Here is a 57671-nt window from a genome sequence, read left to right as displayed (position 1 = left end):
GCCGTCTTTTCAAACAATGGTATGGTCAATCACCCTCACAATACCGTGAGTATCATTTTAAAAGAGACTAGTACATTTATGTTAATCTATCTGTTTAAAAGCAGTCCAATTATTAGGGCTGCTTTTTATTCTTTTGATCTTTTTAATTATTAAAAGTTACTCAGAAAAGGAAGGACATTACTCTTTTAGGAAGCAGATAGAATGTCTTTCATAAGCTCTTAGAGGGACAATCCTAACTAAAAGTCATCTGAAAATGTCTTATACATAACTCCTTCATTTCTTATTAAACTCCATCCAAAACCTGAAACTTAAGTTGTTTTTACATTAACTTGAAACCCTTTTCAAACATCATAATATTCACCCCCTACCTTAGTTTTGTCTCCTACCATTAATAATTGAAGTTTTATATAGTAAGAGTATCAGAAAGAAAGCGTAATCAGAAAGCGATTAATTACCACCATTGGAGGGGCAATGATGATTAGAAAAGCATCAATTATGTTTGTTGATAAAGATCAGTATGAAGAGTATCAACGTCGTCATGATGAGTTGTGGGCGGAGATGGTAAAAGAACTCAAAGAACACGGAGCACATAATTATTCTATTTTTCTAGATGAAGAATCTGGTCAGCTGTTTGCCTATTTAGAAATTGAGGATGAGGAAAAATGGAATCAAATGGCTTCAACAGATATTTGTCAAAAGTGGTGGACGTATATGGAACCTTTAATGGAAACAAATCCAGATAATAGTCCAGTTTCAAAAGAATTAAAAAGTGTTTTTTATTTAGCTTAAAACACATTAGGTTGAAAGGAGTATGTACATGGCTGGAAAAAAGGAATGAAGTCGACAATTACTGTAGCAATGTCGAACTATTTAGAAGCCGGTTCAATCGTTGCGGGAGCAGGTGGTCTTACACTTTGGATGGAATATTTAAATTTAGATGACTTTAAATTAGGATTACTTGGAGCTTTAAGTGCAAATGGCTTTGGAGCTGCCATTGGGGCATTAGCTGGAGGAATATTAGTAGATAAATATGGTCGGAAATTAATTTATAAATATGATCTACTATTATATATGCTTGGTGTTCTATTGATTACATTTTCTTTTAACTTTCCAATGTTATTAATTGGTTATGTTATTACAGGTATTGCTGTAGGTGCTGCAATTCCGGCTGCATGGACATATATTGCTGAAGAGGCTCCTGATAATGAGCGTGCTGCCAGGGTAGGTTTTGGACAATTAGCATGGTCAATTGGACCTGCAGTATCATTACTATTATCTGTAGCACTCGCACCACTAGGTCTTTTAGGAAGTAGAATTATCTTTGCTCAATTATTTGTAATCGCTTTAGTTACTTGGATTTTACAACAACAAATCAATGAATCGACCATTTGGGAAGAAGAGAAGAAAAAAGAAGAGAAATTAAAGGCAAAGTTAAAAGCAACAGGGCAAGTAGCAGAAAATCCAATCAAGGAACTTTTTACAGTAAAAGCAAACCGCCAAGCAATTATTTTACTGCTGGGAATCTATGTTTTCTGGAATTTAGTTGCAGGTGTAATGGGCTATTTCATGCCATATATCTATGAAACAGTAGGCGGGCTTTCCTCAGCCCAGGCCAATTTATTACAGGCATTTTTATGGATATTAACAGTCGCATCTACTTATTTTGTGTTTATTAAGTTAGGAGACAAAGTTAGTAGGAAAATTCTTTATACTGTAGGAGCAGTAATGGGAATAGTAGCATGGGCTGTTCTTTCATTAGGATCGATGGGTCTAACAGAGTTATTCCTATTTGTTATTCTATGGGGGATTGCAGCAGGATTTGGAGCCCAGGCATTTTATGGATTATGGGCAAGCGAACTATTCCATACAAAATATCGTGCAAAAGCACAAGGCTTCTTATTCTGTATTGCTCGCGTAGCCGTAGGACTTATTTCACTTATCGTGCCAACAATGATAACGGTTCTAGGGTTTAAAATATCAGGCTTAATTATGATTGGATTCCTAATCATTGCAGCTATAATTGGTTTTGTGATGGCTCCTGAAACAAGAGGGAAGTCTCTAAAACAAATTGAACAAGAACGTTATAGTGCTTAACATCTATAAACTGATGATACTTATAATGGTAGCATCAGTTTTTTTGTATGGAACCTATACCTTAATACTCTTTAATTTTATTCATTTTTCTACTAATATTGAAACTCTATGAAGAGAAAGAATGTTAAGATAATAAAAGATGTCATTTAAGGGGGAATCTTATGTGTCATGTCATAAAGCGTAACAATGTGAAAATCGAAGGTTCAGGTGAAAAAACAATCATTTTTGCGCCTGGCTTTGGGTGTGATCAGACAGTCTGGCAAGATGTTAAGAATGCTTTTTTGGACGATTATAAAGTGATTTTATTTGATTATGTAGGAATAGGAAAATCTGATATAGAGTCATATGATCTGGAAAAATATCATACATTATCAGGATACGTTCAGGATTTACTGGATATTTGTTCGGCTTTAGATTTGGAAAAAGCTATTTTTGTTGGTCATTCTGTTAGTAGTATGATTGGAATGTTGGCATCAATTAAAAAACCAGCCTACTTTTCTACCCTTATTATGATCGGACCGTCTCCATGCTACCTTAACGATCCTCCATCTTATTACGGAGGTTTTGAAAAAGACGATTTGTTGGGGTTGCTGGACATGATGGAAAAAAACTATATAGGATGGGCAAGTATGTTTGCTTCAACTCTTGTAAATGATCCGAATCGGCATTCATTGTCAAAGGATCTTGAAGACCGTTTTTGCTCTACAGATCCGGTCATTGCCCGTCAATTTGCTGAAGCAACCTTTTTTGCTGATAATCGGGGAGACTTATCTAAAGTATCTGTTCCTTCCCTAATTATGCAATGCTCAAATGATATCATTGCACCAGATGAGGTCGGAGTATACCTTTTAAATCAACTACCAAATAGTGAATTAAAGCGGTTAATTGCAACCGGACATTGTCCACATATGAGTCATCCTGAAGAAACGATACAAGTCATTCGACAATATCTTAGGAGTTTTCTGTAACTGATACTACTAATGTTAAGGAGAAAAGAATGGATGAACAGTTGAACTGCGCACCGTGTGGATTTTTATCATTATCCGAAGATAGCGTAATTCGATCAGTTAATCAAACTCTATGTGAGTTACTCGATCTTTCTTCTGATGTGATAATAGGACAGCATATACATTCAATTTTACCTAAATCAGGTCGTGTTTTTTATGAACTTTATTTCGTGCCACTTGTTCAAATTGGAAAAAGTGTAGAGGAATTGTATATCTCTTTAGAAGCGAAAAATGGGAAAGAAATTCCTGTACTTATAAATGCTAATAAAAGGGTACACAATAACCAAAATGTAATAGATTGTATACTAGTTCCTATAAAAATAAGAGATGAATATGAAAATGTCTTACTTAATACAAAAAAGGAATTAGAAAAAGCTCTCCTGGATAAACAGAAAGCAGTTTCTGAATTAAAAACTGCATTAAAGACAGTGGAGGAAAAACAACAAGAATTACTTGAATTACATGAGCAAAATCAAACATTTAAAATCGAAACAAAAAGAGAATTAGAGCTTGCTAGAAAAATACAAAAAACAGCATTAACAGATCGAATTTTCAATGAACGTATACATATAGAATCTCATTATAAAGCATCACATGAATTATCTGGAGACATTTATGGTATTTATCAAATTGATAAATACCGGTATGGAGTGATTATTCTGGATGTTATGGGACACGGTATTTCATCAGCATTAATTACCATGTCACTCCAGTCATTGTTTCAGAGATTGATCCCTAAAGATGGGAATCCTCAAACGGTTGTGAAAGAATTGGATCAATATCTACACAATCTCTTTCAAAATAGTGAACAATCCATGTATTATTGTACAGTTATTTATCTAATGATTGATACAGCAGCACAGAAGATTGACTTTATCAATGGCGGTCACCCACCCGCATTTTTACAGGATACAACAGGAATAAAAGAACTCCAGTCATCTTTTCCTCCTATTGGGACATTCGAGGGAATAGAATTTAAAACAACAACACTTCCCTATGAAAAAGGAAGCAGATTGCTACTCTATACAGATGGTGTAACAGATCCCTTTGGGTTTAATCATTTAAAACCTTTGCTTATGGACAATAAAAGTATTCCCCTGGTGAGTTTAAAAAAGAAAATTATTCAGTCTCTAGAAAGTACAGAATTTGCTTACCATGAAAGTGATGATCAGTGTTTTTTAGTAATAGATTTGTTGTAAAAGCACCAGCGAAAAAAGGAATATGTTTATGATATTTTAAGTGTTTGAAAGTTTAAAGCATCATCATTTATAATACCTTTATCACATGTATAGGAAGTGTTCTAATAAATGAAGAGCAACTCCATTATCACTACCTTTGTTCTCTGGATGATATAAAGAAAACATACGCCAATTCGGTGGAAAACCCGCTACAGATGAGGGCCAAATCATTCCTGGGTAATGAGTCAGATTGAAATTAAGTTTGATAAAAGTAAAGTATGTTTAGAAGGAAAAACCACTGTAAGTGAGAATACAGTGGTTTTTTCATTTTCTGTCGAACTACTATATCTCATCGATTAAGTAGATTAGACATCAAGAAAGTAAAAAAACATCAATAACAGTCAATATAATTGTATCGAAAATGAAAGTGAATATGGAATAATGTAAACGCTACCAAAATAAATGGATCAAAATGACTTATTAGCATAACATTCTTTATATCTACTTATATTTACTACTTAAAAAACTTCCTCAAACAATATACGTTTTAAATAAGCATTAACTTCATAATAGATAGCTTGATATGTAACTTTCAAATATTCGTTGACCAATCCTAAAGTATGCCCTTAAAGGGGGTGAGGAAATTTGTATTAAGAAGGAAAAGAATGGAGGTGGTTTTACAAAAGAGAGCAGGCATATATAGTTCATTTATTAAAATGTTGATTTTGATTTACAAGAATAGTAAATATGCAAAAAGTGAAACTTATTGTTTTTACTTTTTAACATGCAGAAAGGAAAGATGTTAAAAAATGGTCAGGAAAAGAACTAAACTTAAAAAAATAGTCGGTACTTTAACGATAGCTTCACTGCTAATAGGTTCCATCATTTCTAGTAACCCAAAAGTATCCAGCGCTGAAGTAACCACAAAAACAATTACAATCGATGGAAAAGATGTCGATGAATATAACAGATTTAAAGGTTTTGGTACAGTAACAGCCAATAATACATCACGTTTGATGCTGGATTATAAAGAAGAGCATCCCAAAAAATACTGGGAAATGATGAATCTCCTGTTTAATAAGGATACAGGAGCGGGTTTATCACATGTCAAAGTGGAGTTAGGTGCGGATGTGAATTCATCTTCAGGAACTGAGCCTGCAACGATGAGGTATGCAGATGAGCCGGCAAACGTATTAAGAGGAGCGGGATTTCAATTTGCAGCTGATGCAAAATCTATCAACCCTGATATTACCACGGAAATATTGCGTTGGGGTGAGCCTAGATTTACATGGAATGGTGCAGCAGAAAAAGAATATGAAGACCGGTACCAATGGTACAAAAAGACAATTGATTCAGTGTTTCATGAATATGGATTCCACTTGGATTATATAGGAATCTCACAAAATGAAAGAGCACAAAATAATGGTAGAAATGAAGTTGACTGGCTTAAATATTTTACGACAAAAATAAAAGAAGAACCAAACTATGAAACAGACTATAAAGCTATTAAACTTGTTGCTGCTGACGGGTATCGTGATACAAAAACGATTAGTCGAACTCTTCTTGATCATGCAGATTTAATAGATGAGATTGATGTTATTAGTTCTCACTATGGGTTAACTGGTTCTAATGAGCTTACTGAATTACAAAACAAGTTAATTGATGAAGGGAAGAAGCCAAAAGAGGTTTGGGTTTCAGAAGGAATCGCTCCGATGATTAATGCACGTTATCGTGAAAATATGGAGCCGAATTACAATGGGCTTGGTGGAAAAGCAGGAATTATTGATGTAACATCACGAATCATTTCAGTATATTCATGGACAGGAGCACAAAATAATCCGCTGAATGCTGTTTCTTTTGATTTTCAGCCATCAGTTGCAGCGTTTTATGAAGGGTCTGCATACAACCCAAAACACTTAATTAGTGCATATGATCCATGGTCAGGCTTTTATGAAGTAGATGGTGGGGTACAAGGAGTTCGCCATGTCATGAACTTTGTCGGATATGATGATCACTTAACACCTGAAAATGAGCGCTGGATGTATGTGAAGGATGCAACATTTAGTGATGGGAACTTCTTTGATGGAGGGGTTGATGTTGACACAAGTACTCATAACTACCTTACGTTAAAAGACCCGCAATCAGATGATTATACGACTGTTTTTGCAAACAATACAAAGGAAACCCGTAAATATAAAATCAAGGCGAAAAATTTAAGTGGCAAAGAACATGCACCAATTTATGTTTGGGAAACTCGGGGACCTGATAAAGGCCAAGCATATGATGCGAATTGGTTTAAGAACATCAATGTTATTAAACCTCAAAAAGGTGAATACGTGATTGAAGTGAAACCATATTCAATCGTGACAATTTCCACATTGGATAAGGAATCTAAAGTAGATGATTTTGAATATGAATCAAGTCCTGCTGATTTATCAAAAGACAAGATAATGTCACTCCCATATAAGGATGATTTTGAATATAAACAATATCCGGATGATAAAAAAGGAAGAGACTATGTTGAAAGAAGAGGAGGTACTCCACGTTATACAACAGATCAAATCGGGGCATTTGAAGTTGTTAAAAAAGCAACGAAACCTGTCACAAGTGGAAGTGCAAAACGGACAGATCTAAAAATACCAGATGCAAAAGCACATGGAAATATGCTGCAGCAGAAAATGACTCCTGACATTATCGGAGCAGATTGGGCAGTTTGGGGTGGAACTGATGGATCAGCTGCTAGCAGTAACCCGCATACAACAATAGGTGATCACCGCTGGGTCAATTACAAAGCTTCTTACGACTTTTTATTAGATACACATACACCGGAAGTAGAAGGTAGAAGTAACTATGCTTTAATTGGCGTACGTCAAGTGAAAGCAGGTGGGTCAGATTCTTATGCACCGTACAATGCACGTATATATAGTGATGGAAAATATGAGATCCTTAAACTAGGCAAGGTTGTTGAGAGTGGACAGATTGAAAAATTCAATAATAAAGTTTGGCATAATTTAGGGTTTGAAGCAAAAGAAAATGTATTTACTCTTTACCTGGATGGAAAGAAAATTGCTGCATATACAGATGAAGATTCGACTGTAATGGCAGGCAGAGTCGTTTTAGGTTCTGGATACTATGAAACTCTTATTGATAATTTGCGAGTAGATCCTATTAAAGGATACACTTATGAGTCTGAAAAGTTTGACAGTGCGCAAGGGAAGAAATTTGAAACGGAAGAAGAAGCTCTAAACCATAACGATGAATTAAATCCAATCGGGTATGTTGGAAAATGGAATTATACACAAGCGGGTTATGCGCACTTTAACCGTACGCAGATGACAGCAGCAACAGATATTCCTGTTTGGAACGGCGTGACGATAGGGCATGGTGATTCAACAACAACGAAAGGTACGTTGAATAAAGTTTACTATACCGGCAATTGGTCTTCCAACAGTTCTAATGCTTGGACCTCTGATGGTTCCTTGGAAATTACATTTAAAGGAACAGAAATAAGGTTATATGGTATAACAAATCCTTCAAATGGAACAGCTGATATTTATTTGGATGGAAAATTAGTCGGTGAAGCGAATTATGTAAATAATAGTGAAATTCATCAGGAAGTGTGGTCCTCAGAAATACTTGAAGATACAGAACATTCTCTTAAAGTAGTAGCAAAAGAAAAGTATCTTAGCTTTAGTAAGGTCGAAATTGAAACAAACGATCCAGTCTTGTCAGTCCAAAAATTAGTGCCAAATGATATCGTGAAAATTTCTGATGAATCACTTATAGGTACTGAAGAGAATACCGTTTATGCGTTTAGAAAAAATAATTCTTGGGGATCAAATAATACAAATGCTTGGGCGAATTTTAATGATGATCCATATCTTCTCATTAACTTTTATGGATCAGGAATTGATTACCTATCCGGAACAGGTGATAAGAGCCTTTATAATTTTGAACTTGATGGTGTGGATATGGGGAATTTTGCAGTAGATTCGAGCACTGGTGTAAGATACTCCGTAAGAGGTCTTGAAGAAAAAGCCCATACGTTAAAGGTTTCATTAAAAGATAATGAACCGAAAGAAACGTACATGGATTATCGAGGAGTAAATATTTACAGTACACCAAAAGTGGAGAGCCCAACTAGCAGTATGATCTTTGATTTTAAAGGTTCAGGCTTCAATTTATTCGGAGCAACACCTGATGCAGTCATTGATGTGTATGTAGATGATCAATTAATTGATGAGAATGTGAGAATTTTCTCCAGGGGAGATAGACAAACATCCTATCAAATACGAGGGTTTAAAGATAAGAAGCACACGGCTAAAGTCGTTGTAAAAGGTGGTACATTTGTTTTAGATGGTATAGATATAATAAATGGAAAAAACAAAGTTGAGGTTAATAAAGATAAACTGCAGTTGTTATATGAAGAACATGTAGATAAAGAACAGAAAAACTATACAAAGGAAAGCTGGAAAATTTTCCATAAAGCATTCATGAACGCAAAAAAAGTTCTGAATAATCCGCAGGTAACGACAGATCAAGTAGCAGAATCAAGGTTTATGCTCATAGAAGCAGTTGAAGGATTAATTGAAAAAATAAACGAGTAAAGCTGAGAAGTTCATACTGCTTCATAGTTTTATGGCCCAATTATTTATAAAGGTGCTGACGATATCACTTTTGAGACCTGGGTTATGTTTAACCCGGGTTTTGTTAGTATGGGATGTCTAAGTGAAGAAAGCTATTGTACTTATAAGTGAATATTCGATTCATAAAAGTAAAAATAATACTAAAATGAGTAAAAAAAATTATACTCAAAAAAGGGGACACAATTTAATATAAAGGTATTATTGCACCAATGAGGAGGGGAAAAGAATGGAAACAACCGGTTGGACAGGAGGCATATACAGAATTTGTGATTGGATTAGTAAACTTGCTTATGTAAATCTATTATGGATGTTCTTTACATTAGCCGGTCTTATATTATTTGGAATAGCACCTTCAACGGTAGCTTTATTTACAATAATACGTAAATGGATGATGGGAGAGCATAACATTTCAATCTTTTCTTCGTTTTGGGATGTCTATAAACGAGAGTTCAAAAAGGCAAATATTCTTTTGGGGTCATTATTAGTTGTCATAGCTTTTATGTATATTGATTTAGTATTGATTCAGGCAATGCAAGGATTACTGCATTATATTTTCCTAACATGTTTTGTAATAATGTCTATTATTTTAACGATTATCTTCCTATATATATTTCCTGTATATGTACATTTTGAGGGCTCAATCCTTCATTATTATAAGTCTTCTATTTTATTAGGAACCTCTTTTCCATTACGTACTTTCATGATGGTTCTCGCCGTCGGAATTGGTCTGTTCATTAGTTTACTCTTTCCTGGTGTTGCTTTTCTTTTTTTAGGTAGTGGAATAGCTTTTGCACTCACGTACTTTTCTTACTCGATCTTTCCAAAAATGAGTCCTGGTGTGGATGTTTAAAAAGAATAGTTGAATTTTTATTAAAGACACCCTATTAACCTAATGGTCTTGGGTGTTTTTTGTTGTTTTCTAAATTTTAAGGCAAACCCAAAGAAGTAAAAAATGTTGTAACTTTCATCAAAATACTGTTAAGGTTTGCCATGATGTTTTTTCTATAATAAATACATATTAAAAGAGAGGTGATACCTAATGGACTCGAAAGCAGAAATTAACACATCCTCAAAAGTACTAACAAGGAGAAAAAAAGGATCAACTGAAAAGACCGAAAGTCTAGCAGGTTTTTTATTTGTATCTCCAATGCTGATTGGTGTTTCTATATTAGTATTACTACCAATCTTCGCTACATTTATACTAAGTTTCTCAGATTGGAAGTTTATCCAAAGTATGGATCAGATGAAGTGGGTAGGTTTTGAAAACTTCAAAGAATTGATGGGAGATAAGGTGTTCCTGAAATCATTATTAAATAACGGGATCTTCTTATTTACAGTGCCGATTTGTATGGCTGTTTCTTTACTCTTAGCTGTTGTTATTGATAAAAGCGTTTACATGAAAAGTTACTTCAAAGTTGCGTTTTTTATGCCTTACATTTCAAGTGTCGTGGCAATTGCGGTTGTTTGGCAAGTTTTATTTCACCCTTCCTCAGGACCGATTAATCAGACGCTTATGTCATTAGGGATTGAAAATCCTCCTCTGTGGATAGCGGATCCAAAATTTGCGTTACTATCTGTCATGATTATTCAAATATGGATTTCCGTAGGCTTTAACTTAATTATCTATATTGCTGGCCTTCAATCAATTCCTCTAGAATTATATGAAGCAGCAGAGATGGATGGGGCGAGTTCCTGGGTGAAATTTCGTCATATAACGTTTCCGATGGTCTCTCCAACATCATTTTTCTTACTAATCACAGGAATCATTTCAACATTTAAAGTGTTTGATTTGATTGCTGTTTTAACAAAAGGTGGTCCATTACACTCAACTAGTATGCTAGTTTGGCATTTGTATGACACAGCTTTTGTTAATTTGGATATTGGTTATTCATCTGCAATGGCGGTTATTTTATTCTTTATTGTATTTTTAATCACGATATTCCAATGGGTTGGCCAAAAGAAATGGGTTAATTATTAAGGGGGGAACTATATGACTAAGCAATTAAACGCTCAAAAACTCATTATAACGATTGTTGTTTTCCTGATCAGTATTTTGTTTTTATTGCCTTTTGTATGGATGCTATCAACTTCATTTAAAATAGAAGCAGATGTATTTAAATTTCCTATTGAGTGGATACCTGAGAGATGGAACGGGTTTAATAACTATCAACAAGTTTGGTTTGGTGACTTTCCATTTTATATCTATTATTGGAACTCAATCAAGGTTGCGGTGTTGACAACATTGGTTTCATGCACAGTTTCTGCTTTAGCTGCTTATGGTTTTTCAAAAGTTAATTTTCCTGCAGGGAAATGGTTATTTATCATCGTTCTGGCAACATACATGGTACCGCCACAGGCAAGTTTAGTTCCACAGTTTATTTTATATCGAAATATTGGATTATTTGATAGTCATTTAGGTCTTATTCTATTGGGAAGCTTTAGTGTTTTAGGGACATTTATGCTCAGGCAGTTCTTTATGGGGATTCATAATGAATATATTGATGCTGCAAAAATTGACGGTGCAGGTCATTGGAGGATCTTTTGGTCTATCGCATTGCCGATTGTAAGGCCGGCTGTTGCAACATATGCCATATTAAGATTTATATGGACTTGGAACGATTATCAAAATCCATTAATTTTCTTACGTACAGACGCACTTTATACCATTCAATTAGCTATGCAAAAGTTTACAACAATTAATGGAGAATTTTATTCATTAATAATGGCTGCTGCTGTATCTGCCATTCTACCATTGTTAATTGTGTTCATAATTGGTCAAAAACAAGTAATTGAAGGAATTGCATTAGGCGGGGTAAAAGGTTAATAGTAGATTTCTACTATGAAAGTCAAATAATTTCCGAGATGGGTAAAATTATTTTTATAACTAGGATAAACGCCTTTGCTAAAATGTGTTGTGTAAGGGTTTACAATAAAGTAAGCTAATTAAAGGGGGAAATATAGTATGAAAAGGAAGTTTTGGTCAACATTAGCAGCTTCTACTATGTTAATTGGAGTACTGGCAGGTTGTTCAGGAGGTGGTGGAGAAAGTACCTCCGGGACAGAAACTGATAGTAAGGGGTCTGACGAAGCGGTTACGATTAAATTCCATACACATGGTAATGAAACAAGCTATAATTGGGAAAAAACCATCGCTGCATTTGAAGAAGAATTTCCCAAAATTGATGTAGATCTCGTTATCCTGAGTGAAAAGGGTGACACACAGGAAGCAACGCAGAAGTTAGATTTAGCTGCTGCATCCGGCGAGCAATTAGATGTCTTAATGTTTAGTGATCCAGCTAGTTATGCCCAAAGGGTAGCGTTAGGAATGGTTGCGCCAATTGATGAATTTATCGAAAAAGAAGGATACGAGTTAAATGAAGAATATAAAGTAGATACAAAGATTAATGATAGCTATTACGCACTTCCAGGTAAGTTTAATCCTTGGTATGTATTATTAAACAAAAATCACTTAGATGAAGCAGGACTTGAAGTACCGGCTGATTGGACATGGGATGAGTATATGGAATATGCGAAAAAGCTTACAACAGACGATCATTATGGAACCTATTTTCATGGTCCTCAAGGTGGAGGCTGGATGGAGTTTATGAAATTAGCTCTTGCCAGTGAAGAAGATAATACAGAATTTATAAAAGCAGATGGGACATCTAATTTCGACAGTCCACTATTTAAAAAGACTTTGGAAATGAGAGAACAAATGGAGAAGATAGATAAGTCAGCGACACCATATACAGATATCATTTCACAGAAGCTTCATTACCGTAATCAATTCTTTGGTCAAGATGCAAGTATGGTGTTAATTGGCAGCTGGATGAACACTGAGCTGGGTGGTACGGATCAGTTCCCATTAGACTTTAATGTAGCAGTAGCTCCTTATCCAAAAAATGAAGAGGGAGATACTGGTGGATTTTCCCCGGTTACAACGGACTTTATGTCTGTAGCTGCTAATTCTGAACATAAGGAAGAAGCATATACATTTATTCGTTGGTATACAACTGAAGGGCAAGTGGTTCAAGGGAAAAATGTTCCTTCCTGGAATGGTGTAAGTGAAGAAGACTTAGATTCTATTATTGACGGCATTCTGGCAGGTACGGTAACACCAGAAAAAGTAGATAAAGAATCGTTAGTGAATGTATTAAAAGGGGCAAAATCATCTAAGATTATTCCACCTGTACCATATCAAGCAGAGCTGTACAAAGTTGTAAATGAAGAGTACGAAAAGTTGATATTAGGTGATCAAGATATTGATGCAACGATAAAAGCAACTCAAGAAAGAGCACAAGAAATTATCGATAATAATAAATAATCATTTGAAATATATTAGGTTCGGGCGTAAATGTCAATTTCTCACCATTGAGTGGAGAAATTGGATACAGCAAAAGCTGGCGCCCTTTCTTTTAATTACTAACAAAAAATAAAGAAAGGTGATCATATGTCTACTAATTTAGCATGGGTTGAGGAAGCATGGCAAAAAGTCATTTCTAAAGTGGAAAGAACGAGTGTGAAAATTGGTGCAAACTTTCCACATGCAAGTGTAAAAGGAGATTATCATTTAGAATCTCCATCATGGTGGACGGCAGGATTTTGGCCGGGGCTTTTATGGCAATTGTATCGTGACACAAAAAATAATTCATTTAAGGAAATAGCGGAACAATGTGAAGAACAGCTCGATCATGTTATCACAGATTACTATAAATTAGATCATGATATGGGATTCATGTGGACACTAACAAGTGTTGCGAGATATAAACTATTAAATGATGAAGACTCCAAAAGACGTGCATTGTTAGTTGCAAACTTATTAATGGGAAGATTTAATGCATCAGGTAACTATATTAGAGCTTGGAATCCATGGCACGAAGGTGAGGATAATGCAGGATGGGCCATTATTGATTGTTTAATGAATTTACCATTATTGTTTTGGGCGACAGAAGTAACAGGAGATCCAAGATATAGTATTGTTGCTAAAAAACATGGGGAAACCGTATTGGATCATTTCATACGAAAAGATGGATCAGTGTATCATATTATTCGATTTGATCCAGAGACTGGTGAAAGAGTTGAGGCAATCGGAGGTCAAGGTTTTGCTCCTGAATCAGCGTGGTCCCGCGGAGCATCATGGGCTGTTTATGGACTTTCTCTTCTTTATAAGTATACAAAAGAGGATAAATATTTACAGGCAGCGAAAAATGTTTCACACTTCTTCCTTGCAAACCTGCCGGAAGATTATGTACCACATTGGGATTTTAGACTTCCGGAGAACATAACAAAGCATCGGGATTCATCTGCAGGCGCAATTGCAGCATGCGGACTATTGTTATTATCTGAACAGGTAAGTGAGACAGAATCTAAAATATACAAAGAATCCGGCATAAAAATGATTAAGTCTTTATATGAGAATTACGGAGCTTGGGGTACTTTAGAAGAGGATGGGCTAATTCTTGAGGGTACGAGTCATTATCCGGAAGGTAAGAACATAGATGTACCCCTCATTTACGGGGATTATTTCTTTGTTGAAGGTCTTGCGGTATTAAAAGGAAATAGACAACTATTCTGGTAAGTTATTAAAAAACAAGACAGTGTTTTTACTACTAATTACAGACATTCAAATAATGACAATATTCAATAACTAGTTGATAAGATATATGCAGAGGTTGAGAGCGTTTTCTGCTTGTGTCTTATCCTTTTATTGGAGGAGGAATTTTGTGTGGAATACGATACTTCAAAAGCTGACAACCTATTCTTTTCGTAATAAAGTTATTATCACATCTGTCATCTGTCTTGTTATTCCTGCCATTATTACCCTTTTTATTACCAGTTATTTAACAAAGGATGCAATGAAAGAACAGGCAATGTCAAACGCTAATAGGGAATTGAAATTAGCAGGAGAATATGTCAATAAGTTTTTTGAAGATATGTTATACGCCGTAAACTATGTACAGTTGGATTCTGAGATAAGTTCAATTTTAAAGAAAAATGCTAAAAATGATAAACAGCTAATAGACCAGGAAGAAGAATATGAAAGTTACTTAGAAAATCGAAAAGTCTCGATGTTAATCGAAAATATTACCTTACTTGGTGAGAAGTCATATGTGACGATTCTTCTGAAAAATGGTGAGCACTACACAAATTATCCTGTCAGTGACTATAACCCGAAGAAACTTTTTGAAGAGCCTTGGTTTAAAGACTTAGATCGTGTTTTTGGTTATGAATCGATCTGGATAGGAAGTCAGCCGACTGTGTTTAAATCAGAACAAGCGACAAATCCATATCAAATTTCAGTTGCCAGACCGTTAAGAGATGCTAATTTGAAAATTTACGGGTATGTTGTTGTGACAATTATGGAAGAGAAAGTGAAACAGGCCTTTGAAAGTTTGCCTGGAAAAGAAGAAATGATGTTGGTGGATTCTTCATATAACATTTTATCTCATATTAATAATGAAAAGATTGGAACAACATTTACTTATAAAGATGAAGTCCAAAATCCAGATTTTACTAATATTATAGAAACTTCTGATGAGAATTACCTTTATGCCAGTCATCCTATTTCTTATACAGGTTGGACACTGGTATCTGTAAATCCATACAAACAAGCAATCTTTAAAATAAATTCAATCTTTCATAAAGTCTTTATTGGGCAATTTATCTCTTTTGTGATCTTTTTTCTATTATTAACGTATGTATTACAAACGATGACAAAGCCGCTCGTCCAATTGGGGAAAGTGGCCACAACCGTTCAAAAGGGAGATTTAAACGTTCGCTCAAATATTCAAAGTAAAGATGAAATTGGTCAACTGTCTAACTCATTTGATCAAATGCTGGATCGAATCAACGAGATGATTAGGGAAATAACAGAAACTCAAGATAGAAAGCGTAAAGCAGAACTGTCTATGCTGCAGGCACAGATTAACCCACACTTTTTATTCAACGTTCTAAACTCTATTCGAATGAAGGTTATGAGAAAAGGTGATTATGAGAGTGCTGAAATGATTAGTTCTTTATCGAAATTATTACGAATGACGATTGATAAAGACAAAGGGATGATTACTTTTAAAGAAGAAATAGACATCGTAACAGATTACGTTCAATTAATGAACATGCGTCAAAGGGAAAAGGTGGAGTTTGAAGTCAACGTTACTGATGCTGCTTATTTAGAATCAATTCCACGCTTTATCTTACAACCTATTATTGAAAATTCCATCATTCATGGATTAAACCAAAGTGCCGGTAAAATTAAGCTTGAAGCTTTTGTAGGAAGAAATGATTTTTATATTATGATTGAAGACAATGGGGTAGGAATGGATGAAGCCACATTAACGAATTTTCGAAACAGATTCATGAATAACTCAGAGTTAGTTCATGTTCAGAATAAAAGCGGTTTTTCAAGTATTGGGATTGCCAATGTGTTCGAGAGGATGTGTATGACATTTGGAGATACTTTTCAAATGGAAGTTAGAAGTGAAGAGGGTAAGGGGACAAAAATAACAATGTCTGTTTTTAAAGGGAGGCTGAAGAGCTAATGTATAAGGTAATGCTGGTAGATGATGATTATCCTGTTTTGGAATTATTATCAGAGATCATAAATTGGGATCAACTAGGCTTAAATCTTCAAAGCATTCATGAGAATGGGGCTAGTGCACTTACCTATGCGTTAAATGAAATGCCGGATATTTTACTAACAGACATTGGAATGCCTAAAATGAACGGAATAGAATTAACAAAACAATTAAAGGGAATAAATCCCAATCTACAAGTTTGTATGCTGACATGCCACAATGAGTTTGAATATGCTCATCAATCTTTAAAGCTGAATGTACAGGATTATTTATTAAAAGATACGTTAGATCCGAAAGACTTAGACGAAGTACTGCTAAAATTAAAGAAAAATGTAGAAAAAGAAAATCAACAAAAAATAAAAGAATTCAAGTTAGAGAGTATTGTTGAAAGAAACAGAGAGTCAATGAAACGGGAGTTTTTACGGAAAACCCTCTATCAACATACCTACGAAAATGTGGGATGGTATGATGAAGCTTTCTCTTATGGCTTGGATGTAAAAGGAAGATCATATATTCCAGTTTTATGTTTTATCCAGGATTATCGATCAGCAAAAGAATGTTATCTTTCCGAAGATACCTTAACATTTTCGATTCAAAATGTCATAAGTGAAGTTTTACAGGATGAAGAAGGTTCAGCCCATTTTTCATTAGAAAAAAAGGAATCTTTTTTATTTTTTCCCTATAGCTCAACATTAAAATCAGACAGTTATGGAAAAGCAACCAGATGTCTTGAAAAAATTCAGAGGAATGTCTTTCATACGTTGAAAATATCTCTTTCCTTTTTAGTGGGAGACCCATTAGATAGCTATATGTCTTTTAAACATTCACTACAAACCTTGATTGATAGTACAAATCAACGCTTTTATATAGAAAATTGTACGATTGAAAAAAAGAGAGCAGAGACGAAAACATCGGATAGCTTATTTGAATGGTATGATAAGGCATCGAACGAAATTAGACAGCTTATTATAAAAAAGGATACCGCAGAAGTAACGCCGCTTATCACAAAATGGATGGACATTTTCAAGGAAAAACAGTATTCATCCGAAATGGTGAAAGACTGGGTATTAAAGCTGCTGTTAGATCTAAAAGTTAAACTAAAGGCTTTACAATTTTTCGGTACAAATACGTCAAATGAAGTTTTACATGAAGAAATAATAGCGATTGATTCCTTAATAGAACTAAGAAAATGGCTCATTCAATATTTTGAAATGCTTTTAAAGGCGGTAAACGAGTCAACGACAAAATCGAGACGTAAAGAAGTGATCGATGCTTGTAAGTATGTTGAAATAAATTTGGAAAAGAAAATCACCCTTGATGAAGTAGCAAATGTTCTTTATTTAAATTCGAGTTATTTTAGCAGACTTTTTAAGAAGGAAGTTGGAGAAACCTTTGTAGAATATGTCACAAAAGCTAAGATGAACAGAGCAAAAGAATTACTTGAACAAACGGTTGATTCGGTAGGGAAAATTTGTGAAAGACTCGGATATGATAATCAAAGTTACTTTATTAAAGTGTTTAAAAACTATGCTGGTGTTACACCGATTGAGTATAGGGGTGAGAGGAAATAACAACAGTGCTTTTGTAAGCGTTTAAGATAAAAATATATCTATTTCAATTCTTATGCAATGAAGAAAGGAGCCATTTTCAAATGCTAACCTATTTGGATTCTATTAAAACCAATCCACTCAAAACCAGAGAAGATGTTGAAGAGGCATTAAGACAAATTTGTAATTCATTAAAGCCCTTCTATAGTAAAGGCTGTGCGCGTATAAAATTAGGTAACACAGGTGCTGCTTACTCTGATTCTACTTCAGAGATGGAGGGATTCTCCAGACTTTTATGGGGCTTGGCACCCTTTTTTGCAGGTACAGATGTCGAGTATGACCTGTGGGAGGTGCATCTACAAGGATTAAAAAATGGAACAGATCCTAATCATGAGGAATACTGGGGAGAGATTAAGCATTTTGATCAACGAATTGTTGAGATGGCTTCATTTGGTCTTGCTTTATTACTTATTCCAGACAAGATATGGGAACCTCTTACTCTACAAGAAAGAGAGAATGTAAGTGCTTGGTTATCTCAGGTTAATCAATGTCATGCACATGATTGCAATTGGCTTTTTTTCGCTGTTCTGGTTAACTTAGGATTAAAAAATGTTGGAGAGCCGTATGATCGAGAAAAAATAGCAGTGAACTTAGAGAGAATTGATCAATTTTATTTATCTAATGGATGGTATGCAGATGGTATAAATGGACATTCAGATTATTATGTACCATTTGCATTTCATTATTATGGATTAATCTATGCGAAGGTTATGGAAAAAGAAGATCCGATTAGGTCTCAGAAGTATAAGGCTCGAGCAGAGGAATTTGCAAAAGACTTTATCGCATGGTTTTCATCAGATGGCTCCGCGATTCCTTACGGTCGAAGCTTGACGTATAGATTTGCTAGTATCTCTTTTTGGGGTGCGGCTGTATATGCAGGCATAGAGCCATTTTCGATAGGTGTCATGAAAGGGATTATTCTGAGAAATTTAAGATGGTGGTTTAAACAACCTATTTTCAATGATTCGGGTATTTTGACGATCGGATACTCTTATCCAAACTTAGTTATGGGAGAAAACTATAATTCACCAGGTTCTCCTTATTGGTCATTAAAAGCCTTTTTACCGTTGGCGCTAGATAAGGAGCACCCGTTCTGGAGGGCGGAAGAGGAACCACTCCCTCCCATTGGTGAGAAAGTGGTTCAGAAAGAACCTCATCTCATTATATGCCGTAATGAAGCCGGTGATCATGCTCTAGCTTTTAACTCAGGTCATGTATCAACAAATGAACATACACATACATCAGCAAAATATGAGAAATTTGTCTATTCAACAGCTTTTGGATTTAGTGTTCCCCGAGCAGAGTGGGGCCTTTCACAGGGGGCATTTGATTCAATGTTAGCCTTAAGTGAAGGAGATAATCTTTATCGAGTAAAAAGAAATAGCGAAGAATTTACGATAGAGAATGATTATATCTATTCCAAATGGAAGCCTTGGAATGATGTAGAAGTCAAGACTTGGCTTGTTCCGGGTACTCCTTGGCATATTAGAATTCACCGCATTGAGACTGACAGATTGCTAGATACAGCTGATGGGGGCTTTGCATTAGGAATTGAAGATAAGAAACTAGAACCACAGGTGGAAATTCTTCAAGAGGATCAAGAATGTATGATCAAGACATTATGGGGAGCAAGTGGAGTGAAGAGCCTTTATGGTGAAGGAAAAGCAACATTCATTTATCCGAACTCTAATACAAACATACTACATTCTCGTACGGTTATCCCGACGATTCAAAAGAGAATTACCCCAGGAACCAGCTTTTTAGTTAGTGCAGTCTATGGAGAATCCGGCAGCAAGGAACAGTGTTGGGAACATGCACCAGAGGTAGAGGTTACAGAAGATCAAATGAAGATTCGTTTTAGTAATCATGACCCAATTACAATAACAATATAAAACAGTTGAAGAATCGAAAGAATGAGAGATTAAGTTTCTGGCTGAAGCTCCTTCATTTTTTCGATTTTTTTCAAAGTTTCAGTTAGACCTAATTTGAGAGGTGAATGTCATTGTTTATTGAACTTGAAAAGATGTTGAAGCCAAATGCTTCATCTCTTTTGTTCTCATCAAAAAAAGACCAAGCAAACTGGTTTGAAAGCATTAAGGGAAAATCATCATATATGCCACTGATTACCGAAATAAGAGAAGAGGCAGATAGGCTACTGCAAAATCCCATGAAAGAACTAACATTTGAAGAATTTACGATCTTTAGAGAAACAGGCTCAAGGCTTGAATATGAAAAAAGCTATTTTGCCAAGAGAAGACGCCTTAATACGTTTGCGATCATGACTTTATTAGAACCAACTAATTCTACTTATTTGCGGGAATTACACGAAACAATTTGGTCGATATGTAATGAATACAGCTGGTGTTTACCAGCACACTTGAAGAATAGTCCTGAGATGAAGACAGAACATGAAGAGGATTTTCTACAAACAATACAAGATCCCCATTATACCATTGATCTTTTTGCAGCTGAGACAGCCTTTACACTTAGTGAAATAAACAATTTAATGAACCATGTTCTGGATCCGCTTATTCAAAAGAGAATGAAACAGGAAGTATACCGGAGAGTCCTACTACCGTTTCAACATCACTCATTCCATTGGGAGACATCCACACATAACTGGGCAGCGGTTTGTGCAGGCTCAATTGGTACAGCTGCTTTGTATGTTGTGGATGATGAACATATGCTCACCTCTATTTTAGATAGAGTTGTTCAGGCAATGACCTATTATTTAAAGGGTTTTAATGAAGATGGAGCCTGTATGGAGGGATATGGATACTGGCAATATGGCTTTGGTTACTATGTTTATTTTGCCGACTTACTCAAGAAAAAACCTCTGGAGCAATTGATTTATTTCAGGTAGATAAAGTCGAGCAAATTGCTGCTTTTCAGCAAAAATGTTTTATCTATAAAAATAAGGTCGTGAATTTCTCTGATTCAACAGAAACAGGATCTGTCTTTTTAGGCTTAAGTCATTATGTAAACGATGTTTTTCCGAAGCTTGAAGTCCCTGAAACAGAGCTTCGTGCAGCATATACTGATGATCATTGCAGCCGATGGGCACCGGCATTTAGAAATTTCATTTGGTTTGATGAGAATAAAGCGGGAAAACCTTGGGGGAATGCAACATACTACTTGAAAGATTCACAGTGGCTCATTTCAAGACATACTGATTACGTTTTTGCCTGTAAAGGCGGTCATAATGATGAGCCGCATAATCATAATGATATTGGTCATTTTATTTTACAAGCTAAAGGAGAAACGTTTCTAAAGGATTTAGGAAGCGGAATGTATTGTGAGGCCTATTTTAATCAAGAGCGGTATTCATTTTTATGTAATGGTTCACAAGGCCACTCCGTTCCAATCATCAATCATCAATATCAGTCAGCGGGAGTAGCTAGGCATGCTTCTATTATTGCTTTTATCACTAGTGAAGAAGAAGATGTGCTCGAGATGGATCTTGCAGGAGCTTATGAAGTTGGAAGCCTAGAAAAGTTAGAAAGAAAATTCATATGGAAAAAGAAGCATATACCTGAAATGATTTTGTCTGATAGGTATTATTGCACAGAAAAACCAACTTCCATCGTTGAACGATTTATTTCACCAGTTTTAAAGATTACAGAAGAGTCTACTGGTGTTGTGTTGGTGGGTACTGAAAAGATAAAGATACTTTTTGACAGAGACAAATTGGATTTGAGTATACAAAAAAATCATTTTTTAAATCACTTTGGTGAAAAGGAAGAGTTTTATCAATTAGATTTTGCCGTTAAAGAACTAAAGGAAGTTACACGTGTGGACTTTCGGTTTGTATTTGGGTAATGAATGGTTCAAAGTCTCCTTAAATGTTTTCCTGCTTAATTTAATGGAATATTTCACACGTCCATTTACGATTAAGATAAAAATGTTGCTCTTTCTGAGAGCTTCATTTTAGAATTGATTTATCAAAGAATACCGAAAGAAGAGTACTAGAGCAATAAATCTTAGAAATGAAGCATTAAGCTAGTTATTTTGAAAAAGCTATATTTTAAAATTGCGCCTGCTTTTACAATACTAGTATTATTTTGATACTAGTATTGTTTTCGTCATAAAGATATAAAGGGATATTGGTTAATAAAATAGAAAAAGGATAAAGCATAAATGTCCAATAGGAGATTTTTAATAAGTCCGAATTGGTTTATGTCGAAATTTATTTTCTAATAACACTTGAATTTGTAAACGCTTACAATTATAATGATAATAGGTTGGACGGCATGCGTGGCTGTCAAAGTATCTAGCGTAGGTGGGGCTGGTACTAGGAACGGTTTTCGAGAAGGTTATAAATTTTTCTATGTTCCGTATATTTTTTGAAATTTAGATTATCTTTATCTATAAAAGAATAATAGAGTTAAATAAGGAGGGATACATAATGTGTAGAGAAAACAAATTAACATTCTCGGACTTTGTTATTAAAGATCGGTTTGAATTAAACTCTTATCTTTCATATTTATTCCATCAAGTTAAAAATAATGCGGATCAGACTAAAGATAAAAAGGTAAAACACTAAATCAATAAAGTAAATTGAAGGGATAAATAGTTATGATTATGAAAATAGTAAGGCGACCTTGTTATTCGTTTTGGATGAATAAGGTCGCCTATTGTTTGTTATAAAACCTTTGTTTTATACTTATATACTCCTGTTCATTTATGCTTTAAACATCGGCATTTACCGGACGTTCGGAAAGCATTCTCTCCCAAGTTTATTTTTGTGGTTCCCACTTTTTTGTAGACAATCAAACAGACTCAGTATTATTCTGTTTATACTTCTTCGGTGTCACACCAACATATTTCTTAAACACCTTAGTAAAATAACTTTGATCATGAAAGTTTAATATAGTTGAAATTTTCAATAACGAATAGTCAGTAAATATTATCAATGATTTGGCCTCATCAACTTTTGTTCGGTGGATATATTCAGCGATAGAAATACCTACTTCTTTTTTAAAAAGAGCTGATAAATAATTAGGATGCATCTCTATAAGGTTAGCCAAGGTTGTTAAGGTCAAATCTTCGTAAAGATGTGTGTAGATATAATTTAAGCACATATTAATAGGTTTAGAGTACCTTTGTTGTTTATGTTTTCTTACTCGATCAGCAAAATCACTTAAGGCTTGTTCCATAAACAGATCCACTGATTTCACATTTGTTAATTCCTCAAGATTTTGAATATATAAGTCGCTAAGTGTATAGGCAATTTCATGATGAAGACCGCCCTCCATAGCAGCTCGTGTTGCCAGTGTAATAGCGGAAATTGCTAAGTTTTTACTGCTGCGTAACTGACTTTTCTTCGATAATACGCCCAACTCTCCTTTGTCAGGGCTTAGTTTGAATACTTTTAAAAATTCATCCTTTCTACCCTCTTTAATGTATTGAAATAGCCTTTTTTCATAGATGAAATCATGATGAAATGACACATTTTCGCGTTTCTGTGAAATGGTTGTAAAAGGATCCTCAATTTGTACAATGTGTTCACCCGCTTCAATATTTTTTAACATGATATTGGCGGGATCCAGTGTTTTTTGATAGAGCATATAATACATCTGCATACTGATGTTGATAAACTTTAAATTGGATGTTCGGGGCAGTAATTCATAATAATGGACGATTTTTTCAACAAGTTCTTTTTGAACAAGCATGTCATTTACCAAAGCTGCCAGTCTTTCATTTGAAAGCTCAGAAGGAAGAGCGGGACCGACAATAATCATCCCTTTATATTGATTAAGATTACGCACTTGAATGATAAAATAATGTTCATAATATTCCGATTTGACCAATAGTGGGAATGGGTAGTGCTCGTGATTTAATTGGAATTGTTTCAGAAGATCTTGTGTTGATGTGTGAAAAGGATTTTTAATAGTTTGAGAAGCAAACTCAAACTCTAAATGATTATGTTCATTTAGAAAAATAACCGGAATATGAAAAGATTCATATATCAATTTGCAAATGTAATTTACATCCTGAAGCTTCATAAGCTGACCCCTCATTTTTAATATCTAAAATCATATCATAAAGATGAATAAATGTTAAAAAAAAGATAAAAAAACTAATATATTACCAAAATTGATATGAGTGATTGTATATAATAGTCATATAGTTTATTAGTAAGCGTTTTCTACCTTGATACTTATGGAGGGATTATATTGACAAAAGATATTAAAGCACTTATTTCACAAATGACATTAGAAGAAAAAGCTGGTCTATGTTCTGGAAAAGACTTTTGGAATTTAAAAGGGATTGAAAGACTAGGCATACCATCTATCATGGTCACAGACGGTCCACACGGTTTACGTAAACAAAAAATGGGTGCTGACCACTTAGGGTTATTTGATAGTGTACCTGCTACTTGTTTTCCATCTGCAGCAGGAATGGCGAGCTCATGGGATCGCCATTTGATTCAAAAAGTTGGAATAGCTTTAGGTGAAGAATGTCAGGCAGAGGATGTTGCAGTTCTTCTTGGACCAGGTGCTAATATTAAACGTTCTCCTTTATGTGGACGTAACTTTGAGTACTTTTCAGAAGATCCGTATCTTTCATCTGAAATGGCAGCTAATCATATTAAAGGTGTGCAAAGCCAAGGTGTTGGAACGTCCTTAAAACACTTTGCAGCGAATAACCAGGAGCACCGCAGAATGTCGACAGATGCAATAGTTGATGAAAGAACGTTTCGTGAAATCTATCTGGCTAGTTTTGAAGGAGCAGTAAAACAATCACAACCATGGACCGTTATGTGTTCTTACAATAAAGTAAATGGAGAATTTGCTTCTGAAAACAACTATCTATTAAACGATATCTTAAAAGAAGAGTGGGGATTTGAAGGCTTTGTTGTTTCTGACTGGGGAGCAGTTAATGAACGTGACGTAGCTCTAGCAAATGGTCTTGAACTTGAAATGCCGGCTTCAAAAGGAATCGGAGAGAATAAAGTGATCGAAGCGGTTCAAAATGGTACATTATCGGTAGAAAAACTGGATGCAGCTGTAGAACGTATTTTGCGCATTATTTTTAAAGCTGTTGAAGAAAAGAAAGAAAATGCAACATATGATTCAGAAGCACACCATCAACTTGCAAGAGAAACAGCGAGAGAAAGTATGGTGCTGTTAAAGAATGAAAACAACATCCTCCCACTTAAAAAAGAAGGCAGTTTTGCTGTAATTGGTGAATTTGCCAAAGCTCCAAGATACCAAGGTGGCGGAAGCTCTCATATTATACCAACAAAGCTTGAAAATATTGTGGAGGAAATCGAAAAGTCTGCTGGCTCAGAAGCGAACGTAACGTATGCTCAAGGATACTATCGTGACCAAGATACAATTGATGAAGCATTAATTGAAGAAGCAAAAGAAGTAGCTTCACAAGCAGATACGGTTATTTTGTTTGCCGGTTTACCGGATCGATATGAATCTGAAGGGTATGATCGTGTACACCTGCACATCCCTGAAAACCAAAAGCGTCTAATAGAAGCGGTTGCTGAAGTGAACCCAAATATCGTTGTTGTTCTAAGTAATGGTGCACCAATTGAAATGCCTTGGTTAGACAAAGTAAAAGGATTGCTTGAGGGGTATCTTGGAGGTCAAGCTCTTGGCGGAGCGATTGCAGACATTTTATTCGGTGATGCAAATCCGAGCGGAAAACTTGCAGAGACATTCCCTAAACAATTAAGTGACAATCCTTCTTACTTGTTCTTCCCAGGTGAAGGAGACAAAGTAGAGTACCGTGAAGGAACTTTCGTCGGCTATCGCTATTACGATACAAAACATGTGGAACCATTATTCCCATTTGGCTATGGTTTAAGCTATACATCGTTTGAATACAGCAATCTGCGTGTAAGTGCCAATAAAATCAATGATTCAGAAACACTAAGTGTGACTGTTGATGTAAAAAATACAGGAGCTGTTACAGGAAAAGAAGTTGTTCAGCTTTATGTTAAAGACGTGGAAAGCAGTGTAAGCAGACCTCAGAAGGAATTAAAAGGTTTTGAAAAAGTTGAACTTCAACCGGGTGAAGTTAAAGAAATTACCTTTACTTTAGATAAACGTTCATTCGCATACTATAATACAGAAATAAAAGATTGGCATGTAGAAAGTGGAGAATTCGAATTATTAGTAGGGAAAAGCTCAAAAGAAGTTGTTCTAACAGAAAAAGTGACAGTTGAATCGACGACAGACATTCCGTTGCTGGTTCATCGTAATACAACAGTTGGTGACTTACTTGCTAATCCTAAAGTAGCTCCACTAGCTAAAGAACTATTAGGAAAAGCACAGGAAGGAAGCCCATTCGCTGCAGCATCTGAGGACGAAGGTGAATTCTCAGAGATGATGGAAGCAATGATGAAGTATATGCCATTACGAGCTTTATCTAATTTTAGCGATGGAAACTTAACGGAAGAAAAACTGCAAGAAATGATTCAACAATTAAATGATGTACAAAAAAATACAGTTGTGAACTAATTTAAGATGGATTGGCTCAAGTCGTATGAGTCAATCCATATTTGCTTTCCGGGAGGTTGAACAATCTGGCATATTACCAATGTAAAAGCTTCATCTTTTATAAAAGTTGGAGCTTTTTTGTTATCAATAACCAACTTCTCGGGTGTGTTTAATTACGTATAACCTTCTGTTATAACCTATGCATTTGTTGCAATTTACCATCGTCATCCTTCGTGATATCGTAATAGTAGATCATTTGAAATGAAGAAAGTGAATAATTCACTTTGTTAAATAATGAGGAAGGAGGGATATTTATGAAGGGAGAATGGGAAAAAGTTTTTCAACTATTTTGGTCTTTTTTCAAAATAGGACCTATAACATTTGGTGGCGGTTATGCAATGATTCCTTTAATAGAAAAAGAAGTTGTTCATAAAAAGCATTGGGTCAAAAGTGAGGACTTAACAGATGTTTTTGCTATTGCAGGGACAATACCGGGAGCAATAGCAGTAAACGCTGCTACCTTTATCGGGCACCGAATTGCCGGCATAAGGGGGCAGTTGCTGCAACAATAGGAACTCTACTTCCAACCTTTATGATCGTGCTTGTGCTTTGTGGAGTACTTTCAACCTTTCAGAATAATCCATATGTCGAATCAGCATTTTTTGGTATTCGAGCTGCGACTGTCGCTTTAATTGTATATGCCGGGATAAAAATAGCGAGGACATCACTATTGGATAAGACCACATTTACTTTGGCAGTTACTATGATAGTGGCAATGTTGATGTTTCACTGGCATCCAATTTTCGTTATCTTTTTAGGAGCATTTTTAGGGATTCTCATTGTCAGGATTAAAGAAAAATTAGGTATACTAGTAAAGTTTGAAAAAAATGAAGAGGAAGAGAGTGGGAATAACGAAGAATCGTTAAAGCAACAGGTAGGAATGTAGGAGGTAGTAGTATGCTGTTACAATTATTTATTCTGTTTTTTATGATTGGGACTGTATCATTTGGTGGCGGATATGCAATGCTTCCCGTGATAGAAAGAGAGGTTACGGGTAAGGGATGGATCACGACAACTGATTTTACAGAAGCAGTTGCCTTGGCAGGTATGACCCCGGGATCAATTGCTTCTAATAGTGCAACGATCGTAGGGTATAAAGTTGCCGGAATACCAGGCGCCATTATCTCATCTATTGCCATGAGTTTGCCATCTTTAATTCTCATGTTAGTCATTGCTTTATTTTTCTATAAATTACATTCGAATAAACTTGTGAAATCTGCTTTTTATGGTTTGCGCCCAATAGTGACGAGTCTAATCATGTATGCTGCGATTAAGTTAGCTCTTTCAAATGGTGTGATCTCTACCTCAATTTCATGGGATATGATAAGTCTCTTATTCATTTTCGGTATCTCTTTAATTTCTCTATTATATTTCCGAGTTCACCCGGTGATCGTGATTTTGTTTGCTGGTGTTATTGGTACGTTTATTCATTAAGTTTAAAAGGGATCAAGATTCTTAAATAAAGAAAGCTCAATTCCTTTTTTCTGAGGAATTAAGCTTAACTGTTTCGTTAAAATTAAACATGATCTTTCTAGTGGTGCTTGTCCTGAATAAACTGAACAAACTTTGTAACCCCTTCTCTATTGAATCTTTGCGGCTTTTTAACTAGCCATAATCTGCGATTAATATGTACACCTTCAATCTTCATTTCTTGCAAAACACCTTGCTCCAATTCCCTTGTAACGGTTAATCTTGGTAAAATACTTATTCCCAAACCTGCCTCAACAGCACTCTTAATTGCCTGTGTACTTCCGATTTCCATGTAACTTTCAATTTTATTTAAAATCCCGTGTTCGTTTAGTGCGTTTTCAACAATAAGTCGAGTGCCTGAAAGTGACTCACGCCAAATCATTCGTTCGTGGGCTAATTCCTCTATACTAATTTCTGATCTTTCCTTCCAAGGATGGTCTGTTGGGAAAACGAGAATTAATTCATCATCAGCAAATTTCTCTACTATAAAGCTTTTATCCTCTACAATTCCTTCTACTAATGCAATATCAATAACATCATTCGATAAGTCTTCTAATACACTTGGCGTATTTCTTATTGTTAACGATACTTTTATATCAGGTGTTTGTTTTTTAAAACGACCAAGCAAGCTTGGCAATAAATACTCACCAATTGTTAACGATGCCCCAACTCTAAGGCTTGAATTGTATTCTCCTGTTGCCTGTAGAATCACTTCCTTCGAACGATTAAAATCGTCTACTATCGCTTTGGCAAAGGGATAAAGCATTTTTCCGGTTGTGGTAACAGTTAATTTGCCTTCAGTCCGATCAAATAGTAAGGTGCCATAGAAGTTCTCCAATTGGCGAATTTGTCTTGTAACAGCAGGTTGTGAAACATAGCTTAGTCTGGCTGCTTGACTAATACTACCTTCATCAACGACTAAACAAAACATCTTAAGGTTTTCTATGTTCAAGAAAACTCCCTCCTAGTCCCAATTAGAAAATAATTGTTAATTCTATCATACCTCAGGTGGTGAATTAAGAAAATTAACTTAACTATAACAATCCGTTATATGCTATGCATTTGTTGCAATATGCCTGCTCGTAAAAGCATGATATCGTAGAGATAAGAACAAAACATATAAATATTTTGATGAATATTCCAATAATAATTCTTGAAAAAATAGTAATAGAAACTTGGAAGGAGAAAAGTATGAAGGATGAAACAAAAAAATTATTTCAGCTCTTTTGGACGTTCTTGAAAATTGGTCCAGTCACCTTTGGCGGTGGTTATGCCATGATCCCACTTATCGAAAGAGAAGTTGTAGATAAGAAGAAATGGGTCAGTCATGAAGATGTTGGAGATGTCTTTGCCATTGCGGAATCGATTCCGGGTGCAATCGCGATAAATTCCTCAACATTTATCGGGTATCGAATAGGCGGGATAAAAGGAGCGATTGCCGCATTACTTGGCGTTTTTTTACCAACCTTTCTAATCGTTGTCATGCTAAGCATTTTATTTTTGCAAGTTCAGAATAACCCAAAAATTGAAGCGGCATTCCAGGCGATTCGCGCTTCCATTGTTGCTTTAATCGTATATGCAGGTTATATGATCGGTAAAACAGCAATCATAGATAAAACTACTTTTGTTATATCATTTGGTTCCATGGCTGTTCTGTTTTTCCTTCATTTACATCCAGTTTTAATTATTTTCTCAGGTATTATTCTCGGTATTGTTCTTGTTAACATAAAACGGAAGTTAGGTTATTCAGTTGATGGGAAAAAAGAAAAAAGCTCACCGAAAACACAGCAACTAGAATGGTTTATGGGGGATGGAATTTAAGATGATACTGTTAGAACTATTCTGGACATTTCTATTAATTGGATTTGTTTCGTTTGGTGGAGGATATGCCATGATCCCTGTCATCGAGCTGGAGGTAATAAATAAGGGCTGGATGACGACTCAACAGTTTACGGATGTTATTGCAATTGCAGGGATGTCACCAGGACCAATCGCAACAAACAGTGCTATTTTTGTAGGGTACCAGGTTCAAGGAATCACAGGTGCTATTGCAGCAGGGTTAGGCATGGTTATTCCATCACTACTACTTGTAAATATTATTGCAACATTCTTCTATAAAATTAGTAAAAATAAGCATGTTGAATCCGCTTTTTATGGCTTACGTCCAATTATTACAGGATTAATTGGCTATGCAGCTATTAAATTTGCTATAAGCAATAACTTAGTTGGATCATTCTCTTGGCACTCAATTAGTTTATTGCTTATTTTTGCCTTATCACTTTTCTCATTAATAAAGCTTCGTATACACCCTGCCTTAGTTATTATTATGTCAGGAGTTGTAGGAGCTGCAATATATTCTTAAAAGGAAGTTTAATCTTAGAATTAGACTTCTTTTTATTTGGCTATTTTATTAAAGGTTATATTCGGAAATATGTTAGTAGTGAATCCGTTTTAAACCATCATAGCGAAATGGAACGAACTAATTCTCATGTTTTCCTTTATTAAAAAATAACAACATATACAAAAAAACAGTCTTTCCTTTTAAAAAATTAAAACGCCAAGAATCATTCTTTTGTATAGGTCTGAATACACATATTTTGTTAAATAAAAATGCGCCGAAAGAGCTTTAACAACATAATTCATGATATTTGACTTATGCACGGCAGGTAAACCTTTAGCTAAAATAATTCTAGAGTGCTAGTGTAGTGAAAGGGAGGATCACTTACTTGAAAAATATAGACTACATAAGAGAAGAAATTAGAGAATTTTCCAAAGCAAATGAATTTCTTTCATATCGTGAAGTAGATGAATTACAAAATGTTTTATATGAAGACGAAACGATACTGAATATTACAACAGGAGGCATTGAACGTTACAAAGGTTTATTTTTGTTAACGGATGATCGTGCTTTATTTATTTATCATAATGAAATTCATCAACCAAAAGTGTTAGAAGTACCTTATGAGAAATTAGAATATATTCATATGAAACAAGTGAATTATTACGTTTCAATGGAATTGTTTTTTGTTGGAACAAAAATTGAAATTTCTGATTTACCACCGGATGATGCAGACTCCTTTAAACAAGATTTAACATTTCAGATTGATTTTTATGACAAATTGAAGAAAAATGGGGTCCCTCAAAAAAAGAAGTTCGGGCTTCTGCGTTTACTCTTATTTATTGGGATTGCCGTGCTTACAGGTTATTTTGTCGGCCCACAATTTCATGTTATAGAGGTGTATGATGAAGTACTGACAGATGCATTGCCTATAGAGGAAGCAGAAGAATCATATCAGTTGGAATTCACTGAGATGGAGATTAACAAGGATAAGTATGAAACAACAGTACGTGGTATTATTAAAAATTTATCAGATAAGGAATATCGATATATTAGCATAGATATACAGTTTTATGATAAAAAGGGTTCGATTGTAGATAGTCAAATTCAATCGATTTACGATTTAAAACCAGGAAAGTCGTGGAATTTAGATAGTTATACGATAAGTGAGTATGCTGATACCTTTGAGGTTGTTGGTGTGTATGCTGAGGTGGCAGAGTAAAGATATGAACATTTTTTTCAGAAGTATTCGTCTGTAACTGAGGCGAATGCTTTTTTAGTACATAGGGTTGGTGTTTAGCTAATGCTTCATTAAGAATAGTCTTGTCCTCAATCATACAAGGAATATTTTCACATAAAATGGAGAAATTATCATCATGAATCTTTGTAAATAGGGGCGAACCAAATGAAGTCACGGTTTCAATTATCAAGGAAAAAATGGGAAAACACTAAATACATTCACCAACTGCCCCATAACCAGCTTGAAGCCCAGAAAGATGAAGTAATTGATAAAAGCTTACAAGTAAATAGTAATTGGTTTAAACAAATTCTTGGGGATAATGATGACTTTGTCACCCGAAAGTTTATGATTTTTGGTTCATATCCTGCTGCTTTATTTTATCTATCGGATTTTGCAGATCAGCAATCACTGAATCAAGATATATTAAAGCCATTAATGTCTGTACCAACACATCTATTAGGGAAAAATATTGATAGAGATACACTCCAGGACATCTTAATGAACGAAGTGCTTTATCATAGCAAAGTTGTAATAAATAATAAAAAAGTGGAGCTTGTACAAAGTATTCTTCAAGGCGAAACAATCATCATAATTGATGGGGTACAAAAAGCTTTTCAAATTGGGACAAGGAAAGTAGAAAAACGTGCGATTAATCAACCGGAAACGGAACAAGTTATATTGGGTCCGCGGGAAGGATTTATTGAGACACTGAGCACCAATATCTCTTTACTCAGGTATCGCCTACAAACACCGGACTTTATTGTAAAAACACTTAATGTAGGTGAGATGACAAAGTCCAAGGTTGCTATATGCTTCGTAAGAGGTCTTGCGGGTGAAGAATTGATAAAGGAAGTAGAATATCGTTTGTCGAAAATTGACATTGATGGAATTTTGGATGTTGGTTATATTGAGCAGTTTATCGAGGATAATCATATGTCACCATTTCCACAGGTTCAATCCACAGAAAGACCTGATAAAACAGTTGGAGGGATTTTAGAAGGTCGTGTCGCAATCATGGTAGATGGATCCCCGTTTGCCCTGCTTGTACCAGTTGTATTTAACCAGTTTTATCAAACAGCTGAAGATTACTCTTCCCGTTATTTAATGGGAAGTTTTGTTCGTATCGCCAGAATTCTGGCATTAGTGTTTTCACTAATCTTTCCATCTATATATGTTTCGTTCATTTCATTCAATCCAGAGTTACTTCCAACAGAATTCGCAGTAGCAGTTGCAGGGGGACGTGCTGGTGTACCTTTTCCGGCTGTAATAGAGGTGTTGTTAATAGAAGTGGCGATGGAAGTTTTACGTGAAGCAACCGTCCGGCTTCCAAAACAGGTTGGGGGAGCTTTATCAATTGTAGGAGTACTGGTTATTGGACAGGCAGCGGTTGAGGCCGGGATTGCCAGCCCGATTACGGTTGTTGTGATTGCTATGACGACAATTGGATCATTTGCTACTCCGGCATATAGTGCGGCCTTTGCATTAAGAATGCTCCGCTTTCCAATCGTTATTTTGGCTGGGGTATTTGGCTTATATGGAGTTGTTGTTGGAGTTATCCTGATTTTTAATCATATGCTTTCACTTAAATCATTTGGTGTTCCGTATATGAGCCCTGTTTCACCTTTTAATATAGAAGGCATGAAAGATGTCGTGATTCGAGGGCCTTTATGGTGGATGCCAAAGCGTCCGGGATTTTTACACACTAAAAATGATATACGAGTAAGGAAAAGTTCTAAGCAAAATAGTACTACTGACTCTGAAAACGTCGGTAATCATCGCCGGAAGGGGGATGAAGATGGAACATCCTAGAGAAATTACAACTGCTACAGCTTCAGGTGTTTTGATAAGTACGATAATTGGAGTTGGAGTATTGCCACTACCATTATTTGCAGTACAAGCTAACAATACAGGGGCTCCTTTAGTTACTGTTATTGCCGTCATTTTGGCCTTTATTGGATTAAGTGTTATTACAATTCTCGGTATGAGATACCCAAACCATACCATTATTGGATACAGTCAAAAAATCATTGGGAAGTGGCTTGGTCTGTTTTTAGGAATTTTATTTGTCTTGTTTTTTTCAATATTAACAGGTCTGGCATCTCGTGAATTCGGATCTGTTGTTATTTCAGCAGTTTTAAAAGAAACCCCTTTAGAAGTTACAGTGTTTGTAATGCTAGTATTGGCTGCTTTTACAACTAGACATGATATGACCACTTTTGCCTATATTCAATTATTTTACTTACCCTTTATCCTTGCACCTGCACTGCTAATTGTGGTTTTATCGCTAAAGAATGGGAATATCCTTTATTTACAGCCAGTTTGGGGAAATGAGCCGGATATTCGTTTGATTATTTCAGGAGTTTTTATTATTTCAGCATTATTTCAAGGTTCATTTGTTATGACAATCATCATTCCTTCAATGAAAAAAGCAAGAAAAGCAATGAAGGCAAGTATTTGGGCAATCATCATTTCAGGTGGTTTATATACCTTGATTGTGATTGCCACAGTGAGTGTATTTGGTACAGAGGAGACGAGGAAGTTAATATGGCCTACACTTGAACTTGCAAGAACAACGTCATTACCGGGGAATATTTTGCAAAGACTTGATATTATATTTTTAGCCATTTGGGTTGTCTCCGTCTTTACTACGTTATTAACAAGCTATAAATTAACAATTCATATGTTGAGTCAATTATTAGGATTAAGTGATCATAAGATGATGTCTTTCTTTATCTTGCCGTTTTTCTTTTTACTTGCAATGATTCCTCAGAATGTTTTGCAGATGTATGAAATTATCAGAGTGGTCGGACAAATTGGATTAATTTTAACTATCGGAATACCGGTTTTATTGTTACTCATAGATTCTGTAAAAAGAAAACGGAGAGCAAACAATGAACACATTTCTAAAGTTTAGATTTACAATAATCAAAGTTATAGTTCTTTTTATATCCGTTGTGTTTCTTTCCGGCTGTTGGGACAGTTTGGACATTGAGAAACGTGCCGTTATACTAGGGATTGCTATTGATAAGACAACTGAGGAGCATGGCAAAGAAGAAGAAAATGTCTCACATCTTTCAAATTCATTTCCTCGTCCAGATAATGAAATGATAAAAATAACTGCACAAATTGCTGTTCCTGGTAAAATCCCTCTTGGACCTGAAAGTGGAGGGGGAAATTCAGATCCTGTTTGGATCCTCGAAGTTGTTGGGCATACGATGGATGATGCATTAGCAAATTTGGAACAGGAAATATCAGATGACATTTTCCTTGGCCATTTAAGAATTATCATCATTAGTGAGGAATTGGCACGAGATGGAGTGGAACGAATTAATGATTTTTTCGGCGGAATTCAGAAATTAGAAGAACTGCATGGATTGCTATATCAAAAGGAGAAGCTAGTCAATTTATGAAGATAACCCCAACCTTTGAAAGGGTACCTGGTTTATATTTATCTTCAATGTTTGAAAATGCAGTAGATCTAGGCAGATTTCCATCTGATTTTATTGGTGAGTTTTGGACGATCCTCTCAAGTAAAGGACAGGATTCATTTTTGCCTTATATTAGTTTAAAAAAAGAAGAAAATGTTCAAATCAAAGGACTTGCATATTTTAGCGGTGATAAAATGGTAGGAATCAGTGATCCGCTTGAAATTGGTTTCTTTATGGCAGTATTAGGAAATGGAAAAGGTGGGTATGGAGTTTTTGTCCAGATCCCTGACACAGAAGACTATGTGATGGTGAGGATTTCCAGCAGAGTTGTTAAAATAGATACCAAAATAAAAGATGATCAACCTGAAATTACAGTCAATATAAATTATGAAGCAGAGATTGACGAAAAAGATGCACCTGAGCATGTAGAAATAGACAATTCAAAAATAATAAAGGAAATTGAAGAAGATACATCAAAAAATACTGTTGAATCAATTCAAACATTCATAAAACACACACAAGAGCAGGAATCAGACATTTTTGGGTTTGGTGAACATATTAGAGCAAAACATCCTCGCTTTTGGGATACAAAAGTGAAAACACCTGAAAAATGGCATTCGTTTTATAGGGAATTAAATGTAACGGTAAACTGCACAACAAAAATCCGACGCATCGGGATGAAAGCAAAATAATATCTTCCATTAAATGAGGAGAGAGGAAAATTGTACATCGGATACATGAATTACCTTATTGCAATTTTCATTATTACAGGTTGCTTAATTATGCGATATGACTACCCGTTTTATAAAAATAAAAAAATGAAAAAAGAAGAAAAAGTAACGAAATTTTTTGGACGAGGGAATATAGTTCTTGGTTTATTACTCTTTGCAGGTAATTGGGTCTATAATACATGGTTTAAATAATTATAAGAGTAAAGTTCTTTATTTCACTCAAAGAAATAAGGGACTTTTTATTTTTGTACTATTAGAAAGTATATAAATTTTATGGATGATCGTATAAGAAAAACTAAGGCTTTCGCCATTAGGACTTCGCGATAAGCCAAGTATTTCTAAATTTTCGTCTTTCCTATATAGGAAATAAAGAGAGTGTACAGGTATCAACATAACTTTCCATCGAAAAATAAAATAATTTGTAATTCCTTATATATTTCGACAACGTTTTTAGTTTTCAGCATGTAAACTTATACTTACTGATAAGGAATTAAGGAGAAGAAATCAAGAAAAAATGTAGGACGCTACAAAGGATAAGTAGATGTAGTGAAATCTACTAGTCAATTGATCATCAAAAACTCGGAAAGTTACTAAGGAGGGATATGAGTGAGTGTGAACACCGTAGTAGAGCCTGTTGAGCGTTATTCTTCTTTAGAAGACAGCATCTTAATCGAAATGTCTCATGAAGGAGATAGTGAATCACTTTCATTTTTAATAAGCAAATATCAACATTTGGTACGTTCAAAAGTGAAATCATATTTTTTAATAGGTGCTGATAAGGAAGATCTTTTTCAAGAAGGAATGATCGGTTTATATAAAGCAATCCGTGATTTTAGACAAGAAAAAATGGCTTCTTTCTATGCTTTTGCTGAATTATGTATCACAAGGCAGATCATTACTGCTATTAAAACAGCTTCTCGTCAGAAACATAGCCCGTTAAACTCATCTATTTCTTTGGACAAGCCACTTATGAATGAAGAATCTTCTTATACTCTTATGGATGTCCTTTCCGGAGAGAATGTCACTAATCCGGAAGTATTTCTTATGAATAAAGAAAAATTAAATGAAATTCAAACAAAGATTAATGAATTATTGAGTGATTTGGAACGAAGTGTCCTCTTACTCTATATGGAAGGTCATTCATATGCAGAAATTTCTGAAGAACTAAACACACATGTAAAATCGATTGATAATGCTTTACAACGAATCAAAAGAAAACTTGATAGACATATTGATTTTAGAAAAGTTGTTTAATAGAAATTAAACAATCTATACCAAAAAAAGCTTCAGTCCCATTAAAAAGGAGGGACTGAAGCTTTTTTATCGTTTACCGGGAAATTATAAAATTCTTGAACTGTGGATAAGCGCTTCGACATCCAGCTACAGCGCCTAGCCCCGAAGCACAGGACGTCGCGTTATTGACTGCCTCTAGGTCTAGCCACAAATGAATTGAAGAAAAAGAACGTCTTCTATTCATTTGCGTCTTATTTGCCTGAGGCTGATCAAGGCGCTTGCGCTTTTGTCAGAAAGTAATATAAATTTTATGGATGATAGGATATGAAAAATTAAGACTTTCGCCATTAGGACTTGGCGATAAGCCAAGTTTTTCTAATGTTATTTTTATATAAAAAATCAAATTTGAGAATTATTAACATTGACGAAAGAACTAAATTTCTTTAAAATATTTTCTTATATCAATATAATATATCTTCCTTGTATAAGTTTAGGGATATGGCCTAAACGTTTCTACCTAGCTACCTTAAATAGCATGACTACAAGGATTACATAAATCACAGGCGGTATGGCCTTTGTGTGTAATCTTTGTATGTAATATGTAAAAGCTTTAGGGTAGGAGACTCTAAAGCTTTTTTTATACGATCATTTATTGATGATAAAGACAAGAAAAACTAAGGTTTTCGCCATTATGAACCGGCGGTAAGCATGAGTTTTTCTAATTTTGTAAAATCCAGGAGGTAAAGATGAAACAGTTCTTTCATTTCTCAGATAGAGGAACAACGTATCGACAAGAGATATTGGCTGGTATGACAACTTTCTTATCGATGGCATATATTTTAGTTGTAAATCCTATTGTGTTATCAGAAGCTGGTATAGACAAAGGGGCTGTATTTACGGCGACTGCTGTCTCAGCTATAATCGGGACCCTATTAATTGGCCTATTAGCAAATTATCCAATCGGGATTGCACCAAGCATGGGTCTTAATTCATTTTTCACCTATTCAGTTGTAATCGGGATGGGAATCCCCTGGCAAACAGCATTAACAGGAGTATTTATTTCCGGTGTATTATTCGTCCTACTTAGTATTTTTAAGATTCGCGAAAAAATTATTGAAGTTATTCCACAAGATTTAAAATATGCGATCGGCAGTGGGATCGGCTTCTATATTGCGTTTATTGGCATGAAAAATTCAGGCATTATTCAAGCAAATGAAGCAACATTTGTGTCACTCGGTAATATTCAATCTGGTCCAACATTATTAGCCATATTTGGTTTTATTGTGACCGTTATTTTCATGGTGAAAAACATCCGTGGCGGTATTTTTTATGGAATGGTCATGACGTCAATTGTTGGAATGTTGTTCGGAATTATTGAAAAGCCAAGCGCGATTGTTGGTGCAATTCCAAGCTTAGAACCTACTTTTGGAGTAGCGTTATTACAATTAGATCAAATTTTTTCAATGGAATTATTAGCTGTGGTGTTTACCTTTCTTTTCGTTGCATTTTTTGATACCGCGGGTACGTTGATTGCCGTTGCAAATCAAGCAGGCATAGTAAAAGAAAATAAAATACCAAATGCAGGCCGTGCACTTTTGGCAGATGCTTCAGCTTCTGTTGCAGGTTCTGTGTTAGGAACATCTACAACAGCTTCTTTTATTGAATCATCAGCAGGTATTGCTGCTGGAGGAAGGACAGGGTTTTCATCAATTGTTATTTCAGGCTTCTTTGCGATTGCTTTATTTTTCTCACCACTGCTTTCGGTTGTTACTTCAGAGGTAACTGCACCAGCTTTAATTATTGTTGGAGCTTTAATGGCAAGTGAGGTTCGTCACATAAGATGGGAAAGACTAGAGATTGCCATACCAGCATTTGTAACAATCATTATGATGCCTCTAACATATAGCGTAGCAACAGGAATCGGTCTTGGATTTATAATGTATCCAATTACGATGCTTGCATTAAAAAAACATAAAGAAATAAACCCTATCGTTTATGTATTAGCACTAATTTTCATCGCTTATTTTGCGTTTGTTTTATAACTGAATATACTCAAACGAACTTAAACGAACGGTCGATGATCGTTTATTAATTATTGTTTTAAATATGAATGTAAATTGACAGTGAATGAAGCGGAAGACACTTGATTCCTGTGGAAGGTAGAGGAAAGGCTTTAGCCCTACAGGCGAAGCCGAAGGAGGCGCGCAAGCTTCCTCCCCGGTAAATCTTGTGTCTGGATCGTAATGGAACGAACTAATCTTCAACTTAAGAGCATTAGTAAACAACAAGTTATGCAAAATCGACTAAAAATAAACCGAAAAAGATGACAAACGGAGAATTAACCGTTGTCATCTTTTTTATTTGTGCTATAATCAAACTATACTGAACAATAACGAACATTTAAGTACGACAATAAACAGAGGAGGGGTATAAATGGAATCACTTTTTTCTCTAAAGGGAAAAGTTGCTTTATTAACAGGAGCAAGCCGTGGATTAGGGCAAGGTATGGCAGTTGGTCTTGCAGAGGCAGGTGCAACTGTTATAGGTGCCGGAATGAGTGATATGTCGGAAACACGGAACAAAATTGAATCTATTGGTGGTACCTTTCATGATGTAAAAATTGACTTGTCTGAAGATCTAGCTGCCGGAAAGCTAGTTTCTGAGGCGTTAGCTATAACAGATAGAATTGATATTTTAGTTAATAATGCCGGAATTATTAGAAGAGAAAATGCAGAGAGCTTTTCTGATGATGATTGGTATGAAGTGATTAAAGTCAACCAGCATTCTGTGTTTCAACTTTGCAGAGAGGTTGGAGGGCATATGCTTGAACATGGCTCAGGCAGAATCATTAATGTAGCCTCAATGCTTTCATTCCAAGGTGGATTAAGAGTGCCTGCTTATACGGCCAGCAAACATGCTGTTGCAGGGTTAACAAAATCACTTGCAAATGAGTGGTCGAGCAGAGGTGTTAATGTAAACGCTATCGCTCCTGGTTATATGGAGACAGATAATACATCTCAACTGAGAGCAAATAAAGAGCGGAATGACTATATTACTTCCAGAATTCCTCAAGGCCGTTGGGGAACTCCTGAAGATCTAAAAGGAGCTGTTATCTATTTAGCTTCGGATGCCTCAAGCTATGTAAATGGTCATATTTTATGTGTCGATGGTGGATGGATGAGCTCTTAAATTATAGGTTCCTCTAGGTAAGTTAGTTTAAAATCTTGTACTTATTTTTGGTGTTCAGCTCCAGCGCCTAGCCCCTCTAGGGTCTAGTCAATATTAATTGAAGGCAAAGAACGCCTTCTATTCCAAATCGCCTTATTTGCCCTAGGCTAACCAAGGTGCTTCCGCATTTCTTACATGAAAATCAAAAATCGAAAGGGGAAAGAAAAATGGAAATTAGACATGCTACAAATCCAACAGATTTTAAAGGATATACAACAGAAAGATTGAGAAGTGATTTTCTAATGGATTCACTTTTTGTTCAAGGTGAAATCAATATGACGTACTCTCATTATGATCGAGTTGTAACAGGGGGAGCAATTCCTACAACACAAGCTCTTAAACTAGAAGATCAAGAAACTCTCAAAACAGAATATTTCTTGGAAAGACGTGAAGTAGGGATTATTAACATCGGTGCTGAAGGTACTGTACTAGTTGATGGGCAAGCGTATACCTTAAATAAAAGAGACTGTTTATATGTTGGCCTAGGTAACAAAGAGGTTTTATTCGAAAGCACAAACTCTTCAGATCCAGCGAAGTTTTATATTGTGTCAACTCCTGCCCATAAACAATATCCAACGAAAAAAGCTCCAATTGAAGATGCGGAGCCAAATCATTTGGGATCTGATAGTGAATCAAATAAGCGTACGATTTATAAGTATATTCATGCAGATGGTATACAAAGCTGTCAGTTAATGATGGGGATGACGTTATTAGAGCCGAACAATATGTGGAATACAATGCCTGCACATCTTCATGACCGCCGCATGGAAGTATATTTGTATTTCGATATGGATGAGAACTCAAGAGTATTCCATTTCATGGGTGAGCCTAAAGAAACAAGACATTTAGTTGTAAAGAATGAACAGGCTGTTTTATCACCGCCATGGTCAATCCACTCAGGCGTAGGTACTAGTAACTACACGTTTATCTGGGCAATGGCTGGTGAGAACTATACGTTTACAGATATGGATGCTGTAGCGATGGAAGAATTAAAATAATTTTCGGGTAAGAATAGTGCGTTATCCTCAACTGGATAGTGCACTCTTTTTTGTACATCAAAAAGTATATATTATTTAGTAAATGATAGAGTTGGAGTGAATGAAATTGAATACATTTACATCACCGAAAGCACCATTATTTCGTGATCCAATCTTCGATGGAGCTGCTGATCCTACTATTATATGGAATCATGACCAAAAAGAGTGGTGGATGATTTATACAAATAGAAGGGCAATTGTTCAGTGTGAGGGTGTATCATGGGTTCATGGAACCGATTTAGGTATTGCAACCTCATCAGATGGAGGAAAATCATGGAACTACAGAGGAGTTATAGAAGGTCTTGATTTTGAAAGAGGCAGAAACACGTTTTGGGCACCTGAAATTATCTATCATAATGGAACGTATCATATGTATGTTAGCTATATTCAAGGAGTACCGAATCAGTGGGAGGGGCATAAACGAGAAATTATTCACTATACCAGTCGAAATTTATGGGATTGGAAATTAGAGTCTATATTAGAATTAAGCTCTGTTTTTGTTATTGATGCATGTGTACATGTTTTGCCGGATGGTCGTTTCAGAATGTGGTATAAAGATGAGGCGGATAATTCTTATACCTATGCAGCAGACAGTGAAGACTTGTATCAGTGGGAGGTTGTTGGTCCTGTTATTGCAGAATACCCACATGAAGGACCGAATGTATTTTATTTTCAAGAGTATTATTGGATGATTGTTGATAAGTGGTCTGGTCAAGCGGTTTATAAGTCAAATGATTGTGAGGACTGGGAGTACAATACAACGATCTTAGACGAACCTGGTGAAAGAACCGATGATTGGTCATTTGGGTATCACGCAGATGTACATGTTCAAGGAGATCAGGCATTTGTATTCTATTTCACCCATCCGGGAAGAAAAGAGGGTGTTCGGGCAGATCAGTATGAAGCAAAACGTTCATCTATCCAAGTTGCTAAGTTACAGGTGGAAAATGGTACGTTAAAGTGTGACCGCAATGAGGCTTTTGAATTTGTTCTTTATTAATCTGTTAACGTTCACTGTTTTTTAAACCTAATTGTCTGATAAGTATATATGTATTTCAGATTGTATTTTATATAATGAAGAGAAAATGACTGGACCACTTATTCTCTAGTTAGATAAAAATGAAAGGGTATTCAATATAGATTCTTGATATTATAATAGATAAATATTATGGGATAAATGATTCATTAATAAGGAGGTTTTTATATGTATACGGGTAAAGGAGAAACACATTGGATAATACCGGATGGGTATATTCCACCACTTAGTACAGGGGAATTACTTAGTCACGAATCCATCTGTATTTTAAACTGTCATAATAAGGACGCTCAAGCTTTTATTACGATCTATTTTGAAGATCGTGATCCATTGGAAAGGATTCCAATTGTTGTTCAAGGAAAAAGAAGTAATCATCTCCGAACATCATCTTTAGAATTAAATGGTGAGAAAATTCCGGCAGGTGTTCCATACTCTATTGAAATAGAAAGTGATCTTCCTATTATTGTTCAATATAGTCGCTTAGACTCGACGCAACCTGGTCTTGCCTTAATGTCAACAATGGGATACCCGCTAAGAGCATAAAATGACAGGGAACCGTACTTCTGCAGAAAGGTTCCTTCTTAGTAATAGTAGTTGAAAGCGGTTACCTGTAAACGTTGAAAAATAATCACATTGGAGTCTGTAGATAATGAAAAACTTAAAGCTTTGTATTTTAAACAGATACAAGAACTTAAAAATTAAGTATAAGCTAATTATCATTATTTCGACCATAATGGTGGTATGTTTATCGTTTATTATCTTAGGCTTTCAATATGCTTTTAATAGCTATGATGAACAAATTTATCGTAAGTCATCACAAGTTCTAATCATGTCTTCTAACAGGATTGAAGACGAACTAAAAAACATTGAAGAAGTTTCCTATAGAGTACTGGCTGATAATAAAATTCAACAGTCATTAATTGAAGCAAAGAAAGAGCTTACTAATTACGATCAATATCAAATTGAAAAGGAAATTAGGGATACCCTGACAAGTTATATAGGATCTGAGGAGTATATTCAATCCATTCATCTGTTTGACAGAAATGGAAAGGAATATCAGGCTGGTAAAATCACGGCATCTATTCTTTACGAAAATGCAGATCATCTTGAGCAAAGAGCAAGAGAAGGGGACGGAAGAAATGTATGGGTTTCTCTAAAAGACTCGCAAAATACAATCTTTTCTGCAAGACAGTTAAGATCCTATCAAAACCTAAGTCTTGATAACTTAGGAACATTGATTATTGAGGTGTCCTTAAATGACATCGTTAAGGAGCTTCCGAGGGAGTGGGGAGGACAGGAAGGACGTATAGCAATTTCGAATGGAGAAGACATCTTTTTTTCTGAAGAAACATCCATACAGATAGATAAATTAAATTTATCTGTAAGTGATAGACAGGGGTATCAAATCCAAAAACTAGCTGGAAGAAATTACTTTGTCACATACTCAAATTCTACGTATGCCAATTGGACATATTGGAATGTGCTACCTTTCGAAACAATGTTTGCAAAAGTTACGACAATTAAGTTTTTGGTTATTTTTTTATTTTTCGTTATTTTACTATCTTCCATCTACTTTTTCATTCGTTTTTCGAAAAGGATTACAGACCCAATTGAAAACTTGGTTTCAGCTATGAAAGTCGTTCAAAACGGTGATTTCAAAGCTGTTGATACATTTAGGCTTACCGAAGAAAAAGATGAAATTGGTATTCTTCACAGAAATTTCTTTGTCATGATTGAAAGAATCAATGATTTAATCAATGAAAACTATGAAAAACAACTCCTAATAAAGGATACGGAATTTAAAGCATTGCAATCCCAAATAAATCCACATTTTCTCTATAATACACTCGAATCAATTAATTGGTTAGCGAAGATCAATAAACAAACCCAAATATCAAAAATGGTTGAATCACTGGGCTTTCTGCTAAGAAATGCAATTAGTTTGAAGGATGATGTGATAACCGTTCAAGAAGAAATTGAAATGGTTCAGCATTATATTACCATTCAAAAATTCAGATTTGAGGAACGTCTAAATTTTTTCCTTGAAATTGATGAAAATGTCAAAGGTTGTCTTATACCAAAGCTGATTATCCAACCGTTAGTAGAAAATGCAATTAATTATGCACTTGAAATGATGATGGAGCCATGCGAAATAAAAGTTACGGCATATAAAGAAGGAAAAAATCTATATCTTGCTGTTGAGGATAATGGACAGGGGATGGACATGGCACAACTTGAACAAGTGCGTAGGGGAGAATTTAAGACAAGAGGAAATGGGATTGGTCTTAGTAACATTGATTCTAGAATAAAATTTGTCTTCGGGTCAAAATATGGATTACAAATTGATAGCGAGTTAAACATTGGAACAAAGGTGCTCATTATCATTCCATATCAAACGAGGTGGAGTTATGTATAAAGTTTTACTAGTTGATGACGAAAGAATTATTTTAGAAGGTATTTCAAGTATCATAGATTGGGAAGAGATTGGTACTGAATTAATTGGTACCGCGCGTAACGGCCTTGAGGCCTACGATTTTATTATGAGAGAAAGGCCGGATATCGTTATTTGTGACATTAAAATGCCGGGTATGACCGGGTTGGAATTAGTAACAAGAGTGTCCAAAGAATTTCCTGAAGTAAAATTTATCATTTTGTCCGGTTTTAACGAGTTTGAATATGCGAAACGAGCAATGGAGCATGGAGTAAAGCATTATTTACTAAAGCCTTGTAATGAAATGAGTATTGTTGAAGCACTAACAAGTATCATAAATGATCTATCAACAGATGCAAAGAAAGAGCAGTCTCTCTTTGATATGAAGAGCCGTCTGGATCAGATCCAACCATATATGAAAAAGCAGTTACTCAAGGAATTCATTACAACCAAGCTTGATAATAATCAAGGTATTCAATTTTATGAAAAGCTTTTAAGAGTTAATTTTCATGATGAGTTTATAAGACTTATTATTTTTCGAATTGAAGGGGAATACCATTACGAGCATATGTTTGTCATTGAAAATCTTGGAGAAGATCTATTCTCTGAATCCGTCTTATCAACAAATATTGGAGAATATGCATTATTTCTTGTTGATGAACAGGATTTTTCAGTTCTTCAAGATCAAATTGAACGATTACGCAATCATTTCTTTAACATATACGAAATGGATATGACTGTTGCGATAAGTGAGATGGATTGCATTACGAATGTTAGAAAACTATATTTAGAGGCACTAGAATGTTTACATCACCGGTTCTATTTAGGCGAAGGAAGTATCATTACGAAAAATGATATCCAACAGGATACGAAATTAACAGACTATGAATATGATGGACAAAGCTTGTGTCTATTTATAAAATCCGGGAATATCGAAAAGGTTGAAAATGAAATCGTACAATTTTTTCAAGAGTTGGCAAGTAAAAGATTATCTATTGGGTTAGCAAGATCATATGTTATGCAGTTGTTTTTAGTCATGATCCAACATACTGACTCTAAAAGGATCCAATCTTATACAGGGAAAATGTCTTCATTGCTGGAAATGGACACAATTCAACAAATGAAAGAATCCTTTCTTATGACAGCAATTGACATTACCCAACATTATTATGAGAAACATAAGTCCAATCATTCCGAAGTTATTCAGAAGATGATGGACCTTGTGGAGAAAAACCTGGCAAATACAGATTTATCTTTAAAATGGGTTGCTAATAAGGTGTATATGAATGCTGACTATTTAGGTAAACTTTTTAAACAGGAAACAGGTGAAAAGTTTTCCAGTTTTGTAACACAGCAACGGATAAATAAAGCCTTGGAACAGATTGAATTAATGGATGATATTAAAGTATTTGCTATAGCTGAAAGTATAGGGTTTGGAGATAACCCCCAATATTTTAGTCAGGTATTCAAGAAATTTACAGGTTATTCTCCTTCTGAATATAAGAAAGTCAATTGATGATAAAAGCTCACAATCTATTGAACTAGGTTGTGGGCTTTATTTGTAGGAGATAGTACCTGTAATAGATAGTAAGTCCAAGTAGTTTAAAAATAGTTGTCAGAATTCACTGTTTTTTGAACAGAGTTATCTGATTTTTGCATTTCAAAAGACCTATAAACCTAATAAAATAGGGGTTGTAAGCGGTAACAGAAAATAAGAGGGGGAAGAGAAATGAAGAAATGGTTGTTTTGGTTATTAGCAGTTGTTATGGTATTTTCTTTGGCAGCCTGTAGTGGAGGAAGTAATACTTCTTCAGGTGAATCTACTTCAGATTCAGGCGGTGGAAGCGGAGATGAAGAAATTAAACTTCGTATTGCATGGTGGGGATCAGAACCACGTCATGATTACACATTAGAAATAATCGAAATGTATGAAAAAGAAAATCCAGGTGTAAAGATTCAAGCTGAATATGCTAGCTGGGATGATTACTGGAAGAAGTTAGCACCACAGGCTTCTGCACAACAGCTTCCTGATATTATTCAAATGGACCTTTCCTATTTTTCACAGTATGCAGAAAATGGCCAATTAGCTGATTTAACTCCATATGTTGGAAATCAAATTGATACAACAAATTACACTGAAAATTATATTAACGGTGGAAAAATTGGTGATAAATTATATGGCTTTAACTTAGGAGTAAACGTTGTTGGTCTTCACTATGATGAAGCACTTTTAAAGAAAATCGGTGTTGATTCGTTAGCAGAAGATTGGACATGGGATGATTATATGGAAATCGCGGCAAAAGCGAAAGATGCCGGTCTCTTTATGGACACAGGTATGAAAGCAGATGTTTTCTTTAACTACTACTTAAGAACACAAGGAAAGTCTTTATATAGCAAGGATGGTACTGCTTTAGGATATGAGGATGACCAAATGTTTATTGATTTCTTCAGTATGACATCACAATTAGTAAAAGATGGTGCTGTCCCAACACCTGATTATCTGGCTCAATTGAAGGGTCTAGAGGATGATCCGGTTGTAAAAGAAAAAGCAGTTGGAATTTGGCAATGGTCTAACCAGTTTGTTGGTATTCAGCAGGTAGCTAATCGTCCGTTAAAAATTCACAACATGCCGGGACCTAACACAAGTGATGGTTTGTATTTAAAACCTAGTATGTTCTGGTCTGTTGCCGAGAATTCAAAACATAAAGAGGAAGCAGCGAAGTTCATTGACTTCTTCGTAAATAATGTCGAAGCAAACAAATTAAATTTAGGAGATCGCGGAATCCCTGGCTCTTCTGTTATTAAGGAAGAACTGAAGCCTGTGTTAACACCAGAACAAGTCCAAGTATTTGATAGTGTCGAATGGGCTGAACAAAACAGTTCTGAATTTGATGGTCCGGATCCGATCGGTGCAGGCCAAGTTATTGAGCTTTTGGATAGCCTATCAGAACAAATGAATTATGGTCAAATGAAGGTTGAAGATGCTGCTAAACAATTTAGACAACAAGCAGAAAGCATATTATCTCAAAATAAATAGTGATTAAAACACTAGTAGCTGGTCATTATAGATCAGCTACTAGACTTTAAAATATCATCACTGTTTGGGAGAAAGGAAATGATCGTATGAGTGCTCGCGCCCTTAAACAAAATATGAAAGGCTACGCATTTATTAGTCCCTTTATCATTGGGTTTCTAGCGTTTACGTTTATCCCAATTGTTGCCTCATTATACTTTTCATTCACACAATATAACCTATTCGCTTCTCCAACATGGATTGGTCTTGAAAACTATAAAAAAATGTTTACTGAAGATCCAAGGTACTGGCAATCTCTCAAAGTTACCCTTATCTATGTTTTTGCCGGAGTTCCATTACGTTTAGGATTTGCTTTATTAATCGCCATGGTACTTAACACAGCATCAAGAGCTGTAGGGTTATACCGGACGCTATTTTATCTGCCTTCATTAATAGGAGGAAGTGTTGCCGTTGCTATTATGTGGCGTAATATTTTCGGTGATGAAGGAATTATCAACCTGTTGCTGGCATTCTTTAGTATTCCGGATGTTCGCTGGTTTGGTGACCCAACAGCAGCACTTTGGATGCTTATCTGTTTATCTGTATGGCAATTTGGTTCATCGATGTTAATTTTCTTAGCTGGATTAAAAGGTATTCCAATGACTTATTATGAAGCGGCAAGTGTTGACGGAGCGAACTTTTGGCAAAAATTCACGAAAATTACACTTCCGATGTTAAGCCCGGTTATTTTATTTAATACAATTATGCAAACCATTGCAGCATTTATGACATTTGTTCCAGCTTTCATTATTTCGAAGGGAACGGGTGGTCCTTTAGATGGAACACTTCTTTACTCACTCTATCTATTCATTCAAGGATTTGAATTCTTTAATATGGGCTATGCGTCAGCGATGGCATGGATCATGCTTATTATTGTAGGAATTCTTACAGCGATTATCTTTGCTACATCGAAGTTTTGGGTTCACTATGAATCGGAAGGAGGGAAATAAGGATGCAAACAAATACAGAAATCAATACGGCTTCTAAGCGCTTTGAAATGCCGAAAGCAAAGAAGCCGAAGTGGTGGATTTATCACATTCTTGTTGGCGGGTTTGCGATTCTTATGCTGTACCCTGTTATATGGCTGTTAATGAGCTCTTTTAAGCCAAGTGACACGATCTTTGTAACAGCGCAATCACTTATTCCGGATCCATTTATTCTTTCAAATTTTGCTCAAGGCTGGGAAGGGATCGGCGGCAATTCGTTTGGTGTGTTTATTAAAAATACGGTCGTTCTTGTTATCATTACGATGATAGGTCAAGTCATTTCTTCAGCTGTGATAGCGTTCGGATTTGCAAGATTAAGCTTCTTTGGAAAAAGTTTTTGGTTTGCTCTTATGATGGTTACACTTATGTTACCGTATGAGGTTGTTATGATCCCTCAGTACATTATCTTTTCAAAATTAGGTTGGCTTGACTCGATAAAACCAATTGCAGTTCCAGCTTACTTTGGTCACCCGTTTTTCATCTTCCTTCTTGTTCAATTTATTCGAACAATACCAAGAGAATTAGATGAAGCAGCAACAATTGATGGATGTGGGACATTCAAGATTTTTTATAAAATTATTTTGCCGTTAATTAGACCTGCATTAGCAACAGTGTCGATCTTCTCATTCTATTGGACATGGGATAACTTGCTGGGACCTGTTCTTTATTTAAATAGTCCTGATAAATATACAGTATCAATGGCGTTAAATATGTTCTTAAGTAATGAAACGGTTTCAAACTGGGGAGCAATGTTTGCAATGTCAATTGTTACACTAATCCCTGTATTTGTTATCTTCTTCTTATTCCAACGCCATGTTGTTGAAGGAATTAGTACAAGTGGATTAAAGGGTTAAGCTCTAATAGCTAACCCTTCATCTGACTTTTTAATCGTCCAGGAAATTATAAAATTCTTGAACTGTGGATAAGTACGCGACATCCAGCTCCAGCGCCTAGCCCAGAAGCACAGGACGTGCAAGTGCAGTCATTGCGACAGGACGTCGCGTTATTGACTGCCTCTAGGGTCTAGCCACAAAGGAATTGGAGACAAAGAACGTCTTCTATTCCTTTGCGTCTTATTTGCCCGAGGCTAACCAAGGCGCTTGCACTTTTGTTCAGAAATTATTAAAAAAGGAATGGGGCAGAGCTATGGAAACACATGGATTTATGAGTGGTGTAAACAACATACTGGAATGGATTTCACGATTAGCGTTATTAAATATATTGTGGATCGGTTTTTCCTTACTTGGTTTTATTGTCCTGGGGTTTTATCCTGCAACAGTTGCCATGTTTGCTGTCGTGAGAAGATGGGCAAGGGGAGATCTTGAGGCACCGGTGTTTTCTGTGTTTTGGAGCTCATATAAAAGCGAGTTTGTGAAAAGTAATATGTTCGGAGCTGTTATATCGCTGATTGGGATCATTTTATTTATTGATTTCCTATTTTTAAAACAAGCTTCTACAATGGTTCAAAACTTGTTGAACATTCCTTTTTTAATCATTTCCCTCATTTTTATTTGTACATTGCTTTATGTGTTTCCAATGTATGTTCACTTCAACATGAAAATACTGGATATACTAAAAAACTCATTTTTTGTGATGGTTATGAATCCACTTAAAACACTTATCATGTTGATTAGTAGTTTAGGGTTAGTTATTTTACTATCGTTTGCTCCACCACTTATGATCGTTTGCAGTGGAAATGTATTAGCTTTGGTTATGTCTAAACCGGCAATGAATGCGTTCAACAAAGTAAACAAAAAACATGAATCAGTGACTGTACATCAATAAAGAAAAAGATTTAAGTAGATTGATCAGGTGTAAATGCTTACAATTGAAATGATGAAGATATCACTGTTTTTTCATCATTTCAGTCTGTATTTTTCATTAAAAATCATGAGAATACCTACTAAACTATAACTATATATGTAAGCATTTACAAAGGATGATTTACTATGAACAAGCTTTTTCTTTTATGTATTGCCCTATTTGTATTATTGTCTCTAACCTCGTGTCAGTCAATTCAAGACCAAGATGAAAGTGTCATTGATAAAGAACCGATTACGATAAAGGTAGCTTGGTGGGGAGGACACCCCAGACATGAGTATACGACCGAAATCATTGAGCTTTTTGAGAAAGAAAACCCAACAATAAACGTAGAACCTGTTTTTGCAAATTGGGATGATTATTGGAGAAATTTAGCTCCTATGGCGGCAGGGAATCAACTTCCTGATGTTATTCAGATGGATATTGCTTTTTTATCGCAATACGGTGAAAAAGGATTACTTGAAGATTTAACACCTTTTATTAAAAACAACACCATTGATACTTCCTCTATTCGGGAAAGTGTTGTGAACAGCGGGAAAATTGGAGAGGAACTATATGGCTTTACAGTAGGAATTAATGTTCTTTCTGTTATTTCCAACGAGCAGTTGTTAGATAAAGCCGGTGTGAAAATATATGATGATACTTGGGCTTGGGACGATATGGAGCAAATGGCTTTGGATATTAAGAAATATGCAAATGTCTATGGCTCAAATGGAATGCATCCACCAGATATCTTCTTTCCCTACTATCTTAGAACAAAAGGTGAGCAGTTTTACAACGAAGAGGGGACAGGACTTGCATATAAAAATGATCAATTATTTGTTGATTATTTTAACATGCAGTTAAGGCTTGTAGAAGGCGGAGCATTTCCTACACCAAATGAAGTAGCAGCAGCTGTTAGAGGGATGGAAGATGATTTAATTGTAAATGGAAAGTCAGCAATTACTTGGAACTATTCTAATCAATATGCAAGCTTTGATCAATTAACAGAAGCTCCATTGACATTAAATTTACCACCGGAGCATTACGAAAATCAGGCGCTTTTTTTAAAACCGAGCATGCTTTTATCCATTCCGAAAAGTTCTAAGTATAAAGAAGAAGCGGCTAAATTCATTGATTTTTTTGTGAATAATGTGGAAGCAAATAAATTAATGAAGGGTGAACGAGGTGTCCCTGTTTCATCTAAGATATCGGAAGAAGTAAAGCCTATGCTTTCTGGAGAAGAATTAAAAATCGTCGAATATGTTGAGAAAGCCATAAGTCTTACAAACGAAATGTACCCGCCAGATCCGACAGGCAGCTCACAGGTGATAGAAGTCTTAAAAAATATATCAGATGAAATTATGTATAAAAAAATAACTCCTGAAGAAGGAGCAAAAAAATTCAGAGAACACGCGCATGAAATTCTACAAAAGGGATGAATTGGAGGATGGATTATATGCCAAAATTACAGTTTGATGAAAATGAAATTAGAGAATTGATAGATAAAGTAGTAAACCGAACTTTCGAGATGGATTTTAACTGGGATTGGCCGGGCGGAGTGGCCTTTTATGGGGTAGCTGCTGCTTATGAAGCAACAGAAAAACAAGAGTATATTGATCTACTAAAAGCGTGGGTGGATGAATGGTTGGAGGATGGTTTACCAAAGCTCTCCATTAATGGGGTTTCAATTGGCCACGCGTTGATTACTCTTTATAACGTAACAGAAGATGAAAAATATTTAACTGTTATTAAAGAAATGGCTGATTATCTTCAAAATGATGCCCCGCGATTTGCAGACGGCATCTTTCAGCATACAGTTAACTCTGTGAAGGATGTATTTCCTGAGCAGGCATGGGTAGATACAATGATGATGGCAGGACTATTCTTGTTAAGAGTCGGAAAACTTTTAGATCGTGAGGACTATTTCAGGGATGGGTTAAAGCAATATCATGGTCATGAGGAGTTTTTACAGGATCCTGTGACAAATCTATATTATCACGGCTGGGATAATATCGCCCAAAACCATATGTCTTCAATTTATTGGGCACGCGGAAATGGGTGGGCTGCGTTAACGATGGCGAAAGCTCTTGAATTAATTGAAGTACAGGATCCTTCTTACATGATCATTGATTGTTCATTGCGTGATCAGCTAAGTGCTTTAGTACGACTTCAAGGAGATAATGGACTTTGGCATACGATTGTTGATGATCCAACCTCATATGATGAGATTTCCGGCTCTTCTGCAATTGCAGCTGCGCTCCTTAAAAGAGGATCTTTATATAATAAATACATCCAAAAATCAATTCAAGGTATTATCAATGAAATCGAAGAAGATGGAAAAGTATCTAAGGTTTCAGCTGGAACAGCTGTCATGAACGATGCTGATGGTTACAAAGAGGTTCCTTATAAACGTATTCAAGGATGGGGACAAGGTTTAACTCTCGTGTTCTTAGCTGAATTATTAAAAAGTAACAGACATGTATTTAATTAGTTTCAAAGATTGATTGGAGGTGTGAATATGGAGAAATCGTATACGATCTATTTGGCAGGAGATTCAACAGTAGCAAATTGCCCTAGCCATGAGGCACCTATGGCAGGATGGGGCCAAACCTTTCATGAATTTTTCCAAGAAAATATAGTGATTATTAATAAAGCTATGGGAGGAAGAAGCTCAAACAGCTTTATCGAAGAAGGTAGACTTGAATCTATTATGAACGAAATTCAACCGGAGGATTTCCTATTTATTCAATTTGGTCATAATGATCAGAAATCATATGGGACTGAACCGTATACAACTTTTCAATCAAATTTAACGGAATATATTACAGGCGCTCGTGCTAAAGGAGCATATCCACTATTAATTACTCCTGTTCATCGAAGGAAATTTAATGAAGATGGTATTCTGGAAAATACTTTAGGTGAATACCCGGAGGCAATGATGGAACTTGCCGAAAAGCTTGATGTTCCACTTATAGACTTATGGTCCAAGACAAGGAAGCTATATGAAGAACTTGGTGTGGAAGGATCTAAAAATCTCTTTACAATCTTTGCTCCAAATGAACAGCCAAATTATCCGGATGGCATTATTGATAATACTCATTTTAGTGAACATGGTGCAAAAGAAGTAGGGAAATTGGTTATTGAAGGGTTAAGAGAGCTTCGTTTACCGATCGAAAAGTATTTATGTGTAAAGAAATTTTGAAAAGTTAACCACGTTATTTCGTGGTTTTTTATATTAAGAGTAAAGGAGATTTCTTATGACGAAGAAGCTATATCATGGAGCCGCATATTACCCTGAATTATGGGATGAGGAAACAATTGAAGAAGATATAAAGTTAATGGTAGAAGCAGGTATAAATGTTGTGCGAATAGGTGAATTTGCCTGGTCTACTTTGGAAAAAAAGAAGGTCTAATTGATCTAATTTTTTTTGTGAATGTGATTGAAAAACTACACGATCATGGAATTGAGACGGTCATGTGTACACCAACACCTACTCCACCGATTTGGTTAACTCATAATCATCCTGAAAGATTGCATGTTGATGAAAATGGGCAGGGAATGAGTCATGGCTCAAGGCAGCATATATGTACAAATAATCCTTATTTTAGAAAAAGGGCCGCAATCATTACCGGGGAAATAGCAAAAGCTGTTGGCCATTTACCAGGTGTTATTGGCTGGCAACTTGATAATGAATTTAAATGCCATGTAAGTGAATGTATGTGCGAAACATGTAAATCATTGTGGCATAAATGGCTGGAAGACCGCTATGGCACAGTTGATGCATTAAATGAAGCGTGGGGAACTCATATTTGGAGTCAATATTATCATTCTTTTGAACAGATTCCACAACCAGTCTCAACGCCATTTCTTCATAATTCATCGTTGAAAACAATGTATCAGCTTTTCTCATTTGAAAAGATCGCCGAATTTTCAGATGAACAGGCTTCGATAGTCCGTCAATATTCCCAAGCTCCTATAACGCATAATAGCACAACTTTTTTTCATGTTGATAACGAAAGGTTATACAAACATCTTGATTTCGCTTCATTTGATACGTATGCTGAACGAAGTAATTTTGCTTCTTATTTATTTAATTGTGATTTATGGAGAAACTTTAAATCCGGCAAAGATTATTGGGTTATGGAAACAAGTCCATCACATAGTGCATCACTTGAGAGTTATGCAGCCCCTCATGCAAACGGATATTTAAAAGCAGAGGCTGTCGCGTCATATGCGTTAGGCGGGGAAGCATTTTGTTATTGGTTGTGGAGACAGCAACGTACAGGCTGTGAACAGCCTCATGGATCTGTTATTAGTGCATGGGGAAAACCGACTGTCGGTTTTGAAAACGTAAAAGAAGTTGAGGCTGCCAGGAAAGAGCTTGAACCAATCATCACAACGACTAGGCCCGTACAAGCTGAAGTAGCGATAACGTATTCAGATCGAGCAAGAGCATTTCTAAAAACAGAACCACATAGAGATTTAGATTATCGTTCTCTAATCATCCCATTTTACGAAAGAGTTCTGTCAGCTGGATATCACCGTGATTTGATTCCTGAGGGTGCGAAATTTAAAGGATATAAATTATTATTTACACCATTCGTCCATTATCTATCTCATGATTATCTTCAACAAGCAACAAAATTTGTTGAAGAAGGTGGAGTGTGGATTGTTGGTCCGCTTGCCGGAGGAAGAACAGAACACCATACAATTCATACAGATGCAGCGTTAGGACAGCTAGAGCAACTTGCCGGAGTTGAAACTCTTTATACATATCCAATGGAGGGAACAGATTCATATGGTGAGTTTATGGGAGTTAAAGCATCATTAAGCTTATGGAGCTCTGTTTTTCAACCAACTGCCGGAAAAGCTGTGGGCACGATTAAGGGGGGAACTCAGATGGAGCTGCATTTATGACTGAACATAAAGTCGGCAAGGGAAAAATTGTCATGATTGGTTCACTTCCATCAGGAGAGTCAGGTGATCAATTACTAAAGAAATGTATTGATCATTATGCAAAAGAAGCGGATGTACAACTAAAAACAGATGTTTCGAGAGGAACAATTGTGGCTCCACGTATTCGTGAGGGTGAAAAAATCTGGGTAATTGTGAATTTGGATGGAAATGGAGGAACTGTTTCTATACCAGATGGTGGAAAAGATCGTTTAACAGGAGAACAAGTAGAAAATGGTCAATACCAAATTGGACCGTTTCAGCATAAAGTGATCGTGTTTCCAATGAACAAAGATGAGAATCAATTAGTAAAAAATCAATTAGCTGACAGTTTTCAATAATACTTAAGTTTAAAAAGATAGAATCCCGAAATGAAGGTTGAGTAGACACCATCTTTTCGGGATTTTTCATGTGAAGAGAAGGGAGTGCAGCTTTTATGTGAATGTCACTGTTATTTAAACGTTAAAACCTGTTATCTATATGTTATTCTACGATTGCTTATTTTAAAATGAGGAAGATTTCTATTTTAATAGCTTAAAATGTAAGGGGTTACATTTTGGGTATCTGGAGGTGAGTTTGAAAGAATTAACTTGAAGTAAACAGGAAACGGCATTAGGGGACTACTATATGGGAGGTAATGTTTAGTGAAGAAGGGTATTACTAAAAAGTTTTCAGTCTTAACGAGTACAGTGTTGATCACTTCAATGTTTAGTGGACTGGCACCATTAGCGACACCATCGGTTAGTGCTGAGGATAAAGTGACAAAAAACATGAAATTTGATTTTGGTTCAGCAACAAGTCCAGTTGCTGAAGGATATAACCAAGTAGCTAATACACTTGTTTATAGTTCTGAAAATGGGTATGGGTTCAGTGCAGAAGTTGGGTTTCGTGATCGAGGTGAGCCTGATGCTTTATTAAGGGATTTTGCTCTTGCAGCTGGTCATGAATTTAAGGTAGATCTCCCAAATGGAGACTATGCAGTCAAAATTAAATCAGGGGATCAGATTGCTCCTAATCGGACTAGCTTCTCAATTGAGGGAAAATCATATGGCTCTATTTCATCTAGTGCCGCAAATTATGAAGAACTTCAAGCGAATACTTCTGTAAATGACGGTCAACTGAACATAGCAATCGGTGATAATGGGCGAATTAATTCCTTAGAGATTACCCCAATGGTCGCACCAAACGGATTGGAAGTGACAAATAAGGAGCTGGGAGCTGAATCAAGTGTTACTTTGAAATGGAATACAGTTGATGGAGCAAAAAGCTATAATGTATACCGCAAGCTGGAAGGAGAACAATCTGCAACAAAAATTGGAACGACAGATAAAGAAGGATTTATCGATTCGACTGCACAACTGGGATATACATACACATATACCGTTACACAAATGAATGAAGCTGGTATTGAATCAACCTCAAGCAAAGGAGTCACAGTTGGAGTGTATGATGAAAAGATCGATGCTCCGAGTGCTCCTGCTCAGCTTGCTCTCTCAAAAGCAAGTAAAGATTCAATTGAACTAAGTTGGAAACCAATAAATGATGCAGTAATGTACTATATCTATCGTTCAAAATCAGAGGATGGTACATTTTCATTGGTAGGGACTTCAACAAAACCGATATATAGTGATTCTGTTGCTACGACAACAAACTATTATTACAAAATTAGTGCAGTTAATGCAGGCGGATTTTCTGAACGTTCCAAACCACTTAAAACACCAATAGCCAATACTATGGTGCGGCAAATGGAAGAGTTGGGTCGTGATCTAGTTGCTGTAAAGGTAGATGAAGGGGTGTTTATTAGCTGGCGCCTGCTTGGTACTGATTCTGAGGACGCGGCCTTTAACCTTTATCGTGATGGAAAGAAAGTGAATCATAAGCCGATTACATCGAGTACAAATTATGTGGATTTAAAAGGAACAGTTAAATCAACATATGAAGTCCGTGAAGTTGTAAATGGTAAAGAACAATTAACAGCGGACAAAGCAAAGGTTTTTAGCAATCAATACTTTGACATTCCACTTCAAAAGCCAGAAGGCGGTACAACCCCTGATGGTGTTA

General features: G+C 35.7%; 43 protein-coding genes, 3 pseudogenes and 1 riboswitch (2 of these 47 only partly in view). Of the genes and pseudogenes, 44 read left to right on the top strand and 2 right to left on the bottom strand.

What is annotated here, in order from left to right:
- From AC0L8O_RS16020 to AC0L8O_RS15940, 17 genes are all read left to right on the top strand, one after another.
- A protein-coding gene (locus tag AC0L8O_RS16020; protein WP_473443694.1) for a response regulator transcription factor crosses the window boundary here: on the top strand, positions 1-71 show its 3' portion. 1546 nt of this gene lie to the left of the window's left edge; only the last 71 of its 1617 coding nucleotides appear in the window; its start codon lies beyond the left edge, outside the window; its stop codon occupies positions 69-71.
- 403 nt (positions 72-474) lie between these two features.
- Positions 475-789: an L-rhamnose mutarotase gene (rhaM, locus tag AC0L8O_RS16015; RefSeq protein ID WP_473448945.1), complete on the top strand. Its 315-nt coding sequence runs from the start codon at positions 475-477 to the stop codon at positions 787-789.
- A gap of 45 nt (positions 790-834) precedes the next feature.
- Positions 835-2094, top strand: a complete 1260-nt coding sequence (locus AC0L8O_RS16010) for an MFS transporter (RefSeq protein WP_473443692.1) — start codon at positions 835-837, stop codon at positions 2092-2094.
- Positions 2095-2255: 161 nt separating this feature from the next.
- Complete coding sequence (locus tag AC0L8O_RS16005; RefSeq protein WP_473443690.1) at positions 2256-3062, top strand: alpha/beta fold hydrolase; 807 nt, start codon at positions 2256-2258, stop codon at positions 3060-3062.
- A gap of 29 nt (positions 3063-3091) precedes the next feature.
- On the top strand, positions 3092-4300 hold the full coding sequence (locus AC0L8O_RS16000; protein ID WP_473443688.1) for a PP2C family protein-serine/threonine phosphatase: 1209 nt from the start codon (positions 3092-3094) through the stop codon (positions 4298-4300).
- Between the two features lie 788 nt (positions 4301-5088).
- Positions 5089-8886: a glycoside hydrolase family 30 protein gene (locus tag AC0L8O_RS15995; protein WP_473443686.1), complete on the top strand. Its 3798-nt coding sequence runs from the start codon at positions 5089-5091 to the stop codon at positions 8884-8886.
- A gap of 265 nt (positions 8887-9151) precedes the next feature.
- Entirely contained in the window at positions 9152-9775 is a 624-nt protein-coding gene (locus AC0L8O_RS15990) for a YesL family protein (protein ID WP_473443683.1), read from the top strand.
- 189 nt (positions 9776-9964) lie between these two features.
- Positions 9965-10903, top strand: coding sequence for a carbohydrate ABC transporter permease (locus tag AC0L8O_RS15985; protein WP_473443681.1), 939 nt, complete (start codon positions 9965-9967; stop codon positions 10901-10903).
- A gap of 12 nt (positions 10904-10915) precedes the next feature.
- Positions 10916-11749, top strand: a complete 834-nt coding sequence (locus tag AC0L8O_RS15980) for a carbohydrate ABC transporter permease (protein WP_078434875.1) — start codon at positions 10916-10918, stop codon at positions 11747-11749.
- A gap of 138 nt (positions 11750-11887) precedes the next feature.
- Positions 11888-13249 carry an ABC transporter substrate-binding protein gene (locus AC0L8O_RS15975; RefSeq protein ID WP_473443679.1) on the top strand — a complete coding sequence of 454 codons (1362 nt, stop codon included), beginning with the start codon at positions 11888-11890 and terminating at the stop codon, positions 13247-13249.
- A gap of 126 nt (positions 13250-13375) precedes the next feature.
- On the top strand, positions 13376-14503 hold the full coding sequence (locus tag AC0L8O_RS15970; protein WP_473443677.1) for a glycoside hydrolase family 88 protein: 1128 nt from the start codon (positions 13376-13378) through the stop codon (positions 14501-14503).
- A 145-nt stretch (positions 14504-14648) separates the two neighbouring features.
- The gene (locus tag AC0L8O_RS15965) at positions 14649-16463 is read left to right on the top strand and encodes a sensor histidine kinase (protein ID WP_473443675.1); all 1815 of its coding nucleotides are present in this window, start codon (positions 14649-14651) and stop codon (positions 16461-16463) included.
- Positions 16463-18070 carry a response regulator transcription factor gene (locus tag AC0L8O_RS15960; RefSeq protein ID WP_251682323.1) on the top strand — a complete coding sequence of 536 codons (1608 nt, stop codon included), beginning with the start codon at positions 16463-16465 and terminating at the stop codon, positions 18068-18070. The genes AC0L8O_RS15965 and AC0L8O_RS15960 overlap by 1 nt, the downstream gene beginning before the upstream one ends.
- 80 nt (positions 18071-18150) lie before the next feature.
- Positions 18151-19998 (top strand): DUF2264 domain-containing protein, encoded by a 1848-nt coding sequence (locus AC0L8O_RS15955; protein WP_473443673.1) that lies wholly within the window; start codon positions 18151-18153, stop codon positions 19996-19998.
- A gap of 110 nt (positions 19999-20108) precedes the next feature.
- The gene (locus AC0L8O_RS15950) at positions 20109-20969 is read left to right on the top strand and encodes a hypothetical protein (protein WP_473443670.1); all 861 of its coding nucleotides are present in this window, start codon (positions 20109-20111) and stop codon (positions 20967-20969) included.
- Between the two features lie 59 nt (positions 20970-21028).
- A complete protein-coding gene (locus AC0L8O_RS15945; protein WP_473443668.1) occupies positions 21029-21925 on the top strand; it encodes a heparinase II/III family protein in 897 nt (298 codons plus the stop codon).
- Positions 21926-22511: 586 nt separating this feature from the next.
- Positions 22512-22649: a hypothetical protein gene (locus AC0L8O_RS15940; protein WP_226529624.1), complete on the top strand. Its 138-nt coding sequence runs from the start codon at positions 22512-22514 to the stop codon at positions 22647-22649.
- Positions 22650-22875: 226 nt separating this feature from the next.
- Here AC0L8O_RS15940 and AC0L8O_RS15935 read toward each other — a convergent pair whose 3' ends face one another.
- Positions 22876-24111, bottom strand: a complete 1236-nt coding sequence (locus AC0L8O_RS15935; RefSeq protein ID WP_473443666.1) for a helix-turn-helix domain-containing protein — start codon at positions 24109-24111, stop codon at positions 22876-22878.
- A 171-nt stretch (positions 24112-24282) separates the two neighbouring features.
- Here AC0L8O_RS15935 and AC0L8O_RS15930 point away from each other — a divergent pair, with 171 nt between their 5' ends.
- The 3 genes and pseudogenes from AC0L8O_RS15930 (at position 24283) to AC0L8O_RS15920 (ending at position 28056) form a co-directional block, all read left to right on the top strand.
- Complete coding sequence (locus AC0L8O_RS15930) at positions 24283-26583, top strand: glycoside hydrolase family 3 C-terminal domain-containing protein (protein ID WP_473443664.1); 2301 nt, start codon at positions 24283-24285, stop codon at positions 26581-26583.
- Between the two features lie 293 nt (positions 26584-26876).
- Positions 26877-27508: pseudogene (locus AC0L8O_RS15925) on the top strand (chromate transporter).
- An 11-nt stretch (positions 27509-27519) separates the two neighbouring features.
- Complete coding sequence (locus tag AC0L8O_RS15920; protein WP_473443662.1) at positions 27520-28056, top strand: chromate transporter; 537 nt, start codon at positions 27520-27522, stop codon at positions 28054-28056.
- 97 nt (positions 28057-28153) lie between these two features.
- Here the strand turns inward: AC0L8O_RS15920 and AC0L8O_RS15915 are convergent, their stop codons facing one another.
- Positions 28154-29044 (bottom strand): LysR family transcriptional regulator, encoded by an 891-nt coding sequence (locus AC0L8O_RS15915; RefSeq protein WP_473443660.1) that lies wholly within the window; start codon positions 29042-29044, stop codon positions 28154-28156.
- Between the two features lie 239 nt (positions 29045-29283).
- Between AC0L8O_RS15915 and AC0L8O_RS15910 the strand changes: the two genes are divergently transcribed.
- The 24 genes and pseudogenes from AC0L8O_RS15910 to AC0L8O_RS15795 form a co-directional block, all read left to right on the top strand.
- Entirely contained in the window at positions 29284-29913 is a 630-nt protein-coding gene (locus AC0L8O_RS15910; RefSeq protein ID WP_473443658.1) for a chromate transporter, read from the top strand.
- A gap of 1 nt (position 29914) precedes the next feature.
- Positions 29915-30454 carry a chromate transporter gene (locus tag AC0L8O_RS15905; protein WP_473443656.1) on the top strand — a complete coding sequence of 180 codons (540 nt, stop codon included), beginning with the start codon at positions 29915-29917 and terminating at the stop codon, positions 30452-30454.
- A 364-nt stretch (positions 30455-30818) separates the two neighbouring features.
- On the top strand, positions 30819-31652 hold the full coding sequence (locus AC0L8O_RS15900; protein WP_473443654.1) for an FxLYD domain-containing protein: 834 nt from the start codon (positions 30819-30821) through the stop codon (positions 31650-31652).
- Positions 31653-31835: 183 nt separating this feature from the next.
- Positions 31836-33479 carry a spore germination protein gene (locus tag AC0L8O_RS15895; protein ID WP_473443652.1) on the top strand — a complete coding sequence of 548 codons (1644 nt, stop codon included), beginning with the start codon at positions 31836-31838 and terminating at the stop codon, positions 33477-33479.
- Positions 33466-34584, top strand: coding sequence for a GerAB/ArcD/ProY family transporter (locus tag AC0L8O_RS15890; RefSeq protein ID WP_473443650.1), 1119 nt, complete (start codon positions 33466-33468; stop codon positions 34582-34584). Before AC0L8O_RS15895 ends, AC0L8O_RS15890 begins: the two co-directional genes overlap by 14 nt.
- Positions 34562-35790, top strand: a pseudogene (locus AC0L8O_RS15885) (Ger(x)C family spore germination protein). Before AC0L8O_RS15890 ends, AC0L8O_RS15885 begins: the two are co-directional and overlap by 23 nt.
- 30 nt (positions 35791-35820) lie before the next feature.
- Positions 35821-36021, top strand: a complete 201-nt coding sequence (locus tag AC0L8O_RS15880) for a CLC_0170 family protein (protein WP_026559472.1) — start codon at positions 35821-35823, stop codon at positions 36019-36021.
- A 414-nt stretch (positions 36022-36435) separates the two neighbouring features.
- Positions 36436-37083, top strand: coding sequence for an RNA polymerase sporulation sigma factor SigH (sigH, locus tag AC0L8O_RS15875; protein WP_078434853.1), 648 nt, complete (start codon positions 36436-36438; stop codon positions 37081-37083).
- A gap of 439 nt (positions 37084-37522) precedes the next feature.
- A riboswitch (purine riboswitch) is annotated at positions 37523-37624 on the top strand.
- A gap of 184 nt (positions 37625-37808) precedes the next feature.
- The gene (locus AC0L8O_RS15870; RefSeq protein WP_473443648.1) at positions 37809-39104 is read left to right on the top strand and encodes an NCS2 family permease; all 1296 of its coding nucleotides are present in this window, start codon (positions 37809-37811) and stop codon (positions 39102-39104) included.
- 391 nt (positions 39105-39495) lie between these two features.
- Positions 39496-40251, top strand: coding sequence for a 2-dehydro-3-deoxy-D-gluconate 5-dehydrogenase KduD (gene kduD, locus AC0L8O_RS15865; RefSeq protein WP_473443646.1), 756 nt, complete (start codon positions 39496-39498; stop codon positions 40249-40251).
- 206 nt (positions 40252-40457) lie between these two features.
- Positions 40458-41288 (top strand): 5-dehydro-4-deoxy-D-glucuronate isomerase, encoded by an 831-nt coding sequence (gene kduI, locus AC0L8O_RS15860; RefSeq protein ID WP_216775442.1) that lies wholly within the window; start codon positions 40458-40460, stop codon positions 41286-41288.
- 106 nt (positions 41289-41394) lie between these two features.
- Complete coding sequence (locus AC0L8O_RS15855; protein ID WP_473443644.1) at positions 41395-42327, top strand: glycosyl hydrolase; 933 nt, start codon at positions 41395-41397, stop codon at positions 42325-42327.
- Positions 42328-42531: 204 nt separating this feature from the next.
- Entirely contained in the window at positions 42532-42906 is a 375-nt protein-coding gene (locus tag AC0L8O_RS15850; protein ID WP_473443642.1) for a sensory rhodopsin transducer, read from the top strand.
- 106 nt (positions 42907-43012) lie between these two features.
- Positions 43013-44779, top strand: a complete 1767-nt coding sequence (locus AC0L8O_RS15845) for a cache domain-containing sensor histidine kinase (RefSeq protein ID WP_473443640.1) — start codon at positions 43013-43015, stop codon at positions 44777-44779.
- Complete coding sequence (locus AC0L8O_RS15840; RefSeq protein ID WP_473443638.1) at positions 44772-46310, top strand: response regulator transcription factor; 1539 nt, start codon at positions 44772-44774, stop codon at positions 46308-46310. The genes AC0L8O_RS15845 and AC0L8O_RS15840 overlap by 8 nt, the downstream gene beginning before the upstream one ends.
- Positions 46311-46523: 213 nt before the next feature.
- The gene (locus AC0L8O_RS15835) at positions 46524-47831 is read left to right on the top strand and encodes an ABC transporter substrate-binding protein (protein WP_473443636.1); all 1308 of its coding nucleotides are present in this window, start codon (positions 46524-46526) and stop codon (positions 47829-47831) included.
- 86 nt (positions 47832-47917) lie between these two features.
- On the top strand, positions 47918-48817 hold the full coding sequence (locus AC0L8O_RS15830; RefSeq protein WP_026559482.1) for a carbohydrate ABC transporter permease: 900 nt from the start codon (positions 47918-47920) through the stop codon (positions 48815-48817).
- A gap of 47 nt (positions 48818-48864) precedes the next feature.
- Complete coding sequence (locus AC0L8O_RS15825) at positions 48865-49707, top strand: carbohydrate ABC transporter permease (protein WP_078435357.1); 843 nt, start codon at positions 48865-48867, stop codon at positions 49705-49707.
- A 292-nt stretch (positions 49708-49999) separates the two neighbouring features.
- Positions 50000-50638: a YesL family protein gene (locus tag AC0L8O_RS15820; RefSeq protein WP_473443634.1), complete on the top strand. Its 639-nt coding sequence runs from the start codon at positions 50000-50002 to the stop codon at positions 50636-50638.
- Positions 50639-50802: 164 nt separating this feature from the next.
- Positions 50803-52095 carry an ABC transporter substrate-binding protein gene (locus AC0L8O_RS15815; protein ID WP_473443632.1) on the top strand — a complete coding sequence of 431 codons (1293 nt, stop codon included), beginning with the start codon at positions 50803-50805 and terminating at the stop codon, positions 52093-52095.
- A 17-nt stretch (positions 52096-52112) separates the two neighbouring features.
- On the top strand, positions 52113-53147 hold the full coding sequence (locus tag AC0L8O_RS15810) for a glycoside hydrolase family 88/105 protein (protein ID WP_473443630.1): 1035 nt from the start codon (positions 52113-52115) through the stop codon (positions 53145-53147).
- A 27-nt stretch (positions 53148-53174) separates the two neighbouring features.
- Positions 53175-53858, top strand: a complete 684-nt coding sequence (locus tag AC0L8O_RS15805) for a rhamnogalacturonan acetylesterase (RefSeq protein ID WP_473443628.1) — start codon at positions 53175-53177, stop codon at positions 53856-53858.
- 55 nt (positions 53859-53913) lie between these two features.
- Positions 53914-55951 (top strand): annotated as a pseudogene (locus AC0L8O_RS15800) (beta-galactosidase).
- Positions 55952-56314: 363 nt separating this feature from the next.
- A protein-coding gene (locus tag AC0L8O_RS15795; RefSeq protein ID WP_473448942.1) for a rhamnogalacturonan lyase family protein crosses the window boundary here: on the top strand, positions 56315-57671 show its start. Its footprint extends 1808 nt past the window's final position; only the first 1357 of its 3165 coding nucleotides appear in the window; it begins with the start codon at positions 56315-56317; the stop codon falls past the right edge of the window.

It is taken from the genome of Metabacillus sp. KJ11-3, from assembly GCF_055808295.1.
Note: the sequence above shows the minus strand (reverse complement) of the source record. Positions and strands in the feature narration are given on the sequence as shown.

Excerpts from the sequence above, each read along its gene's own strand:
- rhaM (WP_473448945.1), top strand. The coding sequence starts at position 475 with ATGATTAGAAAAGCATCAATTATGTTTGTTGATAAAGATCAGTATGAA.
- AC0L8O_RS16010 (WP_473443692.1), top strand. The coding sequence starts at position 835 with ATGAAGTCGACAATTACTGTAGCAATGTCGAACTATTTAGAAGCCGGT.
- AC0L8O_RS16005 (WP_473443690.1), top strand. The coding sequence starts at position 2,256 with ATGTGTCATGTCATAAAGCGTAACAATGTGAAAATCGAAGGTTCAGGT.
- AC0L8O_RS16000 (WP_473443688.1), top strand. The coding sequence starts at position 3,092 with ATGGATGAACAGTTGAACTGCGCACCGTGTGGATTTTTATCATTATCC.
- AC0L8O_RS15995 (WP_473443686.1), top strand. The coding sequence starts at position 5,089 with ATGGTCAGGAAAAGAACTAAACTTAAAAAAATAGTCGGTACTTTAACG.
- AC0L8O_RS15990 (WP_473443683.1), top strand. The coding sequence starts at position 9,152 with ATGGAAACAACCGGTTGGACAGGAGGCATATACAGAATTTGTGATTGG.
- AC0L8O_RS15985 (WP_473443681.1), top strand. The coding sequence starts at position 9,965 with ATGGACTCGAAAGCAGAAATTAACACATCCTCAAAAGTACTAACAAGG.
- AC0L8O_RS15980 (WP_078434875.1), top strand. The coding sequence starts at position 10,916 with ATGACTAAGCAATTAAACGCTCAAAAACTCATTATAACGATTGTTGTT.
- AC0L8O_RS15975 (WP_473443679.1), top strand. The coding sequence starts at position 11,888 with ATGAAAAGGAAGTTTTGGTCAACATTAGCAGCTTCTACTATGTTAATT.
- AC0L8O_RS15970 (WP_473443677.1), top strand. The coding sequence starts at position 13,376 with ATGTCTACTAATTTAGCATGGGTTGAGGAAGCATGGCAAAAAGTCATT.
- AC0L8O_RS15960 (WP_251682323.1), top strand. The coding sequence starts at position 16,463 with ATGTATAAGGTAATGCTGGTAGATGATGATTATCCTGTTTTGGAATTA.
- AC0L8O_RS15955 (WP_473443673.1), top strand. The coding sequence starts at position 18,151 with ATGCTAACCTATTTGGATTCTATTAAAACCAATCCACTCAAAACCAGA.
- AC0L8O_RS15940 (WP_226529624.1), top strand. The coding sequence starts at position 22,512 with ATGTGTAGAGAAAACAAATTAACATTCTCGGACTTTGTTATTAAAGAT.
- AC0L8O_RS15935 (WP_473443666.1), bottom strand. The coding sequence starts at position 24,111 with ATGAAGCTTCAGGATGTAAATTACATTTGCAAATTGATATATGAATCT.
- AC0L8O_RS15920 (WP_473443662.1), top strand. The coding sequence starts at position 27,520 with ATGCTGTTACAATTATTTATTCTGTTTTTTATGATTGGGACTGTATCA.
- AC0L8O_RS15910 (WP_473443658.1), top strand. The coding sequence starts at position 29,284 with ATGAAGGATGAAACAAAAAAATTATTTCAGCTCTTTTGGACGTTCTTG.
- AC0L8O_RS15905 (WP_473443656.1), top strand. The coding sequence starts at position 29,915 with ATGATACTGTTAGAACTATTCTGGACATTTCTATTAATTGGATTTGTT.
- AC0L8O_RS15895 (WP_473443652.1), top strand. The coding sequence starts at position 31,836 with ATGAAGTCACGGTTTCAATTATCAAGGAAAAAATGGGAAAACACTAAA.
- AC0L8O_RS15890 (WP_473443650.1), top strand. The coding sequence starts at position 33,466 with ATGGAACATCCTAGAGAAATTACAACTGCTACAGCTTCAGGTGTTTTG.
- AC0L8O_RS15870 (WP_473443648.1), top strand. The coding sequence starts at position 37,809 with ATGAAACAGTTCTTTCATTTCTCAGATAGAGGAACAACGTATCGACAA.
- kduD (WP_473443646.1), top strand. The coding sequence starts at position 39,496 with ATGGAATCACTTTTTTCTCTAAAGGGAAAAGTTGCTTTATTAACAGGA.
- kduI (WP_216775442.1), top strand. The coding sequence starts at position 40,458 with ATGGAAATTAGACATGCTACAAATCCAACAGATTTTAAAGGATATACA.
- AC0L8O_RS15850 (WP_473443642.1), top strand. The coding sequence starts at position 42,532 with ATGTATACGGGTAAAGGAGAAACACATTGGATAATACCGGATGGGTAT.
- AC0L8O_RS15845 (WP_473443640.1), top strand. The coding sequence starts at position 43,013 with ATGAAAAACTTAAAGCTTTGTATTTTAAACAGATACAAGAACTTAAAA.
- AC0L8O_RS15840 (WP_473443638.1), top strand. The coding sequence starts at position 44,772 with ATGTATAAAGTTTTACTAGTTGATGACGAAAGAATTATTTTAGAAGGT.
- AC0L8O_RS15835 (WP_473443636.1), top strand. The coding sequence starts at position 46,524 with ATGAAGAAATGGTTGTTTTGGTTATTAGCAGTTGTTATGGTATTTTCT.
- AC0L8O_RS15830 (WP_026559482.1), top strand. The coding sequence starts at position 47,918 with ATGAGTGCTCGCGCCCTTAAACAAAATATGAAAGGCTACGCATTTATT.
- AC0L8O_RS15825 (WP_078435357.1), top strand. The coding sequence starts at position 48,865 with ATGCCGAAAGCAAAGAAGCCGAAGTGGTGGATTTATCACATTCTTGTT.
- AC0L8O_RS15820 (WP_473443634.1), top strand. The coding sequence starts at position 50,000 with ATGGAAACACATGGATTTATGAGTGGTGTAAACAACATACTGGAATGG.
- AC0L8O_RS15815 (WP_473443632.1), top strand. The coding sequence starts at position 50,803 with ATGAACAAGCTTTTTCTTTTATGTATTGCCCTATTTGTATTATTGTCT.
- AC0L8O_RS15810 (WP_473443630.1), top strand. The coding sequence starts at position 52,113 with ATGCCAAAATTACAGTTTGATGAAAATGAAATTAGAGAATTGATAGAT.
- AC0L8O_RS15805 (WP_473443628.1), top strand. The coding sequence starts at position 53,175 with ATGGAGAAATCGTATACGATCTATTTGGCAGGAGATTCAACAGTAGCA.